45 protein-coding genes and 2 riboswitches are annotated in these 47,319 nt (G+C 71.1%); of the genes, 22 read left to right on the top strand and 23 right to left on the bottom strand.

The features are described 5' to 3' along the window. Nucleotides 1-190: 190 nt before the first annotated feature. Nucleotides 191-1,309 (bottom strand): glycosyltransferase, encoded by a 1,119-nt coding sequence (locus AB0D48_RS32245; protein ID WP_362405027.1) that lies wholly within the window; start codon nucleotides 1,307-1,309, stop codon nucleotides 191-193. Continuing rightward, nucleotides 1,306-1,845, bottom strand: a complete 540-nt coding sequence (locus AB0D48_RS32250) for a WcaF family extracellular polysaccharide biosynthesis acetyltransferase (protein ID WP_362405030.1) — start codon at nucleotides 1,843-1,845, stop codon at nucleotides 1,306-1,308. The genes AB0D48_RS32245 and AB0D48_RS32250 overlap by 4 nt, the downstream gene beginning before the upstream one ends. Before the next feature lie 168 nt (nucleotides 1,846-2,013). On the opposite strand from AB0D48_RS32250, the gene AB0D48_RS32255 reads away from it, so the two are divergent. Continuing rightward, nucleotides 2,014-3,477 (top strand): hypothetical protein, encoded by a 1,464-nt coding sequence (locus tag AB0D48_RS32255; RefSeq protein ID WP_362405139.1) that lies wholly within the window; start codon nucleotides 2,014-2,016, stop codon nucleotides 3,475-3,477. A 263-nt stretch (nucleotides 3,478-3,740) separates the two neighbouring features. Here the strand turns inward: AB0D48_RS32255 and AB0D48_RS32260 are convergent, their stop codons facing one another. The 3 genes from AB0D48_RS32260 to AB0D48_RS32270 are packed head-to-tail and all read right to left on the bottom strand — an operon-like array spanning nucleotide 3,741 to nucleotide 7,920. Beyond that, nucleotides 3,741-4,958 carry a hypothetical protein gene (locus tag AB0D48_RS32260; protein ID WP_362405033.1) on the bottom strand — a complete coding sequence of 406 codons (1,218 nt, stop codon included), beginning with the start codon at nucleotides 4,956-4,958 and terminating at the stop codon, nucleotides 3,741-3,743. Further along, entirely contained in the window at nucleotides 4,955-6,712 is a 1,758-nt protein-coding gene (locus tag AB0D48_RS32265; protein WP_362405035.1) for a lipopolysaccharide biosynthesis protein, read from the bottom strand. The genes AB0D48_RS32260 and AB0D48_RS32265 overlap by 4 nt, the downstream gene beginning before the upstream one ends. Continuing rightward, on the bottom strand, nucleotides 6,709-7,920 hold the full coding sequence (locus AB0D48_RS32270) for a glycosyltransferase family 4 protein (protein WP_362405142.1): 1,212 nt from the start codon (nucleotides 7,918-7,920) through the stop codon (nucleotides 6,709-6,711). The genes AB0D48_RS32265 and AB0D48_RS32270 overlap by 4 nt, the downstream gene beginning before the upstream one ends. Before the next feature lie 166 nt (nucleotides 7,921-8,086). Here AB0D48_RS32270 and AB0D48_RS32275 point away from each other — a divergent pair, with 166 nt between their 5' ends. Further along, entirely contained in the window at nucleotides 8,087-8,569 is a 483-nt protein-coding gene (locus AB0D48_RS32275; protein WP_362405038.1) for an adenylyltransferase/cytidyltransferase family protein, read from the top strand. On the opposite strand, the gene AB0D48_RS32280 is transcribed toward AB0D48_RS32275, so the two are convergent. Next, nucleotides 8,550-9,287 carry a CDP-alcohol phosphatidyltransferase family protein gene (locus AB0D48_RS32280; RefSeq protein WP_362405041.1) on the bottom strand — a complete coding sequence of 246 codons (738 nt, stop codon included), beginning with the start codon at nucleotides 9,285-9,287 and terminating at the stop codon, nucleotides 8,550-8,552. The two genes, AB0D48_RS32275 and AB0D48_RS32280, sit on opposite strands and share 20 nt — an antisense overlap. Nucleotides 9,288-9,498: 211 nt before the next feature. On the opposite strand from AB0D48_RS32280, the gene AB0D48_RS32285 reads away from it, so the two are divergent. Continuing rightward, nucleotides 9,499-10,038 (top strand): MarR family transcriptional regulator, encoded by a 540-nt coding sequence (locus AB0D48_RS32285; RefSeq protein WP_362405044.1) that lies wholly within the window; start codon nucleotides 9,499-9,501, stop codon nucleotides 10,036-10,038. Nucleotides 10,039-10,050: 12 nt separating this feature from the next. Here AB0D48_RS32285 and glgX read toward each other — a convergent pair whose 3' ends face one another. Then, nucleotides 10,051-12,231 (bottom strand): glycogen debranching protein GlgX, encoded by a 2,181-nt coding sequence (glgX, locus tag AB0D48_RS32290; RefSeq protein WP_362405146.1) that lies wholly within the window; start codon nucleotides 12,229-12,231, stop codon nucleotides 10,051-10,053. Between the two features lie 366 nt (nucleotides 12,232-12,597). Between glgX and AB0D48_RS32295 the strand changes: the two genes are divergently transcribed. The 8 genes from AB0D48_RS32295 to AB0D48_RS32330 all read left to right on the top strand — a co-directional run bounded on the left by AB0D48_RS32295 (nucleotide 12,598) and on the right by AB0D48_RS32330 (nucleotide 20,969). Continuing rightward, nucleotides 12,598-13,827, top strand: coding sequence for an Ig-like domain-containing protein (locus tag AB0D48_RS32295; protein WP_362405047.1), 1,230 nt, complete (start codon nucleotides 12,598-12,600; stop codon nucleotides 13,825-13,827). A 168-nt stretch (nucleotides 13,828-13,995) separates the two neighbouring features. Continuing rightward, the gene (locus AB0D48_RS32300) at nucleotides 13,996-14,880 is read left to right on the top strand and encodes a SpaA isopeptide-forming pilin-related protein (protein WP_362405050.1); all 885 of its coding nucleotides are present in this window, start codon (nucleotides 13,996-13,998) and stop codon (nucleotides 14,878-14,880) included. Between the two features lie 42 nt (nucleotides 14,881-14,922). Continuing rightward, nucleotides 14,923-15,630: a L,D-transpeptidase family protein gene (locus AB0D48_RS32305; RefSeq protein ID WP_362405053.1), complete on the top strand. Its 708-nt coding sequence runs from the start codon at nucleotides 14,923-14,925 to the stop codon at nucleotides 15,628-15,630. Nucleotides 15,631-15,776: 146 nt separating this feature from the next. Beyond that, entirely contained in the window at nucleotides 15,777-16,994 is a 1,218-nt protein-coding gene (locus tag AB0D48_RS32310) for an Ig-like domain-containing protein (protein ID WP_362405149.1), read from the top strand. Nucleotides 16,995-17,079: 85 nt separating this feature from the next. Continuing rightward, nucleotides 17,080-17,847, top strand: a complete 768-nt coding sequence (locus tag AB0D48_RS32315) for an enoyl-CoA hydratase-related protein (RefSeq protein WP_362405056.1) — start codon at nucleotides 17,080-17,082, stop codon at nucleotides 17,845-17,847. 274 nt (nucleotides 17,848-18,121) lie between these two features. Next, nucleotides 18,122-18,634 (top strand): ATP-binding protein, encoded by a 513-nt coding sequence (locus AB0D48_RS32320; RefSeq protein ID WP_362405059.1) that lies wholly within the window; start codon nucleotides 18,122-18,124, stop codon nucleotides 18,632-18,634. Between the two features lie 365 nt (nucleotides 18,635-18,999). Beyond that, nucleotides 19,000-19,794 (top strand): polysaccharide deacetylase family protein, encoded by a 795-nt coding sequence (locus AB0D48_RS32325; RefSeq protein WP_362405062.1) that lies wholly within the window; start codon nucleotides 19,000-19,002, stop codon nucleotides 19,792-19,794. Continuing rightward, nucleotides 19,791-20,969, top strand: coding sequence for a YncE family protein (locus AB0D48_RS32330; RefSeq protein WP_362405065.1), 1,179 nt, complete (start codon nucleotides 19,791-19,793; stop codon nucleotides 20,967-20,969). Before AB0D48_RS32325 ends, AB0D48_RS32330 begins: the two co-directional genes overlap by 4 nt. A gap of 218 nt (nucleotides 20,970-21,187) precedes the next feature. Here the strand turns inward: AB0D48_RS32330 and AB0D48_RS32335 are convergent, their stop codons facing one another. After that, entirely contained in the window at nucleotides 21,188-22,426 is a 1,239-nt protein-coding gene (locus AB0D48_RS32335) for a cytochrome P450 (RefSeq protein ID WP_362405068.1), read from the bottom strand. After that, nucleotides 22,407-23,186: a tRNA-dependent cyclodipeptide synthase gene (locus AB0D48_RS32340; RefSeq protein WP_362405071.1), complete on the bottom strand. Its 780-nt coding sequence runs from the start codon at nucleotides 23,184-23,186 to the stop codon at nucleotides 22,407-22,409. Before AB0D48_RS32340 ends, AB0D48_RS32335 begins: the two co-directional genes overlap by 20 nt. A 254-nt stretch (nucleotides 23,187-23,440) precedes the next feature. Here AB0D48_RS32340 and AB0D48_RS32345 point away from each other — a divergent pair, with 254 nt between their 5' ends. Beyond that, nucleotides 23,441-23,653 (top strand): EF-hand domain-containing protein, encoded by a 213-nt coding sequence (locus AB0D48_RS32345; protein WP_362405074.1) that lies wholly within the window; start codon nucleotides 23,441-23,443, stop codon nucleotides 23,651-23,653. A gap of 100 nt (nucleotides 23,654-23,753) precedes the next feature. Here AB0D48_RS32345 and AB0D48_RS32350 read toward each other — a convergent pair whose 3' ends face one another. From AB0D48_RS32350 to AB0D48_RS32370, 5 genes are read right to left on the bottom strand one after another with little or no spacing between them, the layout of a single operon-like run. Then, on the bottom strand, nucleotides 23,754-24,311 hold the full coding sequence (locus AB0D48_RS32350) for a PadR family transcriptional regulator (RefSeq protein ID WP_362405077.1): 558 nt from the start codon (nucleotides 24,309-24,311) through the stop codon (nucleotides 23,754-23,756). A 35-nt stretch (nucleotides 24,312-24,346) separates the two neighbouring features. Next, nucleotides 24,347-25,177 (bottom strand): ATP-binding cassette domain-containing protein, encoded by an 831-nt coding sequence (locus tag AB0D48_RS32355; RefSeq protein WP_362405080.1) that lies wholly within the window; start codon nucleotides 25,175-25,177, stop codon nucleotides 24,347-24,349. Then, the gene (gene cbiQ / locus AB0D48_RS32360) at nucleotides 25,174-25,923 is read right to left on the bottom strand and encodes a cobalt ECF transporter T component CbiQ (protein WP_362405083.1); all 750 of its coding nucleotides are present in this window, start codon (nucleotides 25,921-25,923) and stop codon (nucleotides 25,174-25,176) included. Before cbiQ ends, AB0D48_RS32355 begins: the two co-directional genes overlap by 4 nt. A gap of 3 nt (nucleotides 25,924-25,926) precedes the next feature. Next, nucleotides 25,927-26,271 carry an energy-coupling factor ABC transporter substrate-binding protein gene (locus AB0D48_RS32365; protein ID WP_362405086.1) on the bottom strand — a complete coding sequence of 115 codons (345 nt, stop codon included), beginning with the start codon at nucleotides 26,269-26,271 and terminating at the stop codon, nucleotides 25,927-25,929. Next, a complete protein-coding gene (locus AB0D48_RS32370) occupies nucleotides 26,271-26,966 on the bottom strand; it encodes an energy-coupling factor ABC transporter permease (protein ID WP_362405152.1) in 696 nt (231 codons plus the stop codon). The genes AB0D48_RS32365 and AB0D48_RS32370 overlap by 1 nt, the downstream gene beginning before the upstream one ends. Nucleotides 26,967-26,995: 29 nt before the next feature. Further along, nucleotides 26,996-27,215, bottom strand: a riboswitch (cobalamin riboswitch). 171 nt (nucleotides 27,216-27,386) lie between these two features. Here AB0D48_RS32370 and AB0D48_RS32375 point away from each other — a divergent pair. Continuing rightward, a complete protein-coding gene (locus AB0D48_RS32375) occupies nucleotides 27,387-28,103 on the top strand; it encodes a flavodoxin family protein (RefSeq protein WP_362405089.1) in 717 nt (238 codons plus the stop codon). Nucleotides 28,104-28,271: 168 nt separating this feature from the next. After that, nucleotides 28,272-29,180, top strand: coding sequence for a hypothetical protein (locus AB0D48_RS32380; RefSeq protein ID WP_362405092.1), 909 nt, complete (start codon nucleotides 28,272-28,274; stop codon nucleotides 29,178-29,180). A gap of 12 nt (nucleotides 29,181-29,192) precedes the next feature. Here the strand turns inward: AB0D48_RS32380 and AB0D48_RS32385 are convergent, their stop codons facing one another. The 5 genes from AB0D48_RS32385 to AB0D48_RS32405 form a co-directional block, all read right to left on the bottom strand. Next, nucleotides 29,193-30,533: a DUF2252 domain-containing protein gene (locus AB0D48_RS32385; protein WP_362405094.1), complete on the bottom strand. Its 1,341-nt coding sequence runs from the start codon at nucleotides 30,531-30,533 to the stop codon at nucleotides 29,193-29,195. 69 nt (nucleotides 30,534-30,602) lie between these two features. Then, nucleotides 30,603-30,851, bottom strand: coding sequence for an amphi-Trp domain-containing protein (locus tag AB0D48_RS32390; RefSeq protein ID WP_362405097.1), 249 nt, complete (start codon nucleotides 30,849-30,851; stop codon nucleotides 30,603-30,605). 70 nt (nucleotides 30,852-30,921) lie between these two features. Next, entirely contained in the window at nucleotides 30,922-32,247 is a 1,326-nt protein-coding gene (locus AB0D48_RS32395; protein ID WP_362405100.1) for a diacylglycerol kinase family protein, read from the bottom strand. A 147-nt stretch (nucleotides 32,248-32,394) separates the two neighbouring features. Continuing rightward, nucleotides 32,395-32,715, bottom strand: coding sequence for a carboxymuconolactone decarboxylase family protein (locus tag AB0D48_RS32400; RefSeq protein ID WP_362405103.1), 321 nt, complete (start codon nucleotides 32,713-32,715; stop codon nucleotides 32,395-32,397). A gap of 165 nt (nucleotides 32,716-32,880) precedes the next feature. Further along, entirely contained in the window at nucleotides 32,881-33,405 is a 525-nt protein-coding gene (locus AB0D48_RS32405; RefSeq protein WP_362405106.1) for a hypothetical protein, read from the bottom strand. Between the two features lie 130 nt (nucleotides 33,406-33,535). Here AB0D48_RS32405 and AB0D48_RS32410 point away from each other — a divergent pair, with 130 nt between their 5' ends. Continuing rightward, nucleotides 33,536-34,201, top strand: coding sequence for a hypothetical protein (locus tag AB0D48_RS32410; protein ID WP_362405109.1), 666 nt, complete (start codon nucleotides 33,536-33,538; stop codon nucleotides 34,199-34,201). Nucleotides 34,202-34,296: 95 nt separating this feature from the next. Here AB0D48_RS32410 and AB0D48_RS32415 read toward each other — a convergent pair whose 3' ends face one another. The 4 genes from AB0D48_RS32415 to gcvT form a co-directional block, all read right to left on the bottom strand. Further along, a complete protein-coding gene (locus AB0D48_RS32415; RefSeq protein ID WP_362405112.1) occupies nucleotides 34,297-35,679 on the bottom strand; it encodes an L-serine ammonia-lyase in 1,383 nt (460 codons plus the stop codon). A 299-nt stretch (nucleotides 35,680-35,978) separates the two neighbouring features. Beyond that, the gene (gene glyA / locus AB0D48_RS32420) at nucleotides 35,979-37,235 is read right to left on the bottom strand and encodes a serine hydroxymethyltransferase (RefSeq protein WP_362405115.1); all 1,257 of its coding nucleotides are present in this window, start codon (nucleotides 37,233-37,235) and stop codon (nucleotides 35,979-35,981) included. Nucleotides 37,236-37,250: 15 nt separating this feature from the next. Next, on the bottom strand, nucleotides 37,251-37,631 hold the full coding sequence (gene gcvH / locus AB0D48_RS32425) for a glycine cleavage system protein GcvH (RefSeq protein ID WP_362405118.1): 381 nt from the start codon (nucleotides 37,629-37,631) through the stop codon (nucleotides 37,251-37,253). Between the two features lie 111 nt (nucleotides 37,632-37,742). Further along, nucleotides 37,743-38,858: a glycine cleavage system aminomethyltransferase GcvT gene (gene gcvT / locus AB0D48_RS32430; RefSeq protein ID WP_362405121.1), complete on the bottom strand. Its 1,116-nt coding sequence runs from the start codon at nucleotides 38,856-38,858 to the stop codon at nucleotides 37,743-37,745. Nucleotides 38,859-39,014: 156 nt separating this feature from the next. Further along, nucleotides 39,015-39,119, bottom strand: a riboswitch (glycine riboswitch). 223 nt (nucleotides 39,120-39,342) lie between these two features. On the opposite strand from gcvT, the gene AB0D48_RS32435 reads away from it, so the two are divergent. The 7 genes from AB0D48_RS32435 to AB0D48_RS32465 all read left to right on the top strand — a co-directional run. Next, the gene (locus AB0D48_RS32435) at nucleotides 39,343-39,972 is read left to right on the top strand and encodes an AAA family ATPase (protein ID WP_362405155.1); all 630 of its coding nucleotides are present in this window, start codon (nucleotides 39,343-39,345) and stop codon (nucleotides 39,970-39,972) included. Nucleotides 39,973-40,499: 527 nt separating this feature from the next. Further along, a complete protein-coding gene (locus tag AB0D48_RS32440) occupies nucleotides 40,500-41,234 on the top strand; it encodes an enhanced serine sensitivity protein SseB (protein ID WP_362405124.1) in 735 nt (244 codons plus the stop codon). Nucleotides 41,235-41,289: 55 nt separating this feature from the next. Then, a complete protein-coding gene (locus AB0D48_RS32445; protein WP_362405127.1) occupies nucleotides 41,290-42,030 on the top strand; it encodes an enhanced serine sensitivity protein SseB C-terminal domain-containing protein in 741 nt (246 codons plus the stop codon). A gap of 509 nt (nucleotides 42,031-42,539) precedes the next feature. Next, nucleotides 42,540-43,532, top strand: a complete 993-nt coding sequence (locus AB0D48_RS32450; RefSeq protein WP_362405130.1) for an ABC transporter permease — start codon at nucleotides 42,540-42,542, stop codon at nucleotides 43,530-43,532. Between the two features lie 40 nt (nucleotides 43,533-43,572). Continuing rightward, complete coding sequence (locus tag AB0D48_RS32455) at nucleotides 43,573-45,336, top strand: ABC transporter substrate-binding protein (RefSeq protein WP_362405133.1); 1,764 nt, start codon at nucleotides 43,573-43,575, stop codon at nucleotides 45,334-45,336. Between the two features lie 147 nt (nucleotides 45,337-45,483). Further along, the gene (locus tag AB0D48_RS32460) at nucleotides 45,484-46,485 is read left to right on the top strand and encodes an ABC transporter permease (RefSeq protein ID WP_362405136.1); all 1,002 of its coding nucleotides are present in this window, start codon (nucleotides 45,484-45,486) and stop codon (nucleotides 46,483-46,485) included. A gap of 32 nt (nucleotides 46,486-46,517) precedes the next feature. Continuing rightward, nucleotides 46,518-47,319 (top strand): ABC transporter ATP-binding protein (locus tag AB0D48_RS32465; RefSeq protein ID WP_362405158.1); only part of this gene is annotated, 802 nt, incomplete at its 3' end.

The raw sequence follows: 47,319 nt of genomic DNA on the forward strand, positions 1-47,319 counted from the left end.
GGGGCCTGGCACGCACGCTCGCCGCGTTGTCGTCGGTCACCGACGTCCCCCAGCTACCGCTGGGAGGTGCCCCCACCGCGTCGATTCCCTCCTCCGCCTGCGATCGCACGCACCAGGCCCCGCCAGCCCCGCCCTCCGGGCGGCCGACGCTACTTCGACGACACTCCCTAGTACGCCGGCCGGTGAGGCCCTACTTCCGGAGTGCCGCCTCGTACACCGGGAGCAGGGTGTCCAGGACGGCGTCCATCGAGAAGGACTCCGCGGCCAGTGTGCGCGCCGCCCGGGAGGCCGCCGCGTTCGCCGCCGGGTCCAGCAGGGCCAGGACCGCCGCCGAGACGCCCGCCGGGCCCGGGTCGACCGCGTGCCCCGCGCCCGCCGCGGTGATGTCACGGGCCAGGCCGTTGGAGTGGGTCACCACCGGCGGGACGCCCACCGCGAGGGCTTCCAGGACCGACATCGGGAACGGCTCGTCCACGGAGGGAAGTACGTAGACGTGGGCCCGGCGCAGCTCCGCCAGGACGTCCTCGCTGGACAGGGCTCCCGGCACGGTGAAGCGGGACGAGAGGCCCAGGGCCGTGACGCGCGCACGGACGGCTGCCGCCTCACCCTCGTCCGGGCCCGCGACCACGAAGTGCGCGTCCGGGTGCGCCGCGAGGACCGCCGGGGCCGCGTCCACGAAGTCCACCGGCCGCTTACGGGCCTGCAGGCGCGCCGAGTACAGGACGCGCGGCGGCCCCGACAGGGCGGGGCGTGCCTCCTGCGCCGGGGTGCCGTTGACCAGGCGGACCGCGTTCGCCAGGGGCGGCGCCCCCACCACCGCGTCCAGGCCCTGCCGTTCGTGCGGGGTCAGGTGGAGCACCGTGTCCGCGCCGCGCAGCAGCCGGCGTACCGCCACCGCGTCCAGCACCTTGGCAAGCAGCTTCTCGCTCGGGTCCACCATCCCGTGGGTCTGCAGGACGAGGGGTCTGCCGGCCCGCAGCGCCGCCAGGGCCACCGGCAGGGTCACCAGGTCCCGGGCCAGGTGGACGTGGACGACATCTGCTTCCCGGACCAGGCGGCCGGCCGTCGCCAGCAGCGCCGGCGAGGTCATCCCGCTGAAACCGAGGGGGAGCAGTCTGCGGGCCGGGAACAGCTTCGCCGGCACGCCCTCCACGGACGTGGGCCATTCCTCGAAGTCCTCGCCCAGCGCCAGCAGCCGCGCGTCGTGGCCCCGGGCCCGCAGCCCTTTCGCCAGGTTCAGCGCGACCCGTACCGGCCCGCCGAAGGCGTGCGAGGGGGAGTGCAGCGTGACGGCGTGCAGGACTTTCACTTCGGCTCCTCCACCGGGCGGCGCCGCCCGTCCTGGGTCTGCAGGGTCAGCTCCGGCAGGTCCTTGTGTACGACGGCTCCCGCGCCCGCGACCGCGCAGCGGCTCACGGTCACCCCGGCCAGCACGGTCGCCCGTACCGCCACCCACGCGCCGTCCTCGACCGTGATCGGGGCGTTGCGGTAGCGGAAGCCGGCGGCCCGGTGGTCGTGCGAGCCGGTGCACAGCATCGCCTCCTGCGAGAGGCACACGTGCGAACCGATCGTCACCGGCTCCAGGTTCAGCAGCCAGGCGCCCTCGCCGATCCACGTGTGGTCCCCGACGGTCAGCTTCCACGGCCACAGCACCCGCACCCTGTGCCGGATCAGCACGCCCTCGCCGATCTTCGCGCCGAAGGCGCGCAGCAGCGCGACCCGCAGCCGCGCCGGACAGAACCAGCTCATGAACAGCGTGTTCATCACGGCGAACCAGAGCGCCTGCGTCAGCAGCCCGCGCCCCTTGTCGTATCCGGCCAGAGTGAAGGCAGGAAGGTCACGCAACGGAAGCCCCGATCATCCACCCTCCCCCTGACGTCGTCGGGGGGACCCCCGGCGCCTCCCCGGGCGCCGCCCGCTCAGACTAGACTGCGCCCGGACCAGGCACATGGGGTGGGGGCGGCAGTGGCAACGGACATACGCAAGCCCTCCGCAGCGGCGGCGCCGCACCCCCTGGAGGACGAGACCCTGTGGGGCAGGGTCACCACCCCGCGGACCCTGCTCTCCCGCGCGCTGTCCGTCCCGCTCGCCCTCGGCTTCACCGTCTTCCTGCCGCTCCTCGTCGCCGTCCAGTCCGGCGCGGGCCAGCGCGACGCGGCGTTCTGGCTCCAGCTGCTGCTCACCATGTACGCGGGCGCCCGCCTCTCCGCGATGGTGCTGACCAGCCGCCGCAAGCTGCTCCAGGGCTCCTTCTGGCTCTTCGTCTACATGGCCATGGGGGTGGCCCCCCTCGCGCAGGCCGTCCTCGGCCAGGTCCCGACCCCCGTCGTCGGGCCCCGCTCGGACCTCACCGTCGCCATCGGCCTGGTGCTCCTCGGCTGCACCGCCTTCGACGTGGGCGTCCTGCTGGCCCGTCACCGGCCGGCCGGCCGGGCGGGCGGCTCCCAGAAGGAGTCGCGCCCCGTCATGACCCACAGGCGGCGGCTCCAGCTGCTCACGGTCCTGTCCTTCGTGTGCAGCGCCGCCTTCGTGATGAAACTCGGCGGTCCGGCGGTCTTCTTCTCCAGCCGCCAGGAGATCATCGCGGGCATCCAGGAGGCGGGCGTCTCCAACGGCGACGGCCAGGCCGGGCAGGCACTGCTGCGCGGCTTCGGCACCGTACCGGCGCTGCTGTCGCTGCTGCTCTACACGCGCTGGCTGATCACCTCGAAGTTCGCCCGCCGCAAGGTCTCGATCATCGTCACCTGGTCGGCGCTCGCCGTGCTGAACCTGGTGGTCAACAACCCGATCTCGAACCCGCGCTACTGGTTCCTGACGGTCATGTTCGCGATGCTCTTCACGGTCTTCCCGGTCAGCGCGGCGATGTACCGGGTGGCGCTGTCGATGGCCGTGGTCATCGCCCTCCTCGTGTTCCCGTTCGCGGACCGCTTCCGGTACGACGAGAAGAACTACAGGCCGGTCGAGACGACGTCCTTCCTGGAGCCGATGGCGCTCAAGGACTACGACCAGATCGGCATGTTCGCGAACACCATCACCTTCTCGAACTCCGGTCCCGGGCACTTCTACGGCCGCCAGCTGGCCGGATCCGTCTTCTTCGCGGTGCCGCGGTCGGTGTGGCCGGGCAAGCCGCGGGACACGGGCGTGATGGTCGGCCAGTGGATGGGCACGGTCAACACCAACCTCTCCTCCCCGATCTGGGCGGAGCTGTGGATCGACTTCGGTCCGCTGGGCATGGGCGCCGGGCTGCTGGCCATGGGGTACGCCTCGGCCCGTGTGGACCGGCGCTACGCGAAGCGCGCGACGCGGAGGGCGCCGCCGGGGAGCCTGATCTCGGTGGTCGTCCCGCTGGTCGCTGGCTACTCCTTCATCCTGCTGCGCGGCCCGCTCCTCCAGGCGTCGGGGCGCGTGGCGATCGCGGCCCTGTGCCTGGCGCTGGTCGCGACCTACCGCACGGACAAGGCCACCACGCTGCGCTGAGGGCTGCGGCGGCGCCCCTGGGCTCCGCGGGACCGGCCGGCCCGGGTGCGGCGCCGCTGCCGGGGCTCCGCCCCTGACCCCGCGCCGCCGTCGGGCGGGATGGGTTGCCCGCAGAGAAATTTCAGCCTCGCCGGCGTTTGAGGCGCGGGCGCGGAGCGCCGTGTCTGGACCCCCACCCGAACTCGGCGGGGCAGCCGAACCCAGCCTCGCCGGCGATTGAGGCGCGGGTCCGGGCGGAGCCAGGGGAGGCCCCGCGCAGCGGATCAGGCCGGGGTCGGGTGCGGGGCCGGGGTCGGGGCCGGGAGGCGGGAGACGCGGAGCCAGCTCGCGGCGGCCTTGGCGGCAGAGCCGGCCGCCAGGCCCCAGGCCGCGCCCGCCACCCCGTACGCCGCGTAACCGGCCAGCAGGAACACCACCGACAGCAGGGAGAAGACCACCTGCAACGACAGCGTGGCCTTGGGGGCCAGCACCCGCAGGGTGAGCAGCGCGCAGGTGCCCAGCCCCATCACCGCGTACTGGGCCCCCGTCGCCGGCAGCAGCCCGGACGCCGAGGCCCAGGTGTCGCCCAGCAGCTGACGGCCCACCCGGTCGGGAAGCGCGTACAGCACCGCCCCCCACCCGGCGCCGAGCAGCGCCAGCACCACCGCCAGCAGGCCCGTCGCCCGGACCGTGGCCCGCTTGCCACCGAGCCGCGACAGCACCGGCGGCCCGAAGGAGTTCGCCGAGTTGAACAGCACGTTCAGCGGCCCGAACAGGGTCGTCGCACCCCGCAGCGCACCGACGGCCAGCGGCGTCGCGAAGACGCCGAGGCCCAGTACGGCGAGCTGGCTGGAGCCGTTGCCCACCGCGAACTCGACCACGAACCGCTGCCCCAGGTGCCCGCGCCGCACGTACGGCCGCAGATCGGCCCGCGCCCCGCGCACGTACGGCCGCAGCAGCCACAGCCCCAGGCCCAGCGCCGGCAGCGCGGAGATCCCCCACACCAGCACGAGCCGCCCTGCGGAAGCCCCGGACGGCTGGAGGGCCAGCGCCGCGACCACGCACACCAGCCGCAGCGCGTCGGCGGCCAGCGCCCGCTCGGGGGCCCGCAGCGCCGAGAAGCAGTACCGCAGCCCGTCCTGCAGGAGCACCAGCGGCAGTACGAGGCCCAGCGCGAGGAACGCCCGCCCCGTGGCACCGGACAGGGCCAGGCCCACGGTCGCCAGTACCGCCCCGACCACCGCTGAGGCGGCCCCCGTGAAGCCCACGGCCGACCGGCACACCGCGCCCAGCCGTTCGCCCTTCTCCAGGACGACGCTCTGGCCCACGTAGGCCATGTTCAGTCCGAGGAGCACGGTGAAGGTCACGTACACCATCGAGAAGTCGGCGAAGCCGGCCTCCGTGGACAGCCGGGCGGCCAGCACCAGCACCAGGATGTTCGTGGCACTGGAGGCGGCCTGGTCCAGGACCGACGCGACCGCCGCGAGGCCGCGTCGGCTCATCTGCGGCCCATGCGCACGGTGCGCAGCGCGACGGTGTCCGTGCCGTCACCGGGGATGTGCTGCTCGGGCTCGGCCACTTCGTACGGGATCGGCTGGGGCTGCGGAGCGGCCTTCCCGGACGTTCCGGAGCCGGCGGCCGGCCCCGTGGAGGCCGGGACGATCTTGTCCTTGCCCCGGCCGCGCTTCTCGCCGGGCAGCGGCGCGTGCAGCACCGCACCGAGCACCGTGCCGCCGGCGCCGCTGATCAGCTCCCGGATCCGGGACAGGTCGGTGCGGTGGACGGCGCGCGGGTTGCAGACGACCAGGACGCCGTCGACACGGTCGACGAGGGCGAGGGCGTCGGCGTACGAGAGCACGGGCGGCGCGAGCACGACCACGGTGGAGTTGGGGGAGTCGGCCTCGGAGATCAGCTGGGTGGCGCGGGCGGAGGTCAGCGCGCGCGGGACGTTGCGCGCCCGTTCGCCGGGAATCAGGTCGAACGAGCCGGACTCCCCGGCGTCGACGACGAGCTGGCGGCCGTCGGGCCACTCGGAGTCGGCGTGGCGTCCGCCGGCGGTCGGGCTGCCCGGGGTCCGGCTCCACCGGGGCCGGCCGCCGGCGTCCGTCGGCAGCTGGCTGGCCAGTACCGGCGTGCGCAGGTCGGCCTCGATGAGCAGGACGTCCTTGCCGGTCTCCGCGAAGGAGGCGGCGAGGTTCACGGCGACCGCGGCGGCGGTCTCGCTGCTGCCGCGCGGGGCGACGACGAGCAGTCGGCGCCGGTCGGCGAAGCGGGAGTCGTAGGCGAGCCGGAAGGCCACCGAGCGGTACTCCTCGGCGAGCCGGGGATCGGCCTCGCCGGCGGCGAGCAGCGGCCCGCCGCCCGTCTTGTCCCGGGGCAGGTAGCCCAGCACGGGAGCGCGCAGGGCCCGTGCCACATCGCCCTCGGACCGCGGCGCCGGGTCGAAGACCAGCCGGACCCAGGCGGCCAGCAGGCCGAGTGCGAGGCCCACGGCCGCGCCGAGCGCGAGCGACATGACGATGCCGGGCCCGTCGGTCGCGGTGGGCGCGGTCGCGGCGCTGGTGACCCGGCCCGGGGTCATGTCGAGGGCTTCGAGCTTGGTGATTTTGGTGTTGTAGCCGCCGACCTCGCTCTGCAGGTCGGTCTTGGCGGAGCTGGCCGCGTCGCGCCCGGCGCCGGCGGGCATCCGGGCGATCTCCTTGGTGAGCTCGTCGAGCTGCTTGGCGATCGGATCGCGCTGCTCCTTGTACCCCTTGACCATCTTGTCGCGGGTGGCGTCGAGGGCTTCCTGCCGCTTGAGCAGGTACGCCTCGGTCATCGCGTTGGCCCGCTTGGCGGCCTCCTTGGGGGAGGACGCGGTGTACGTGAAGCGGAGCACCATCGTCTGCGGCGGGTTGGTCACCTGGAGGCCGCTGCGCAGCTCGGCGAAGCCGGACGCGGACACGCCGAGCTTCTTCGCGGCCTCGTTGGCTATGGAGGAGCTGAGCGCGACCTGGCGCTCCGAGCCGATGTTGATCGCCTTGTCGGGGGCGAGGCTCGGGTTGAACGGGTCGTCGGTGGGCGCGCGCAGGACGACGTCGGCCGTCGCGACATAGGTGTCGGCCGTGGAGATGCCGAGGTAGACGCCGCCCAGCAGGCCGACCCCGATGCCCGCGCCGAGGAGCCGGCGGTAGCGCAGGAGCTGGCGGAACTGATCCCGGAGGAGGTCCGGTTCGTCCTCGGCCGGTGCCGCTGCAGGGCGGTTCGTCTCGATCACGGCCGGGGACCCCCAAGTGCTTCGTCTATCAGTGCGTCGATGCGGGCCAGGCCCGCTTCACGGCTCAGGTGGGCCGCCACGTGGCGGGGTCCGGCCGCTCCCAGTGCGTCCGCGCCTTCCGGGTCCTCGGCCAGGGCCCGTACGGCCTTCAACAGCGCCTCGGGGTCCTCCGGCTGTACGAGCACCCCCGCCCCCGAACGCTCCACCTCCTGAGCGGTTCCGCCTTCCGCCGCCACGGAGGCGACGACGGGCCGGCCCGCCTGGAAATAGGAGGTGAGCTTCGACGGAACGCTCATGTCCAGCACGGCGGCGTGCTGTGTGACGGCGAGTACGTCCGCCGCCGCGAGGATATCGGGGAACTCGCCGTCAGCGGCAGGGGGGATGATGTCCAGATTCGGGACGTCGGCGGCGAGCTCGGCGAGGGCCGAGCGCTGGCTGCCGTCGCCCATGAGGACGAAGCGGACGCTCGGGTCCAGCCGGGCGGCGCCCACGAGGACCTCCAGCCCCTGCTTGAGGCCCATGTTCCCGGAGTGCAGGACGACGGTCTGGTCGGGGGCCCAGCCCAGGTGGCGGCGCGTCTCGCCGCGCGGCTTGGTGGGCACCGCCACGTGGGACCAGTTGGGGACGAGGCGGATCCTGCCGGGGTCCACGCCCATGCCGACGACCCGGTCCACGAAGGTCTCGTGGATGACGCCGACGAGGGTGGCCCGCTTCAGGGCGTACGCCTCGGCGCGGCCGGCGACCGCGGCCGCCTTGTCGCCGCCGCTGATCCCGCTCTGCGCGGCGGCGGCGCCCATCAGGTCCTGGACCACCGGGACGTACGGGACCTTCCACCGCGCCGCGAGCCGGGCGGCCAGCACCCCGCCGGCCAGGCTGGGCATCTGGGCGAGGACCGCGTCCGGCTTGGGCATCTTGGGCGGAGCCACGGCGCCGTGCAGCAGAATCGATCCTTCGAAAAGGGCTCGCTTCACGGCGGTCTGCTCCTGCGGCACGGTGTGCGCACGCCGGTGTACGGTGACCCCCGCGCGCTGCTCCGTGCGCCGGAGCGCCCCCTGGTACTCCGGCTCCAGCGACCACGCCGGGTAGTGCGGCATGCCGGCGAGGACGTGGGTCTCGTGGCCGAGATTTGCCCAGTGCTCCGCGATCTGGGTGGCGTACGGCCCAATCCCCGCGTGCTCGGGAGCGTAATTGGTGGAAACCAGCAGCATGCGCCGGTGACCGGATCTCGACACTGAACGTCCCCTTCTCCCCTGGATGATGCGCACGTCACCCTATTCGTTCACCCGCACGGTGCGGAACGTGCACGCTATTGTCTGCTAATCCGCTACACCGGGGGGTGTGGCCGCTGGGGGGTAAGAGATGACGGAGCGGGACATGTCCGAACGTGGCGCGCCCACACGCAGGCCGTACCGAGTCGGATATGCGCCGGGTGCCTACGATCTCTTCCATATCGGGCATCTCAACATCCTTCGGCACGCCCGGAGCCAGTGTGACTACCTGGTGGCCGGGGTCGTCTCCGACGAGATGGCCGAACTCGCCAAGGGGCGCCGCCCGATGATCCCGCTCGTCGAGCGGCTGGAGATCGTCCGCAGTGTGAAGTACGTGGACGCCGCCTTCGTCGAGACGGTCCCGGACAAGGTGGAGACCTGGAAGCAGGTCCGCTTCGACGTCATCTTCAAGGGCGACGACTGGCGGGGCACCCCCAAGGGCGACAAGCTGGAGAAGGACTTCGCCGCCCACGGCGTCGACGTCGTGTACTTCCCCTACACCGTCCACACCTCCAGCACCCAGCTGCGCCGGGCGCTGGACGCCCTCGCCGAACCCCTCGCGGACCCGCTCACCGCGGAACGGCGCTGAGCTCCCGGTACCACTTGGCGAGGAACGCCAGCAGGAACAGCCCGGCGACCGCGCCGAGGCCCGCGTACGCCCATCGGAACAGCCCTCCGCCGCCGAGCAGCAGGAACACCAGGCAGAACACCCCGTAGTCCACGGGCAGCAGCGCCACCGCGCGTACGGTCGAGGGTGCGGCGGCGGGGCTCCCCGGAGCCGGCCTGGGCTTGAGCTTCTCGGTCAGCAGCCCGCCGAAGAAGGTCACGACCGCGGCGAACTGGAAGCCGAGCGGCACGAGCAGCCAGCCGTCGCCGCCCGTTCCGCCCCCTCCGATCCCGTACGCGTCGGGGAAGCGGTAGAAGGCGATCAGCACGCAGGAGTGCAGCGCGGTGAGTTTGGCGCAGTCCACGACGTGGTCGAGCCACTCGCCCGCGGCGCTGCCGCCCCCGCGCAGCCGGGCCAGCTGCCCGTCGGCGGAGTCGAAGGCGAACCCGACGGCCAGCGCGGCCCAGACGGCGATCCCGAGCCCCCAGGAGGGCGCGGTCAGCGCGACCGCGGCCGCGGCGGCGAAGCTGAAGGCGGCGCTGACCAGCGTCACCTGGTTCGGGGTGAGCCCGAGCGCGTACGATCCGGCGGCCAGGTAGCGCCCGGCGGGACGGTTGACGAACCGCGAGTAGAGCGACACCCCCTTCGCCGACTTCTGCGCTCCGCGCAGCTCCCGCAGCGCGGTTCCGACTCTGCCCATGCACGGCCCCCTCAGTGACGATGTCGAACACATCATCGCAGGGCGAACGAGTAGGTCGGCTCCGGGCGTTTGCGGACATCCGGAAGCAGCAGTGCGGACACCTGCGCGGCGGCGGTCAGTGCGGTCGGCGCATCATTCGTCAACGAAATAACTCCCGGGGTCGGACCGGCAAGGACTCGGTGAAGGGCCGGCGGCGGGCCATAATTCGGGCATGGGTACTTCGGACAGGGGCACAGAGACGGGCACGGCCCCGGAAACGCCGTCCGAGGACTCCGTCGACCGGCACATCGCCCGATGGACCGGCAAACTGCCCTTCGACGTTCCCACCGAGGCAGTCATCACCCGGATCCAGCTCCTGGCCAAGCACCTGTCCCACAGCAAGGAGCGGGCGCTCGCCGAGACCGGGCTCCAGGCCTTCGAGTTCGAGACCTTGCACCGGCTCGCCTCCCGCGGAGCACCCTGGCGCGCCGCCTCCGCCGAACTCGCCGCCGAACTGCTGCTCTCCCCGGCCGGGATGACCGGCCGCCTCGACACCCTGGAGAAGTCCGGCCTGATCCGCCGGCTGCGCTCCGCCGCCGACCGCCGCCGGGTCGACGTGGAACTCACCGAGGAGGGCCACCGGCGCTGGACCGACGCCACGCGCTGGCGCGGCATCGCCGAGGCCGAGATGGTCGAACCCCTCGACGAGGCCGAGCGTGCCGCGCTCTCCGCCCTCCTCAAGCGGATGCTCATCCAGGTCGAATCCCGCTGACGCCGGCCCGGTTCACCCGGTCACCCTGAGCAGCAGGACCGACCGGGCCGGGACCGTCACGGTCTCGCCGCCGCGGTGGCGGGTGAGCGGGGCCGCGGACTGGTCCTCGCGCGAGGTGTCCAGGACGAGCTCGTAGCCCTCGGCCCACGGCGCCCCCGGCACCACCCACGGCACCGGCCGGTCCCCGGTGTGCAGCAGGGCCAGGAAGCTGTCGTCCGTCACCTGGCGGCCCCGCGCGTCCCGGCCCGGGATGTCACGCCCCGACAGGTACATCCCGAGCGCGGCGCCCGGCGCGTACCAGTCCCGCTCCGTCATCTCCGCACCCGCCGGCGTGAACCAGGCCAGGTCCCGCAGCCCGTCCGCCCCCTGCGGCCGGCCCGAGAAGAACGCCCGCCGCCGCAGCACCGGATGGGAGTGCCGCAGCGAGATCAGCCGCGCCGTCAGCGCGAACAGCTCCCGCCACGCCGGGTCCTCCAGCAGCGACCAGTCCACCCACCCCGTCTCGTTGTCCTGGCAGTACGCGTTGTTGTTGCCGCCCTGGGTGCGCCCGAACTCGTCCCCCGCGACGAGCATCGGCACCCCCGTCGACAGCAGCAGGGTGGTGAGGAGGTTGCGCAGCTGCCTGCGGCGCAGCGCGGCGATCTGGGCATCGTCCGTCTCGCCCTCCGCGCCGCAGTTCCACGACCGGTTGTCATTGGTCCCGTCCCGGCCGGCCTCCCCGTTCGACTCGTTGTGCTTGCGCTCGTAACTCACGAGGTCCCGCAGGGTGAAGCCGTCGTGCGCGGTCACGAAGTTCACCGAGGCGTACGGCCGCCGCCCGCCCCACGCGTAGAGGTCGCTCGACCCCGACAGCCGGTAGCCGAGGTCCCGTACGTCGGGCAGCGCGCCCCGCCAGAAATCCCGTACGGCATCGCGGTACCGGTCGTTCCACTCCGTCCACAGCGGCGGGAACGCCCCCACCTGATAGCCGCCCGAACCCACGTCCCAGGGCTCCGCGATCAGCTTGACCCGCCGCAGCACCGGATCCTGGGCGATCACCGCCAGGAACGGCGACAGCATGTCCACGTCGTGCATCGAGCGGGCCAGCGCCGCCGCCAGGTCGAAGCGGAAGCCGTCCACCCCCATCTCCGTGACCCAGTAGCGCAGCGAGTCCGTGATCAGCCGCAGCACGTGCGGGCGTCCCGCGTGCAGGGTGTTCCCGCAGCCCGTGTAGTCGGCGTACCGACGCTGGTCGGACTGGAGCCGGTAGTAGCCGCGGTTGTCGATCCCGCGCAGTGACAGGGTCGGACCGAGCTCCCCGGCCTCCGCCGTGTGGTTGTAGACCACATCGAGGATGACCTCGATCCCGGCCGCGTGCAGGGCCTTGACCATGCGCTTGAACTCGCCGACCTGCTGGCCGGCCGTACCGCTCGACGAGTACCCCGCGTGCGGGGCGAAGTAGCCGACCGAGTTGTAGCCCCAGTAGTTGCGCAGCCCCTTGCGCAGCAGGTGGTCCTCGTGCGCGAACTGGTGCACCGGCAGCAGCTCGACCGCCGTCACGCCCAGCTTCGCCAGGTGATCGACGGCCGCCGGATGGGCGAGGCCCGCGTACGTGCCGCGCAGCTCCTCGGGAACCCCCGGATGGCGCATCGTGAAGCCGCGCACGTGCAGCTCGTAGATCACCGAATCGGCCCAGGGCGTCTTCGGCCGGACGTCGTCCGACCAGTCGTCGTCATCGTGGACCACGACCCCCTTGGGGACGAACGGCGCCGAGTCCCGGTCGTCGCGCACGGTGTCGGCGATGTACTGCTGCGGCCAGTCCCGCACGTGCCCGTACACCTCCGGTGGCAGGCTGAAGTCACCGTCCACGGCCCGGGCGTACGGGTCCAGGAGCAGCTTCGCCGGGTTGTGCCGGGCGCCCGTCCAGGGGTCCCAGCGCCCGTGCACCCGGAACCCGTACCGCTGCCCGGGGCGCACGCCCGGCACGAAGCCGTGCCAGATCTCGTGCGTGAGCTCCGTCAGGGCGCAGCGGGTCTCGGCCCCGCCCGCATCGAACAGGCACACCTCCACCGCCTCCGCGCCCTGCGCCCACAGGGCAAAGTTCGTGCCCGCCGTCCCGCCGGTCCCGTCGCCGCCCTGGCGGAACCGGGCACCCAGGGGATGCGAGGACCCGGGCCACACGGGTGGCCCCGGGCGCGCCGGTGCCCGTAACACCTGCCCCCTGACCTGGCCGTTCGGCCGCCCGCTCGGCGGATCGTCCACCCGCGGCGCGGGCGCGGCGAGGCCGCCGCGCACCGCGTTCACGGCATCAACGGCATCAACGGCATCAACGGCATCAACGGCATCCACCGCGTCCACCGCGTTCCCGACGGCTTCCACCGCCTCTTCCTGCTCGGCTGCGCTCGACACTGCCCGCCTCCACGGCTCCTGGGTACCTGCGGGGGAGGGGAGTGCGGCCCCGGCGTCCCGGCCCGGGCCCGTCCCCGTCTGGTCCTTCCCACTGTTCTGCCCGGACTGATCCGCCCGGAACGTGCGTCCCGCTCACGTTTCCCCCGGAGGGGCCCGGTCGTTGGAGGGATCGTGACACTTCTGACGAGGCGGGCAGGGGCGGGCTTGGCCGCCGTGGCGGCATGGGCGGGCCTCCTCGGCGGCCTGACCGCATGTACCCAGGGCGGCCGGTCCCCGGTCGAGATCGAACTGCCGGGCAAACCCCGTTCGCCGGACGAGGCCATCCGGATCACCCCCGACGACAACGCCAAGGGGGTCCCCGCCGACGGACGGCTGAGCATCACCGTGCCCGAGGGCCGGCTGGAGCGGGTCGTCGTCACCAAGGTGGAGGACGCGCAGGAGGAGCAGGTCCCCGGCACCATCGCCGACGACGGGCTCAGCTGGAGCCCCGACCCCGAGGCCGCCCGGCTCTCGCTCGCGGCCAAGTACACCGTGGACGCCGTCGCCCTCGACGGGCACGACCGCCGCCAGGCCCGGCACACCACCTTCACCACCTACGTCCCCGAAGAGCGGTTCATCGGCTACTTCAAGCCCGAGAACCGCTCCACCGTGGGCACCGGCATGATCCTCTCCTTCAACTTCAACCGGCCCATCGAACACCGGGCCGAGGTGGAGCGGGCCATCATCGTCACCTCCGACCCGGCCGTGCAGGTCGTCGGCCACTGGTTCGGCAAGGAGCGGCTCGACTTCCGGCCCAAGCAGTACTGGAAGGCGGGCACCAAGGTCACCGTGAGGCTGAAGCTGCGTGACATCGAAGGCGCGCCCGGCTCCTACGGCATCCAGGACAAGACGGTCACCTTCACCGTGGGCCGCTCCCAGATCTCCACCGTGGACGCGGCCGCGCACACCATGGAGGTCCGACGGGACGGGGAGCTGCTGTCGACCGTGCCGATCAGCGCCGGAGCGCCCAAGACCACCACGTACAACGGGAAGATGGTGGTGATGGAGATGTTCGACGTCACCCGGATGAACGGCCAGACCGTCGGGTTCGGCGGCGAGTACGACATCCCCGACGTCCCGCACGCCATGCGGCTCACCTCCTCGGGGACCTTCCTGCACGGCAACTACTGGCTCAGCCCCGACACCTTCGGCAGCAGCAACATGAGCCACGGCTGCGTGGGCCTGCGCGACGACAAGGGCGGCGGCTCGGACACCCCGGCCGGCTGGTTCTTCGACCGGACCCTGGTCGGGGACGTCGTGGAGGTGGTGAACTCGCAGGACAAGACGGTGGCCCCGAACAACGGCCTGGGCGGCTGGAACATGTCCTGGGCCGACTGGGTCGCCGGCTCCGCCATCGCCTGAGAGCCGCCGGGTACGCCGATCACCACCACCGTCCCGCACCCTCCCGTGGCCACGGGAGGGTGATCGGTATGACCGGAATGCCGTAGCGGTCGAGTGTCCTCCCGCACTCCCGTACGACGATCCCCCAGCCTGTCAGGGGCGACAGCCCCAGGCGACGGACGGAGTGTCATGGCAGCCAGGACAGCAAGGGTGTGGCCGCTCGGCCTCGCCGTGGCGGCGGTGCTCGCCGCGGCGGGCCCGGCCCGTTCCGCGGACGTGGACGGGCCCGTCGTCAGCGCCCAGGTGGTGCTGCGGAACACGGACCTGGACACCGGAGCGCCCCTGACCGGGGCCGCCTTCGAGCTGTGGCGGGAGGTAAACGACCAGCAGGGGCTCCAGACCACCGGACCGGCCGCCGACGAGAAGCACGAAGGCGCCTGCGTGACCGACGCCAAGGGGACCTGCACGGTGGAGCTGCCGGCCGGCGAGACGTACTACTGGCGGGAGACCGTCGTCCCCGCCGGGTACGGGACCCCCGAGGACCCGGTCACCGCCTTCACCGTGGCCGAGACCGACGCCAAGGCGGGAATCGTCCTCAACGTCGCGCACCGCAAGCAGGGCGCGGAGTACAGCGGCCGCATCCGGATCCTGAAGGAGGACGCCAAGACCGGGTCGCGGCTGGGCGGTGCGGTGTTCGAGCTCTGGAAGGAGACCAACAGCACCGAGAGGCTCCAGACCCGGGGCATCAACGCCGACCAGCGGGTCAGGCCCGGCTGCGCCACCGACCAGAAGGGCGTCTGCGACTTCGACGGGCTGCCCGAAGGCGAGTACTACCTGCTCGAGACGGACGTCCCCGAGGGGTACGTGCTGCCGGAGACCCCGGTGACCGGCCCGCTGAGCCTGGACGACGAGACCGGCGGCCGGCGGGTGGTCACCCTCGAGAACGAGCGTGACCCGTACGCCGGCGTCCCCATCAAGGACTCGGACGAGGACGCCCGCCGGATGCGCCGGTGGAGTGGCCTGCTCACCCCCTCGGCGGAGCAGCACGGGCCGTACGCCCGCCCCGCGGGTTAGCTGGGCTGCGAGGGTCCGGCTGGCGGGCCCGAGGAGGCCGGGATGACTACAGGTCAGGCGACGAGCCCCCGGGGTGGTGTCCGGGCGGCCGTGCTCGGCGCCCTGCTCGTACTGGCGGGACTGAACCCGTCCCCGGCGGCGGCGGAGCCGGAGACCGCGTGCGCGGCGGGCACCGGCCCCTACCAGCGGGAGTTGGAGGAGCACATCGGGCGGCCCGTCGACGGGGTGCAGTCCTCGGCGGACTGCCTCGCCGTCCGCGCCTTCCAGCGGAAGAACGGCGTCATCCCCGCGGACGGCTACCCGGGCGTCGCCACCTACCGCACGATGCTCGTCGTGGCCGCCCGCCCGGACCCCAACGCCGCGGGCGACTGCCCCGTCCGCTCGTACCGCGTGACGTGCGTGGACATGGACCGGCAGCTGCTGTGGGTGCAGCAGGGCAGCCGGGTCGTCTTTCCGGTCGTGCCCGTCCGCACCGGCCGTGACACCCAGGAGACCCGGCCCGGCTGGCACGAGGTGTACTGGCGCAGCAAGGACCACAAGTCCACGCTGTACGCCGACTCCCCCATGCCGTACTCCCAGTTCTTCGACGGGGGCCAGGCCCTGCACGGCCGCACCGGCTACCTCTACGCCCACGGCGGCTCCGCCGGCTGCGTCAACCTCACCGTCGCCGACGCCGAACGCCTCTGGAACCTGCTGGACGAGGGCGACGCCGTCTACGTCTGGGGCACGAAGCCCGGAACCGACGACTGACCTGCGACGCCGTCACCGTCCGTTCCCCGACAGTTGGGACGGAACAGTGACAAGACCGTGGCTTTTCGTGTTCTCCCCATGTGATTTCCTGTCGACAAGCGCGCGACTGCCCGCGCGCGGGGGACATGGGGAGAACACGAGTGAACCTGCAGCCGATACGCGGCCGCGCCCGCACCGGCCTGCCGGCCCTTCTGCTGGGGGCGGCCCTGCTGCTGACCACCGCGTGCAGTGGCGGCGGAGGCAACAGCAGCGGCAGCGGTGGAGACAACGCGGGGGGCGGCGGCAAGACCGGCACCGAGGCGTCCAAGGCCGTGGTGAACGTCAAGCCCGACGACGGCGCCAAGGAGGTCGCGACCAGCGGCGTCCTAAAGATAACCACCACCGGCGGCAAGCTCACCACGGTGACCGTCGCCGACACCAAGGGCAACGCGGTCGACGGCAAGCTGGCCGACGACGGCGCGAGCTGGGAGCCGGCCCGCCACCTGGCCTCCGCCACCGAGTACAAGGTGCACGCGATCGCCAAGGACGAGGCCGGCCGGGAGTCCGCCAAGGACACCACCTTCACCACGCTGACCCCGACGAACACCTTCGTCGGCCACTACACGCCCGAGGACGGTGCCACCGTCGGCGTGGGCATGCCGGTCTCGATCAACTTCAGCCGCGGGATCACCAACCCGGAGGCCGTCGAGAAGGCCATCACCGTGACGGCCGAGCCGGCCGTACAGGTCGAGGGCCACTGGTTCGGCAACGACCGTCTCGACTTCCGCCCCGAGAAGTACTGGGCCGCGGGCACGAAGGTCACCGTGAAGCTCGCCCTCGACGGAGTCGAAGGCCGCCCCGGCGTCTACGGCAAGCAGACCCGTACGGTCACCTTCACCGTCGGCCGTTCCCAGGTCTCCACGGTCGACGCGAGCGAGCACACCATGCAGGTCGTCCGCGACGGCCAGGTGCTCAAGAACGTCCCGATCACCGCGGGCGCCCCGTCGACGACCACGTACAACGGGCAGATGGTCATCAGCGAGAAGTACAAGGTGACCCGGATGAACGGGGCGACCGTCGGCTTCGGCGGCGAGTACGACATCTCCGACGTCCCGCACGCGATGCGGCTGTCGAACTCGGGCACCTTCGTCCACGGCAACTACTGGGCCTCCTCCGGCACGTTCGGCTCGGAGAACGTGAGCCACGGATGTGTCGGCCTGAAGGACGTCCGCGGCGCCGGCGACGGCAACCAGCCCGCCGCCTGGTTCTTCAACGAGTCGCTGATCGGCGACGTGGTCATCGTCAAGAACTCCAAGGACAAGCAGATCGCCCCGGACAACGGCCTGAACGGCTGGAACATGGACTGGGCGGAGTGGATCAAGTAGTCCGCCGTCCGTAGTTCCCGGTGGCCCGGTGCTGTGACACACAGCACCGGGCCACCTTCCGTTAACCGCCGCTAACCTTCCTCGTATGACCATCTCTCTCGAAGTCTCCGAAGGCGTCGGCACCATCCGCCTGGACCGGCCGCCCATGAACGCCCTGGACATCGCCACCCAGGACCGGCTGCGCGAGCTCGCGGTGGAGGCGACCGACCGGGCCGACGTCCGCGCGGTCATCCTCTACGGCGGCGAGAAGGTGTTCGCGGCCGGCGCGGACATCAAGGAGATGCAGGCGATGGACCACGCGGCGATGATCGCCCGGTCCCGCGCCCTGCAGGACGCCTTCACCGCAGTGGCCCGCATCCCCAAGCCCGTCGTCGCGGCCGTCACCGGCTACGCGCTGGGCGGCGGTTGCGAGCTCGCGCTGTGCGCCGACTATCGGATCGCCGCCGACAACGCGAAGCTCGGCCAGCCCGAGATCCTGCTCGGCCTGATCCCGGGCGCGGGCGGCACCCAGCGGCTGTCCCGGCTGATCGGCCCGTCCAAGGCCAAGGACCTCATCTTCACCGGGCGCATGGTCAAGGCCGAGGAGGCGCTCACCCTGGGCCTGGTCGACCGGGTGGTCCCCGCCGCCGAGGTGTACGAGCAGGCGCACGCCTGGGCCGCCAAGCTGGCCCAGGGACCGGCGATCGCGCTGCGCGCCGCCAAGGAGTGCGTGGACGCGGGCCTGGAGGCCGACATCGACACCGGGCTCACCATCGAACGCAACTGGTTCGCGGGTCTGTTCGCCACCGAGGACCGCGAGCGCGGGATGCGCAGCTTCGTCGAGGAGGGCCCGGGCAAGGCCAAGTTCGTATAAGGCGCAGCCGCCTAAGGCGCAGTCGTACAGGGCGCAGTCGTACGGGTCCTCCCTGTGGGTGGTTTAGCCAGGCCTTAAGGGGGACTTAAGCGAGTTCGGTGATCCACTCACTGTGATCACCGTCGTGCGCTGCGTCACGGCAGGTCAGGGTGCCTTCCTTGCCTCCCCGTTGCCTCGCGCATATGACAAGGCACCCCCTCGGGCCCTTCGGATCCGGGGGGTGTTTTCCTGTGGAAAGGCCCGGAGGGGCGGGGCGGCCGTCCATGATGGGTGCATGGCGGGCCTGGAGGGTGTGGAACAGCCGCGGCAGCGCAGCAGCGCTTCGGCCGTACGGCTCACGGCGGCGGTCGAGGATGAACAGGGCCTCAAAGCGCTGGAGTTGTACGGGAACCCGGCCGAGGGGGAAGTGACCCTGCCGTCCATGCCCGAATCGGCCGGCACCGCGCGCCGGCTGACCCAGTGCGTGGTGGTCCGGCTCTGGGGCCTCTCCCCGCAGATCGCCGAGCACGCCGTCCTGCTCGTCTCGGAGCTCGTCGGCAACGCGGTCCGGCACACCGGGGCCCGCACCTTCGGCTTACACATGAAGCGGCGGCGCGGCTGGATCCGGGTGGAGGTGCGCGACCCCTCGCGCGGACTGCCCTGTCTCATGCCGGTCCACGAGCTGGACGTCACCGGCCGTGGCCTCTTCCTCGTCGACAAACTCTCCGACCGCTGGGGGGCCGACCTGCTGCCCCGCGGAAAGATCACATGGTTCGAGATGCGCGTAGCCGACCGCCAGAACGCCTGAAGCCCCCTGGTCGCCGTGGTGGGCGGTGAGGGGGCTTCATGGGTGCGCCGAGGATCGATTGGGGTGTGATCCTCGGCGTGGCGACTTCGCTCGGGTCAATGGGGAAGCCGTGGTTCCGACTATGGCAGACGTGGGCCCGAACGCCAAAAGTCCCTACTCGGACATAAGTGTGCAAATAGTGAGAGTTTCTAGCTAAATCCTAGGTGAGGTGGGCCACGCGCCTCGCAATCCATGAATAACTATCAACCGCTCTGCGTAAATCGTTGATCACATAGCGGATGGGTCACCCTGTCGGCCCCCTTCGGCGAACGTCCTGAATTGGGTCAATCATTACCTTCCGGGCCTTCCACCCCTTAAATGGGCAGGTGCTCTCACATTCAGGCCGCCGCGCGGTCCTGCGCGCGGCCGGTATCTGGGCGACCGGTGCCGCCGCGGCGGGCCTCACCGCCGCCTGCGGATCGGGCCGCCCCGCCACGACGCCCACCCCGCCCCCGGGCCCGGCCAGACCGGTCCGCCCCGCCCAGGAGGCCGGGGCCCTCCCGCGCCGGTTCGCCGGACAGCCCGTCGAGATCGGCCACGGTCCGCGCGACCGCCCCCGGGTCGCCCTCACCTTCCACGGCAACGGGGAACCCGCCATCGCCCGGGCGGTGCTGGCCGAGGCCGAGAAGGCGGGCGCGCGGGTCACCGTACTGGCGATCGGCAGCTGGCTCGACGCCCACCCGGACATGGCCCGCCGGATCCTCGACGGCGGCCACGAGCTCGGCAACCACACCCAGCACCACCTCGCGATCAACAGCCTGCCCGAGGCGGAGGCGTACGCCGAGATCACGGGCTGCGCCCAGCGGCTCAAGCGGCTGACCGGCTCCATCGGCACCTGGTTCCGGCCCTCCCAGACCCAGTACGCCACCCCGCTCGTCCAGGAGCTGGCCCAGCGGGCCGGTTACCCCCACGTCCTCTCGTACGACGTGGACTCCCTCGACTTCACCTCGCCCGGCGCCGCGGCCGTCATCCGCACCGTCACCGGGACGATCCACGCCGGATCGGTGGTGAGCCTGCACTTCGGCTACGCGGACACGGTCGACGCGATGCCACCCCTCCTCGAAGAACTCGCGCGCCGCAAACTGCGCGCGGTGACCACCACGGAGCTGCTGACGCCATGAAGACCACCCGCCTTCCCCGGAAGGCCGCCGTGCTGCTGGCCGGTCTGGTCCTCGCCGCCCTGGCCGGCTGCGGATCGGCCGACAAGGGACCCGCCGAGGCGCTCGGCACGAAGGGCCCGGCCAAACCCGTCAAGGCCGTCCCGCCGGGCCTCGCCGGGATGCCACCGCTCCTCGATCCGAAGGACGTGTACGCGGCGGACCGGCCGAACCAGCTGTCCCCGGTGGTCAAGGACTTCCCCTCCCGCGTCTACGTGCCGAACACCAGCTCCAACACGGTGTCCGTCATCGACCCGGCGACGTACAAGGTCATCGACACCATCCCGGTCGGCGTCCAGCCCCAGCACGTGGTCCCCTCCTGGGACATGAAGACCCTGTGGGTCAACAACAACCGCGGCCACACGCTCACCCCGATCAACCCGGCCACCGGCGAGGCCGGAGAACCCGTCGAGGTGCACGACCCGTACAACCTGTACTTCACGCCGAACGGCAAGTACGCGGTCGTCATGGCCTCGATGGACAAAGAGCTGGTCTTCCGCGATCCGCACACGATGGACCGGGTGAAGTCCGTCCCGGTGAGCTGCTTCGGCGTCAATCACGCGGACTTCTCCGCCGACGGCCGCTACTTCATCGTGAGTTGCGAGTTCTCCGGTGAACTCCTCAAGGTCGACACCGAGAAGATGGAGGTCATCGGACAGCAGAAACTGCCGTTCGAGGGCGCGATGCCGCAGGACGTCAAGGTCTCACCGGACGGAAAGACCTTCTACGTCGCGGACATGATGGCGGACGGCATGTGGGTGCTCAGCGGTGACGCGTTCGAGACGCCGAAGCTGCTGCCCACCGGAAAGGGCTGCCACGGGCTGTACGTGAGCCGCGACTCCAAGGAGATGTACGTCTCCAACCGGGGCGAGGGCAGCATCTCCGTCTTCGACTTCCCGCGGAACAAGCTCACCAAGAAGTGGGAGCTGCCCGACGGCGGCAGCCCCGACATGGGCGGCGTCTCCGCCGACGGCAAGGTGCTCTGGCTGTCGGGCCGCTACAACTCCGAGGTCTACGCGATCGACACCGTCACGGGCAAGCAGCTCGCCCGGATCCCGGTGGGCAGCGGACCGCACGGGCTCGCCGTGTACCCCCAGCCCGGCCGCTACTCGCTCGGACACACCGGCATCTTCCGGTAGGCGGCACGGACGGGGCCGTGCGGACAGGCCGCGCGGGGAGGCCGCGCCGGCCACGCGGACAGGACGGTGCCCCGGGAGCTCGCACAGCTCCCGGGACACCGCCGGTATGTGTGCCGGCCATACGGACCGGGCCGCGCGGACACGGCCGCGCGGAGAGGACGGTGCCCCGGGAGCTCGCACAGCTCCCGGGACACCGCCGGTATGTGTGCGCCTGCGGACTACCAGGCCACCGGAAGCCGCTCCGGCAGGCGCTTGATGAAGCCGGTGCGCCAGACGAGGTTCTCGGCGGGTACCGCGAGCCGCAGCCCGGCCAGCTGCTCGACCAGCACCTCCAGCGCGATCTCGGCGTGCGCCCGGCCCAGGGCGGACGCCGGGCAGAAGTGCCGGCCCGCGCCGAAGGCGAGGTTGGCGTGGGAGCTCTCGCGCTCCAGATCCAGCTCGTCCGGGTTCTCGAAGGCCTCCGGGTCGAAGTTGGCCCCCTCCAGCAGGACGAGGACGAGCTCACCCTCCTTCACCAGGACGTCGCCGACCTGGACGTCCGCCAGCGCGATGCGCGGCAGGCCGTCGCCCACGGACAGGTTCCAGCGCAGCAGCTCGTCGACCGCCTTGCCCATGCGCTCCGGGTGCTCGCGCAGGTACCGGATGAGCTCGGGCTTCTGGAGCAGCGCCAGGACCGCGAGGACCAGGAACGCGGAGGTGGAGACCGCGCCCGCGCCGAAGAGCGAGACGGCCACCGTCGCGAACATGTCGTCGGTCAGGTGCGCCGACTCCGGGTCCGCCTCCTTCAGGCCGGCGAACTTGCCGAGGAGCCCCGTACGCTCCTCGGCGGGCAGGGCCAGCTGGACGTTCAGCTGCTCGACGAAGTAGCCCACGTCCTTGTACCAGTTGAGGGCCGAGTCGGCGAACGGCTCGCGTGCGGTCATGAACGCGACGTCCAGACCCGACATCAGCCGGCGCCAGTCCTCGAAGGGGACGCCGAGGACCTGACAGTGCAGCGCCGCTGAGAAGGGGTCGGCGAACCCCGCCCGGAGGTCGGCCGGACCGCCCTCGGCCACCATCTGGTCGATCAGCTCGCCCGCCTTGGCGCGCAGCCAGTCCTGGAGCCCCTTCTGGCGCGGGTTGAGCGCCTTCATCACGGCATTGCGCAGGCCCGCGCTGTTGATGTTGCCCATGTTGTTGACGACCTCGGGCGGGATCGTCAGCGCGTACTGGCGCGGGACTCCGGCGTTCGCCGTGTCCTTGAGGCTGAACCGTTCGTCCTCCAGCACCTGCTTGGCCAGGGCGTAACTGCTCACCAGCCAGGCCGGGTCTCCGGTGAGGGTGCGCACCTTGGCCACCGGGGCCTTTTCGCGGAGCCACGCGCACTCCTCCGGGAGGACGTCACCGCGCCGAGAGAGCGGGAAGTCGAGGAGCGGCTGCTCCTGGGTCTCCTGGCCCTCAAGCTGCTCGACGCTCATCGACGTTCCTTTCGGTTGGTACGTGGTTCGGGTCGCTCCCGGGCGCCGTGTGCTCCTGCGCGGTCCCGGCCGCCTCGGGGCGGACGACGGCGTACGCCTGATTGCGGGTGGCGCGCAGGCCTCCGCCGCGCGCGAAGAGGACGTCCGTCAGCGGCATCTTGACGTGGTAGGCCGCCACCGAGGACGGCACGTCGAGAATGCTCGGGGTGTCCACGAAGAACGGCAGCTCGGCCGCCATGTAATCGAAACAGACCTGCAACTGCTCGTCTGTGATGGATTCACCTTCCGGCAACTTGGAGCCGACAAAGTGCAAGGCCATCTTCTCGCAGCCCTTGCGGAATTCGTCGTCGGTCTCCAGAAAATGCAGCACGCGCCGGTGCAGTAGTTGGTAGACGGGGTTCTCCTGGAACTCCGAAAGTGCCCTCACACGGATTTCTCCCTGAGGCGGTCCTGATTCTTCCACACCTTTCAGGATCCGCCGCCGGACTGCCTTTATCTCCTTCGTGGCGCGCTTCTCCGCGTGCTCCGGGGTGTAGCCGAAAGCGGCGAACATCCGGTCCACGTGGAGGTCTGCGTAGACGAAGTCGACCTGCGCGAAGCGGGTCGTGGCCCACTGGGCAAGACGGGTGATGCGCTCGGAGCTGAAGTAGCTGTTGCCAGGACTCACTCCGATGAGCACATGGTCGCCGTCTTCCCAGATATGGCGGCAGGTGCGGGTGAAGGGCAGAACTTCGAATGATGCATCAGCTGTGATCGTCACCTGTGTGATCGCCCTTGTTGCCGCTTGTCCCTGGGAGCCCTGCGCTCCTGGTGTGGCGGCAATGCCGGTACGTTATGCGGTGGTGCCGGAGCGTGACAAGTCCAGGCTGGATTTGTTGGCCGGAATTATCGCTTCCGCCTTACGGAAGAGTAATTGAATATCTATCTGCCGCCCGAACGGGACCCGGAGCGGAGGCCGGCTCCGGGGGCCGCTACCCTGAGCCGGTCAACAAGCACCGAGAAGGGGTGGACCCAGTGGCGGACATCGAGAGCGCACGGGCGACGTTCAACAAGTTCGACGTGAACGGTGACGGCTTCGTCACGGCCGACGAGTACAGCGCGGCCATGAAGGCGATGGGCGACGCGTACGTCACCGGCGCGGTCGCGGACGCCGTGCTCGCCGCCAAGGACGCCAACGGCGACGGCCTGCTGAGCTTCGACGAGTTCTGGGCCGCCCTGAACAAGTAGGCCCCCGCGAAGCAGGCCCGCGCGCAGCGGCCTCCGCGTCGCCCCCGCCCCTGCTGCCGGGCGGGGGCGCGGTCATGCCGTCGCCCTGCCCGGGATGCGGTCATGCCGGAGTGCCGCCCGGGGGCGTCATGTCCTCGACTTCGGTGAGGGCCTCCTGGAGCCAGTGCAGCCAGAACGTCTCCAGGGCGATCCCGCCGTGCAGGACGAGACGGCGCAGCCGGTCCTCCACGGCGTCCCGCTCCGGCGGGAAGTCCTTCTCCTCGATGGCCTCGTACTGGGCCAGCTGGCGCCGGTGCAGCTCCAGATGGCGCCGCAGCTCGGGTCCGAGCCCCTGCGGCCCGACCACCCCCGCCGCGCGGAGGCGCAGCAGCAGGGGATCGCGCATCGGCTTCGGGTCCTGGCTCTCGCCGACCCACCGGGCGAGCTCCGCGCTGCCCGCCGGCAGAACCTCGTACTCCTTCTTCTGCCCCCGTACGGGCACCTCGCTCGGCAGCTCCCGGATCAGCCCGGACTCCTCCAGCTTGCCGAGCTCGCGGTAGATCTGCTGGTGCGTCGCCGACCAGAAGAACCCGATCGACTTGTCGAACCGCCGGGTCAGCTCCAGCCCTGACGAGGGCTTCTCGAGCAGGGCGGTGAGGATGGCGTGCGGGAGCGACATGACGCCATCCTAGGTTTGCCGTGGCTCCGGCCGGTCTACGGCCGTGACGGCCATGCGGCCAGCGCCTCCGGTGTGCGGGGGCCCGGGACGTCAGCGGGCAGCAGGCCGCGGGCACGCAGGAAGGCCGTCACGGCCGGCGACCAGGCCTGCCGCAGGCCCGCCTCGGCGAGCAGGGCGGGATCCGAGAGCAGCGCCCGGGCGGGGCCGACCCGGATGCCCGACGGGGTCAGGACCGCGGCGTCGTCGGCCCACCGTACGGCCAGGTCCACGTCGTGAGTGGCCATCACCACCGTGGTCCCCGACGCGCGCAGCCCGGCCAAGGCGTCCAGCAGCCGCTCCTGGCCGTCCGGGTCGAGCCCGGCGGTCGGCTCGTCCAGGATCAGCACCCGCGGAGCCATCGCCACCGCGCCCGCGATCGCCGCTCGCTTGCGCTGCCCGTACGAGAGCAGGTGGGTCGGGCGGTCCCGCAGCGCCGTGATGTCCAGCGCGGCGAGGGCGGAGTCGACCCGCTCGCGGACGTCGGGCAAGGGCAGGCCCAGGTTCATCGGGCCGAAGGAGACGTCCTGTTCCACCGAGGCCGCGAACAGCTGGTCGTCCGGGTCCTGCACGACCAGCTGGACCGCCGTCCGCAGCCGGGTCAGGCCGGCGCGGTCGTACGCGACCACCGCCCCGTCCAGGTGCAGCGCGCCCGACCCGGGCCGCAGGCCTCCGCTGAGCAGCCGCATCAGCGTGGTCTTGCCGCTGCCGTTGCGGCCCAGCAGGACCAGTGCCCGGCCCTCGGCGATCCCGAAGTCGACGCCGGAGAGCACGGCGGGCCCGTCCTCGTACGCGTAGCCCGCGCCCACCAGTTCCACCAACGGCCTCACAAGTACAGCTCCTTCAGTACGAGAGTCATGACGGTCAGCCCGGTCAGCAGCGCGGCGGAGGCGGCCAGGAACCGCCAGGACAGTGCGGCCTCGGGGACGAGCACGCGCAGCGCGCCGTCGTAGCCGCGCCCGGCCAGGCCCGACTGGAGCCGCGCCGCGCGGTCGAAGGCCCGTACGAACGAGGTCGCGGCCAGCCCGCCCACCGAACGCCACGCCGCCGCCCGGCCGGTGGTGCCCAGCCGGGCCGCCTGGGCCTGCCGGACCCGGGCGAGGGAGTCGAGCAGCAGGAACCCGATCCGGTACATGACCAGGGCCACGTCCACCACGGGAGCCGGCACCCCCGCCCGGACCAGCCGCGGCAGCACGTCCGACACCGGGGTGGTGAACGCGAACAGCAGCACGCCGAGCGAGGCCGCCGAGGTGCGCAGCAGCAACTCCACGGCGTGCCGGGGGCCGTCCGGGGCCAGCGAGACGAAGCCGGCCGGCCCCCCGACGGCGAACAGCAGCGGCAGCGCCCCGGTGAAGCAGAACCCGAGCGGGATGCGGAAGGCCCGCCACAGTTGCCGCCGGGCCACCCCGGCGGGGCCGAGGAGCACGGCGAGGGTGGCCGCGGCGACCAGCGGCCCGCCGGGCCACGGGGGCAGGCACACCGCGGCGACCGTCAGTCCGATCCCCAGCAGGGCCTTCTCCAGAGGGTGGCGATGGCGCCAGCGACTGCTGTGCGCCGCCGCGTCGATCGGCAGCACCGCCTACGACTCCGTGGCGGACGTGGGCGGGCCCGCCTCGGCAGCGGCGGCGGCCGCACCCTGACGGCGACCCTTGCGGACGCCGAAGTAGTACGCGAGCACGCCCGCCCCCAGCGCCGCCTGGAGGGCGAACAGCGCCGACTCGATCTCCCCGGAGGGCGGCTCGTACAGCGGCGAGAACCAGGGCTCGTAGTCCGGCTTCAGCTCGGTGATGGCCGCCTCCGCCTGCGCGTCGGCGCCGGCGAACGGCTCCTCCTTGCCCTCGCCCAGGCCGAGCGCGAGCGGGAGTACGGCCAGCGCCGCCACCAGGAGCAGCAGCAGGGTGTTGATCTTCGCGTTCCTGGTCATCAGGCCGACGCCTCCTGCTTCTTCCCGGATCCCGTGAGCTTCGCGACGCCGAGCCGGACCAGGTCCGACGTGCTGGACTGCATCAGCAGCCGCATCACGAGCACGGTCAGCAGCCCCTCGCTGACCGCGAGCGGGATCTGCGTCACCGCGAAGATGCCGGCGAACTTCTCCAGCGAGCCGACGAAGCCGCTGCTCGCGTCCGGGAAGGCCAGGGCCAGCTGGACGGAGGTCACGCAGTAGGTGACCAGATCGGCGAAGAAGGCGCCGAAGAAGACGGTCACCATCAGCGGCACGCCGAACTTCCGCAGCAGCCGGTAGACGCCGTAGCCCGCCCAGGGCCCGGCTATCGCCATCGAGAACACGTTGGCGCCGAGGGTGGTGAGCCCGCCGTGCGCCAGCAGCAGCGCCTGGAACAGCAGGGTGATCGTGCCGAGCACCGCCATGATCGGCGGCCGGAAGAGGATGGCCCCGAGCCCGGTACCGGTGGGGTGGGAACAACTGCCAGTCACAGAAGGGATCTTCAGGGCGGACAGTACGAAGGTGAACGCTCCGGACGCTCCGAGCAGCAGCGTGCTCTCCGGGTGGGCCTTCACCTCGCGGGTGAGGGCGCGTACTCCGTGTACGACAAAGGGAGCGGACGCGGCGCCCCAGGCGACCGCGTGCAAAGGGGGCAGAAACCCCTCGGCTATATGCATGAGTGGGGAAGACCTCTCCAGCACCTCGTGGATGGACAGCGCGCCCCGGCCGGTCTCCTGGCTCACGGGTACTGATGCCCGGACTCCGCCTTCCCGGGGCCGTGCGGTTTCCCGCGCGGGCCCAGTGGCTTCCCGAAGGAATGGAGCCGGACTTCCCGATCACAGTGGCGAGGGCCGCACCGGTTTCACACCGGTTTCCCGAACACCAAGGCCCACTGACCCTAGTCGGCCGCGCGGAGTGGTAACAAACCGTTCCGAACGCCACCCGCCTGGCGGTGCCCGGCGTACGGCGAGTGGCCCAGCCCGTCGGGCGCACGGGGGTGCGGCCTGGTGAAGTGGAGGGCGCAGAGCGGTACACGTTGCCCCACCAGGGCGGTCCGCGGGCCCGGCTCGCCCATGCCGCACGAAGGAGACAGAACGATGGCGGAGACGGGAGCGGCCCACGGCGATCTGCGGGCCCTGGTGATCAACTGCACGCTCAAGCGGTCGCCGGAACGCAGCCACACGGAGGGCCTGATCGATCGCAGCCGCGGCATCATGGAACGCCAGGGCGTGCAGGTCGAGGTCCTGCGCGCGGTGGACCTCGACATCGCCACGGGCGTGTGGCCGGACATGACCGAGCACGGCTGGGAGACGGACGAGTGGCCGGTCGTCTACAGCAAGGTGATGGCCGCCGACATGCTGACGCTGGCCGGGCCGGTGTGGCTGGGTGACAACTCCTCGGTCATGAAGCAGGTCATCGAACGTCTTTACGCCTGTTCGTCGATCCTGAACGAGGCCGGGCAGTACGCCTACTACGGCCGGGTCGGCGGGTGTCTGATCACGGGCAACGAGGACGGCGCGAAACACTGCGCGATGAACGTGCTGTACAGCCTGCAGCACCTGGGATACGTGATCCCGCCGCAGGCGGACGCGGGCTGGGTGGGGGAGGCCGGCCCCGGTCCCTCCTACCTCGACCCCGGTTCCGGCGGCCCGGAGAACGACTTCACCAACCGCAACACGACCTTCATGACCTGGAACATGCTCCACCTGGCGAGGATGCTGAAGGACGCCGGTGGCGTCCCCGCCCACGGCAACCAGCGGTCGGAGTGGGACGCGGGGTGCCGCTTCGACTTCGAGAACCCCGAACACAGGTGAGACACGGCCCGGCAGGCGCCCGGTCACGGACCACCGAGATCCACGGAGGGGAGGGCGGCTCAGATCGATCGCGAGCGATTCACGAGAACGCTGACGTTCTGGCTGCGTCCGGCATTCGCGCTCCGCGTGGTGAACCGGTTCCAGAGAATCGCGGGGTTCGATCGCTCGATGGCGCTGGCTTCCAGCATGCTGACCGCGATGGTCTCCCTCGCGATCCTCTTCGGTGCCGTGCTGGCCGACATCGGCGGTCAGGACGTTGCGGACCGGATCATCGACCGGTACGGCCTCACAGGGGCCGGAGCCGATGCCGTGCGGGACGTCTTCTCCTCGACCGCCGACACGAGCGTCGGCGTCCTCGGGGCCCTGTTCCTGCTGATCTCCATGCTGAGCTTCGCGCGGGCGGTGCAGCGGTTGTTCGAGCAGACCTGGCAGCTCAAGCCCCTGAGCATGCGCAACACGGTCAATGACGCGAAGTGGGTCCTGGCCTTCGTGATCTACGTGCCCGTGAGCGGCTGGCTCTTCGCCGTCGCCGGCCGGGGGCACCTCACGCTGGCGGTGAACCTGCTCGAAGCGTCGCTGAGCGGGCTCTTCCTCGTCTGGGGTGGCTGGATCCTGTCGGCGAAGAGGATCGCCTGGAGCGATCTCCTGCCGTTCGGTGTCATCGTGTCCGTCCTGATGGCGCTCTATGGCGTGGGCGCGGACTTCTACCTGCCGCGTCTGTTCAACTCCTACGCCGACCGTTACGGCGCGATGGGCGTGGTCTTCGCGATGCTCTCGGCGTTCTTCGGCATCGTGCTGGTCGTGGTGGGGTCGGCGGCGCTCGGACGGGAGGTGCGTGATGAACTCGGCCGCATCCGTCAGGGCGAGCGGCCGCCCGATGACGAGGTCCGCCGTGAATGGGACAGCGTGGTCAGCCAGATGAGGGAGCGCTGGCACACCACCCGGGGGAGGATCTCCAGCTTCCGGCCGTCCAGCAAGCCGTCCGAGGAGCTGTCGGACGAGCTGTCCGAAGAGCCGTCCGAGGAGCCGTCCGACGAGTCCTCCGACGCGCCGTCCGAGAAGCCGGAGCAGCCGTGAGCGGGGTCCCGTTCAGACGCCGGAGGTGGCGATGATGTCGCCGCCGGAGACGGCGGCGGTGAGCGCGGCGTGGTCGGAGACGGTCTGGTCGGCGTAGTGGAGCGCGAAGTCGGCGACGGCCCGGTCGAAGGCGTCGGCCTTGCCGAGGTAACCGGCGATGGCGATGCGGTCGCCGGAGCGGGCGTGGGCGCGGGCCAGTGCCGTGCCGCACAGTTCCGCGTACTGGCGGAGCACGGCCGGGCCCATGGTCTCGACCACCGCCGATCCCTTCATGTCGCGCAGCTGACGGCAGTAGAAGTGGCGCCCCTCCGGTCCGCTCGTCCAGCCGAGGAAGATGTCGCCGGTGGCCTGCATCAGCCGCTGCCCCGCGACCACCCGGTGGCCGTGATGAGCGTGGCCGTCGGCCGGCAGGTGATCCTCCAGCACCGACGGCACGGCCTCCTTGAGCTGGAGGAAGAGCGGGTCCTGCGCGTCGCGGCCGGTCAGCAGGATGATGAAGCAGCGCGTGCCCACGCTTCCCACGCCGACGACCTTCCGGGCCGCGTCCACGAACCGGTAGCGGTCCAGCAGGAGGCGGCGTTCCTCGGGGAGAGTGCTGCGGTACTCGCTGAAGATCTTGTCGACGGCCCGTGTCGCGCGTTCGCCGACGGGCTCCAGCAGAGGGGGGTCGTCGATGATGCGCCGACGGCCGTTCCGGACCTCGGTGAGCTTGTCGAGTGCCTGCAGGCTGGTGCGCCCGCGAGCGCGTTCCAGGTTCGCCTCGGCCCGTCCCCGCCGCTTGCGCTCGCGGATCACGGGGAGTACGGCGTAAGGGTCGATCCGCTGGTACCAGACGGCGAGTTCGCCCTGCTCGGCCAGCTGCCGCATGGCACGCCGGTAGGAGCCGGCCGCGGCGAGAGCGGCTCGCCACGCGCGTCCGTCACCGTGCCCCCGGTCGCGGGCGGCCACCGCGACGCTGGCGGCGAGCCGCTTGACGTCCCATTCGAACGGCCCGGCCAGGGTCTCGTCGAAGTCGTTGAGGTCGAACAGCAGGGCCCGTTCGGGTGAGGCGAAGACGCCGAAGTTCAGCAGGTGCGCGTCACCGCAGAGCTGGACGGTCAAACCGGTGTTCGGCACGGCGGCGAGGTCAGCGGCCATGACGGCGGCCGCGCCGCGCAGGAAGGTGAACGGGGAGACCGACATCCGCCCGTAGCGGATCGGCAGCAGCTCGACCACCCGGCCGGCGGCCTGCCGCTGCAGCAGCCGCAGGGGATCGGGCCGGTCCGCGGCCGGGGTCCACCGGCCGTGCGAGGACCGTGCGACCTGCTTGCGGACCGCGCGCCCCATCCGGGCCCGGTCGGCTGGACTGGTCATGGTCTGCTCCCTTGTCGCTCCGTCCCGGCCACGACGGCGGTACGGCGGTACGGCGGATCGCGGGCGGGCCTACTCCTTCGCGGCGCCGGCCTGCTGGGTCGGCCACTTGAGTTCGATCTCCAGCTCGATCTGCCCGTCGCCGACCTCGACCTCGATTTCGCTGACGAGGTCGTCGGGGATGCGCAGGGTCAGCCTCCCGGGCCCGAGGTCCAGTTCGGCCTTGCCGCCACGTCGGAGCGCGTCCGCGAGAGCGGAGAGCTGATCGGCGGCCTCAAGGCGTGACAGTGAACTCTTCTGCTCGAATTCGAGGTCCTTCACGGCTGTCTCCCACATGGTTGGGAACGGCGTGCACGGTTAATTGTCACGTCATGTATCAAACGGGGCATCCTCATGTGGAGCGGGCGAACGCCAGGGTGACGACATCGCGCCAGCTGGGGTGCGGAGCGGGCATGCGGGACCCGGGCCGGTGTCTCGGTACCAGAACGCGCAAGGCGCCCGGGCGGATGTCGCAGGTGACGGGGGCGGGCAGGGACAGGGCCTCTCCGTCCACGGCGACCGCGATGCGGTCGGTGTGCGAGGTGATGACGATCCGGCGGGAGGTCAGTACGTGCAGACCGGCTGCCCGGGCACCTCGAACCGCGATGTCCGCCGCCTGGGCCGCGTTGCCCACCCGGATCCCGACGACGCCCAGCAGTCCCTGGTCCAGCCGGGGTCTGCGGCCGCCCGCGGACGTGGGATCGGGGGCGGCGTACGGGTTGTTGCTGACCAGAAGGGCCTGCTGGGACTCCAGCTTCGCCTCGTCCGTCTGCGCGTCGAGCGTGTGACCGGAGTATCCGAGCAGCAGGTCCGGCAGCGCGTCCAGAATCGAGCCCGCCTTGGCGTCGCGGTATTCCGGGCGCTGCACGACCTGTGCGTAGACACCGAACGAGGCCGTGTTGACGAAGGCGCGGCCCCCCACGAAGCCCAGGTCGATCCGGAGTTCCTCCCCGTCGGTCAGCGCGTCCAGACACCGGGCCGGGTCCTCGCGGTCCAGACCGAGGTCCATGGCGAAGTGGTTCCTGGTGCCCGCGGAGATCGCCAGGAACGGCAAGCCGTGCTCGGCGGCCACCTCGGCCACCCGGGCCTGCGTGCCGTCGCCGCCCGCCACCCCCAGCAGGTCCGCGCCCTCGGCAACCGCCCGCCGGGCGATCGCGGAGAGGTCCGTTTCGGCCGCGCCGCCCAGCAGAACGACCCGGGCGCCCAGCGCCTCTGCCTTCTCGGCCAGACCGAAGCGGCTGACCTTGCCGCCGCCGGACTTCGGGTTCATGATCAGCACCGGGTGCCGGGGGAGGGAGCACGGGGCCGCACGCATCCCCTCGGGTTCCCGCGCGTGCAGCAGTGCCCACCGCGAGCAGGCAACGGCGGCTGCCCACAGGGCGATCGCGGCCAGCAGGGTGGGCCACAGGCCCGCCCGGGTGTACAGCACCAGGACGGCCACGGGCGCGGCCACCGCGAGCAGCGCACCGGCCACCCGCACTGCCCCTCGATGGGACAGCGCCCACCACGTACCCATCGCCGTGAGCGCCGAACAGGCCACTCCGGCGGCGAGGATGACCAGACCTCCGAACCCGCTCGCCGCCAGGAGCGACCCCGCCGCACCCAGCGCGCAGGCCAAGGCCAGCCTGGCCGACGTGCGTGCGCGCGCCGGCGGGCCGGAACGGGGCGCCAGGGACATCGTCCTCACGTCCTTCGACCGGTCCTGGGCCGTGCCCGGGCGGCCGGGGACGGTGCCGCGCGGGCCGGGGTGTTGCGGCCGTGGGGCCACAGGGGCATCCGCCGCCCGCCACGGGCGCGGCTCGTGCGGACCCCTGGAGGGCGGTGCTCAGGGCCGGCTGTCGGATTCGGCCACGGCGATGGCGATTCCCAGGGCCTCCGTGATGTGGGTGGCTGCCGACATGACGCGGGCGGTGCCCACGATCGGTGCGATGGACACCAGGACGTCCTGGAGCTTCCCCGCGTCCACGCCGGAGTCCATGGCGGGGCCGATGTGGGCGACGTAGGACATCGCGGGCGCGTCCATGGCGACGAGCGCGGCGATGCGGGTGAGCATGAGGGTGTCCGCGGACAGGCCGCACCGCTCGAGCGAGTCGAGGGTCATGGCGGCGAGGGTGTCGAGGACAGGAGTCTCGGAGGCGGTCGTCATACGGGTCATCTCCTGACGGGATCGGGGATCGACGCCGTCGGTGCCGGTGGAGGGGAACCGGGTTCTTCCCGTGGCGTGTCCCTCTCCATCGACCTTAGGAACATTTCGGGCCGTATGCATCCGGGTGGCGGCGCGGTGCTCGCCGCCACCCGTGCGCCCGGCCGTTCAGCAGTGGTTCGGGTGCGCGATGTCCACGACGAACCGCTCCGGCGAGTGCAGGGAGAAGGTGCGGTAGTAGGGGACCGTGTCGAAGGCGGCACCGAAGGTCACGTACCCCTCGAAGTCGCCGGTCAGGGCGAGGCCCTTGAGCTTGCTGAGGTTGATCTTCTGGAGCTTGGGCCCCTGGTAGACGCTGTGGCCCGCGTCGTCGTGTGCGGCGGCGGGGTTGAGGCGGATCTCCAGGAAGTGCTTCCCGGCGAGCGGTACGGGCTTGCCGGACCCGTCGTAGCGCAGCTGCGGGACGGAGGTGACGGTCACCCCGGGGACGAACCCCTGCAGGTCGATGACGATCCGGTCGTACGCGGGGTGCCCGCCCCAGCGGGCATGGACGACGAGCGGAGTCTGGATCTGGGTCTGGGTCCGGGCGCGGGTGGCGACGGCGGCCGAGGCCGGCACCGCGGACGAGAGCCCGGCGGTGAGCAGAGCGCCGGAGGCCAGGGCCACGATCCGGCGGAAACGCGGGTGGATCATGACGTCCCCTCGATTCTCGGGAGGCGGGGACTTGTGACACAGCCTAGGACGCCGTAGCGGACCCGGCAGTTCCACTTCCCCTTCCGCAATTCCTTCGGTGCGCAACTTCCTTCGATGGCAGGGTGGTTGAGTGAAATCCACAGAATCCGTCCCGCTCGACACAGGAGAGAACCGGATGCGCCGTCACCGCTTTCCTCGCCATGGAACGGTCGCCGTGGCCCTGGTCCTGGCGGTCACCGCCTGCGGCGGCGACGCGGACCGTGAGGTCCCGCAGGAGGGCAAGGGAGGCTACCGCTGGGCGGCCACGGACGAGATATGCAACATGCTCCCGTACGGCGAGCTCGCCGACCCGCTGGGCGCGCGCGAGGAGGCCGCGGACCGGATCAAACGGTCCGGCGGGGGCGCCCCGGGCGTCCTGTGCGTCCAGCCGCTCGTGGAGTCCGGCCCGGCGAAGTACGGGAACGTCAAGGTCGAGCTGGACCTCGCCTACACCGAGAGCGTCGACTTCGCGAAGGACGTCTTCACCAGGGGCCGGGAGAACACGGCCAAGGACATGCCGGACAGTGGCCTCACCGAGGTGAAGGGCGTCGGCAAGGAGGCCTACCGGTTCGCCTACAACAAGCCGGCCGAGCTGCGCCAGGTGCGTGAGCTGCGCCTGCGGGACAGCAACCTGACGATCGACGTGACGGTCACGGCCGAGGCGCGCACTCCGCCCACCCCCGAGAGCCTGAAGGCCTACGACACGTCGGTGGACGACTTCGCCAAGGGGGTCCTCAAGGCCCTCCGCCGCGGGTAGGAGCGGCGGACGGCGCGGCGGACAGGAAGGACGGCGCGGCGGACAGGAAGGGGCCCGGCGCACGCGCCGGGCCCCTTCCTGTCCCGTGCCGCGGATCAGCACTCGATGACGTTGACCGCGAGGCCGCCGCGAGCGGTCTCCTTGTACTTCACCTTCATGTCCGCGCCGGTCTCCTTCATGGTCTTGATGACCTTGTCGAGGGAGACCTTGTGGCTGCCGTCGCCGCGCATGGCCATCTTGGCCGCCGTGACGGCCTTGACCGCAGCCATGCCGTTGCGCTCGATGCACGGGATCTGGACCAGCCCGCCGACCGGGTCGCAGGTCAGGCCCAGGTTGTGCTCCATGCCGATCTCGGCCGCGTTCTCGACCTGCTCCGGGGTGCCGCCCAGGACCTCGGCGAGGGCGCCGGCCGCCATCGAGCATGCCGAGCCCACCTCGCCCTGGCAGCCGACCTCGGCGCCGGAGATCGAGGCGTTCTCCTTGAAGAGCATGCCGATCGCGCCCGCGGCGAGGAGGAAGCGGACCACGCCGTCCTCGTCCGCGCCCGGCACGAAGTTCATGTAGTAGTGCAGGACGGCGGGCAGCACCCCGGCCGCGCCGTTGGTGGGCGCGGTGACGACCCGGCCGCCCGCCGCGTTCTCCTCGTTGACCGCCATCGCGTAGATCGTCGTCCACTCGCTGCGGTGCATCATCGGGTCGCCCTCGGTGCGCAGCTGGCGCGCTGTGGAGGCGGCGCGGCGCTTGACGCGCAGGCCGCCCGGGAGGATGCCCTCGCGGGACATGCCGCGCGCGACGCAGGACTGCATGACGCGCCAGATCTCCAGCAGGCCCTCGCGGATCTCGTCCTCGGTGCGCCAGGCCTTCTCGTTCTCCAGCATGAGGGAGGAGATCGACAGGCCGGTCTCGTTCGCCAGGCGCAGCATCTCGTCGCCGGAGCGGAAGGGGTACTTCAGCACCGTGTCGTCGAGCTTGATCCGGTCCTCGCCGACCGCGTCCTCGTCGACGACGAAGCCGCCGCCGACCGAGTAGTAGGTCTTCTCCAGCAGAGGGGCGCCGGCGGCGTCGTACGCGAAGAGCGTCATGCCGTTCGCGTGGTACGGGAGCGAGCGCCGGCGGTGGAGGATCAGCTGGTTCGGCTCGTCGAAGGCGATCTCGTGACCATCGCCTATCTCCGTGCCGAGGAGGCGCAGGCGGCCGCTCTTGCGGATGCGCTCGACCTCGTCGTCCGCCGTCTCCACGTTCACGGTGCGGGGGGAGTGACCCTCCAGGCCCAGCAGGACCGCCTTGGGGGTGCCGTGGCCGTGCCCGGTCGCACCGAGGGAGCCGAACAGCTCGGCGCGGACGGACGCGGTCTGGGCGAGGACACCGTCCTTCTTCAGCCGCGTCACGAACATGCGTGCGGCGCGCATCGGGCCGACCGTGTGGGAGGAGGACGGGCCGATGCCGATGGAGAAGAGGTCGAAGACGGAGATGGCCACTGGCGGACTCCCTTGTCTGCTCGTGGGGTGGAGGGGGCGGGAGAGGTCGATTGTTCGGATTTTGTCCGACAGACGAGCTTAACGCGGTGAAATGAACGTCTCGTCTGCCGGAAGGGGACGGAGGGGGGTCCCGCGGGTGTCAGCTCGCCCTCCGTACGTGGCGTCGCCGGCCTTCGCCGACCGCGTCGGCCCCCGGGACCGGGCCCGGTCGCCGGGCCGCACCCGCGTCCGCCTGCGGCTCCGGTCATGGGAAGGGCCCGGCCTGCGCACGAGCAAGGCCGGGCCCTTCCCCGCGCCGACTAGAGCGACGGGTACAGCGGGAACTTCGCGGCGAGCGCGGAGACGCGCGCCTTGAGGCCCTCGCTGTCGTAGGCCGGCTTCAGCGCGGCCGCGATGATCTCCGCGACCTCGGTGAAGTCCTCGGCGCCGAAACCGCGCGTGGCGAGCGCCGGCGTACCGATCCGCAGACCCGAGGTGACCATCGGCGGCCGCGGGTCGTTCGGGATGGCGTTCCGGTTGACCGTGATGCCGATCTCGTGGAGCCGGTCCTCGGCCTGCTGGCCGTCCAGCTCGGAGTTGCGCAGGTCGACCAGGACCAGGTGGACGTCCGTACCGCCGGAGAGGACGGAGACGCCGACCTCGGTGACGTCCGGCTGCACCAGGCGCTCGGCGATGATCTTCGCGCCCTCCAGGGTGCGCACCTGGCGCTCCTTGAAGTCCTCCGAGGCCGCGACCTTGAAGGAGACGGCCTTGGCCGCGATCACGTGCTCCAGCGGGCCGCCCTGCTGACCCGGGAAGACCGCGGAGTTGATCTTCTTGGCCAGCTCCTGCGTCGACAGGATGACGCCGCCGCGCGGACCGCCGAGGGTCTTGTGGGTGGTGGTGGTGACGACGTGGGCGTGCGGCACCGGGTTCGGGTGCAGACCCGCGGCGACCAGGCCGGCGAAGTGCGCCATGTCGACCATCAGGTACGCGCCGACCTCGTCCGCGATGCGGCGGAAGGCGGCGAAGTCCAGCTGGCGCGGGTAGGCGGACCAGCCCGCGACGATCAGCTGCGGCTTGGACTCCTTGGCGAGGCGCTCGACCTCGGCCATGTCGACCTGCCCGGTCTCGTCGACGTGGTACGGGACCACGTTGTAGAGCTTGCCGGAGAAGTTGATCTTCATGCCGTGGGTCAGGTGACCGCCGTGGGCCAGGTTCAGGCCCATGATCGTGTCGCCCGGCTTCAGCAGCGCGAACATCGCGGCGGCGTTCGCCTGCGCACCGGAGTGCGGCTGGACGTTCGCGGCCTCGGCGCCGAACAGCGCCTTGATGCGGTCGATCGCGATCTGCTCGACCACGTCGACGTGCTCGCAGCCGCCGTAGTAGCGGCGGCCGGGGTAGCCCTCGGCGTACTTGTTGGTCAGGACCGATCCCTGGGCCTCCATGACGGCGACCGGAGCGAAGTTCTCCGACGCGATCATTTCCAGGGTGGACTGCTGGCGCACGAGCTCGGCGTCGACGGCTGCGGCGACGTCGGGGTCGAGCTCGTGGAGAGGGGTGTTCAGTACGGACATCAGGATCCCCTGGGGTCAGTTACCGGCGGTGAGCTTGGTGTACTCCTCGGCGGAGAGCGCGTCCTTGGGCTCCTCCGAGATGCGCACCTTGAACAGCCAGCCGCCCTCGAAGGGAGCGGAGTTCACCAGGGCCGGGTCGTCGACGACGTCCTGGTTGAACTCGACGATCTCTCCGGAGACGGGGGAGTACAGGTCGCTGACCGACTTCGTCGACTCCAGCTCGCCACAGGTCTCGCCCTCGGTGACGGTCTCGCCGACCTCGGGGAGCTGGGCGTAGACGACGTCACCGAGCGCGTTGGCCGCGAACTCCGTGATGCCGACCGTCGAAACGCCGTCCACGGCGTCCGACAGCCACTCGTGCTCCTTGGTGTAACGCAGCTGCTGGGGGGTGCTCATGACCTGATTCTCCTGGATGCGGGGGAGTGGATACGAACTGTGGTCTTGGGTACTGAGACGGAGCCGTACGGATGTCCGTACGACTGCCTGCGCTTCGGGTCGTGCGAAGTGTTACTTCTGCCGCTTGTAGAAGGGCAGGGCCACGACCTCGTACGGCTCATGCGTACCGCGAATGTCGACGCCGACGCCGGAGGTGCCGGGCGCGGCGTGTGCCGCGTCCACGTACGCCATCGCGATCGGCTTGCCGAGCGTGGGGGACGGGGCGCCGGAGGTGACCTCGCCGATGACCTGGCCGTCGGCCACGACCGGGAAACCGGCGCGCGGGACGCGGCGGCCCTCGGCGATCAGGCCGACCAGCTTGCGCGGCGGGTTCGTGGCGGCGCGCTCGGCGGCGGCCTCCAGCGCGGCGCGGCCGACGAAGTCGCCCTCCTTCTCGAACTTCACGACCCGGCCCAGCCCCGCGTCGAACGGGGTGAGGGAGGTGGTCAGCTCGTGCCCGTACAGCGGCATGCCCGCCTCCAGGCGCAGCGTGTCGCGGCAGGACAGGCCGGCCGGGACCAGGCCGACGCCCTCGCCGGCCTTGGTCAGCGCCTGCCACAGCTCCACGGCGTGCTCGGGGGCGACGAACAGCTCGAAGCCGTCCTCGCCGGTGTAGCCCGTACGCGCGATCAGCGCCGGAACCCCGGCCACCGTGCCCGGCAGACCGGCGTAGTACTTGAGGCCGTCCAGGTCGGCGTCGGTGAGCGAGGCGAGGATGCCGGGGGACTCCGGGCCCTGGACGGCGATGAGCGCGTACGCGTCGCGGTCGTCGCGGACCTCGGTGTCGAAGCCGGCGGCGCGCTCGGTCAGGGCGTCGAGGACGACCTGGGCGTTGGAGGCGTTGGCGACGACCATGTATTCGGTCTCGCCGAGGCGGTAGACGATCAGGTCGTCGACGATGCCGCCGTCCGCCTGGCAGATGTGCGTGTAGCGGGCGCGGCCGACGCCGACGGTGGAGATGTTGCCGACCAGCGCGTAGTCCAGGGCCTTGACGGCCTCCGGGCCGGTCAGGGTGATCTCGCCCATGTGGGACAGGTCGAAGAGGCCGGCCTTGGTGCGTACGGCGTTGTGCTCGTCGCGCTCGCTGCCGTACCGCAGCGGCATGTCCCAGCCCGCGAAGTCGGTCATGGTCGCACCGAGGGAACGGTGCAGCGCATCGAGGGCGGTCAGACGGGGGGCAGTGCTCATGGGTGTGGCTCCCGAGTCCCAGGGCATGACATGACGAGGAGGGTCCTCCCCATCTGTCATCGGAACCTGAGAGGTTCGCCGAGAGTTCCTGGCTGCCAGGGACCGTCGGCTTGCACCTTGGGTGGAGCTGCCGAGCAGCTCGCTTTTCAGATCTGCCTCATCCACGCGGTACGGGGCCTGAGAGATTCAAGGGAGGTTCTTGCTCCTTCGGCGCCCGCGCACGGCCTTGCGGCGTGCCCGGGACTCTCCCGCGCGGATTCAAGCGGCCGGTATGCAGTTGGTCCAGATGGCGCACATCATTGCACGCCACCGTGGTGATCGGGGGTGGGGCCCCGAAAGTTCGTGCGGTGCTCGAGCGGCCGGACCGGAACCGGGGCTGCCGGATTACCGTCTCTTTACACTCAGTGGGCAAGGGTCCTGGCGACCCGATTCGGGGGAGGCGATCACTGTGCGGAGATTCGGAGTGGTGACGACAGCGGCGACCGTGGACGCGGTGCCGGCGCAGCGGGGGGCGCGCGTGCGGAGCGGGGCGGCGGCCGGGTCCGTACGTGACCTCCGCGGCCCGGGGGGACGGGGGCCGCGGCGGCTGGGCTTCGCCGCGGGGGACATCGTCGTGGTGTCCGGCCTGCCGGGCGGCGGCAAGAGCACGCTGATCAAGCGTGCGGCGGCCGAGGGCGCGGGGATCGACTCCCAGGACACCCGTGAGCGCTGGGAGCGGCGGATGCCGGGGGCGCTGCCGTACGCCGTCTACCGGCCGCTGGTGCGTGCCGCGCACTACTGGGGGCTGTGGCGGACCCTCCGCTCCGGGGCGTCGGTCGTCGTGCACGACTGCGGGACGCAGAGCTGGGTACGGGGCCTGCTCGCGGCGGCCGCGCGCCGCCGGGGTCGGGCGCTGCACCTGCTCCTGCTGGACAGCAGCCCGGCGGAGGCCCTGGCCGGGCAGGCGGCGCGGGGGCGCCGGGTGTCGGCGTACGCCTTCGCCCGCCACCGGGGCGCGGTGACCCGCCTCCTCCGCTCCGCGGAAGCCGGCCACCCCCCGCCGGGCTGCGCCTCGGTGACCCTCCTGGACCGCGCCTCGGCGGCCGCCGTGACGCGGATCGGCTTCCACGCCTGACGCGCCGCCGGGCTCCGCGCCGGGCGGCGCCTGAGCCACGTGCCCGGCCGCCCCGCCACCACCGGGACTCCGCCCCAGCCCCCGCGCCCCAATCGCCGGCGGGGCTGAAGGCCGGGGCTCTGCCGCCGCACCCCGCGCCTCAATCGTCGGCGGGCTGAGAGGCCGGGGCTCCGCCCGCACCCGGCGCCTCACTCGCCGGCGGGGCTGGGTTCGGCGCCGCCAGGTGGGCTGGATTGCCCGCAGGGCAATCTCAGCCTCGCCGGCGTTTGAGGCGCGGGCGCGGGGCGCCGTGTCCGGAGCCGTAGCCGGGCGGGGCAGCGCAGGCACGTCCAGCCCCGCCGGCGTTTGAGGCGCGGGGGTCCCGGACGGAGTCTGGGGGAGGGTGGGGGCGGAGCCGCCGGCGGGGCCCACCGGCGGAGCCGAGCGGCGGGGTCCGGGCAGGGCGGAGCCCACCGGCGGGGGCGGCCCCCCGGAGCGATAGCCTCGGCACGACATTCGGCGGGAAACACACGCAGAGGCAGGGGCACATGCAGGGCAGCGGCTGGCCGGGGAATGAGCTGGAGCAGGTGCTCGGGGCGGCCCTCGGGCAGCCGGACGCCGGCGGGCGGATCCTGGAGGTGCTCGGGCGCAGCCAGGTGTGGGTGCCCCTGCCCGGCGGCGGAGGCCAGGACTCGGCCGCCCTGGACCTGCCCACGATGGACATCGGCGGCGCGGCCTACGTCCCGGTCTACAGCTCCGAGGCCCAGTTCCTCACCTGCGTCGGCCCCGGCATGGACTTCGCCGTGGCCCCCGCCGTCGAGTTCGCCCGCGGCCTGCCCCCGCAGCTCGGCATCGCGCTCAACCCCGAGGGCGCCGTCGGCGTCCCCCTGCCCCCGCCCGCCGTCGCGGAGCTCTGCCGCACCGGCCGGACCCCGCTCGACGGCCCGTCCACCGGCGGTCGGGTCCGGCTGTACGAGCCGGACTGGCAGGAGGACCCGGTGGAATTCCTGGCCGCCGCCGCCGAAGAGTTCCGCGCCACCGGCGTGGTCGCCGCCGCGCACCGCTGCCTCGCCAGCGTCGAGGGCGCGGACCCGGAACTGTTCATCGGTGTCCGCCTGCTGGGATGGGAGCCCGAGATGCAGAACGCCCCGATGGAAGCCCTCGGCCGGGCCCTGGCCCGCGTACCGGCGCCCTGGCCCGTGCAGTTGATCCTCCTCGACGCCGCCCAGGACCCGGTCACGGACTGGATTCGTGAGCGCGTACGCCCCTTCTACCTCCCGTAGGGCCGCTTAAGCTGTTGGTACGTGTGGACGACGGGCGGACGAAGAGGGGTACCGGGTGAGTGCGTCAGGCACGGCCGCGGCCGGGCAGGTCGAGCACATGCTGCGCCAGGTGACTCCCGGGCGGTATGAGAGCTACGAGTCGCTTCTGCACGCCCTCTCCGAGGGCCGGCTGTGGATGCTCCTCTGGCAGGGGCAGCCGGGTTCCCCGGACGCCCAGTACGGCGGCATGGAGGTCGAGAGCCTCGGGTACGCGCCCTGCGTGACCTCCCCCCAGGAGCTGGCCGCCAGCGGCTGGACCCGCGGCTACGAGGTGGTCACCGGGCGGGACATCGCCCGCGCGCTCTATCCGGACCGCTGGGGCCTGTGGCTCAACCCGCACGCCCAGGGCGGCGGCCTCGGCATCCCCTGGGCCGACCTGCGCCGGATCGCGACCGGCCTGGACCGGATGCCGGCCGGGCCGCTGCGGCTGTCCGAGCCCTCCATCGAGCTCCCGCAGTTCTACGGGCTGCTGACCCAGCACGCACACCGCACCCCGGCCGTCCGGTCGCTGCGCCGCGCCTGGGTGCAGCCGGCGCTCGGGTCCCCGTACCTCGCGGTCGGGCTCGACCTGTACGACGCCTCCGCGCCCGCGCTGGAGTCCGTACGGGAAATGATGCGCCAGTCGGTCGGTGTGGTCCCCGAGGGCGTCCCCGTGTGCACGGTCGCGCTCGCGGACGAGCACGACCCCGTCGCGATGTGGCTGCGCGCCCAGACCCGCCCGTTCTACGACCGCGAGGGCCAGGCACCGCCCTACTGACCGGCGCCGCCTGACCGGTCCCGCCTGACCGGTCCCGCCCCCCTCCCCAGACATCCGCATATCGAGACATCTGTCGTGAAGGCCGCACCGGACCCATCGGTGCGGCCTTCGCCATATCCGCCGAATGCACCCAAGAACCATGTCTCACATGGCAGTTGGGCCGGATGTCCGTTCCGCGCCGAAGGGGAGGTGTTTCACCGCTCAACAGAGCTCACGGTTCGGATAACGGAAGGTGTAGACGCAGATCACGGTTGCGCATCACATCCCCGGCAGGTCTGGCGGCCGATTGAGCGCCCGATGAAGACTCCCCACCCAAGAGCCGGTCAGTCCTGCGAGACCCGGCTCAGCATGTGCACTTCGCTTGTTGTTCCGCACGGCAATTTCCGCAATTCCTGCACCTCACACGCGTCCTGTGTATCCCACGCACTCCGAGCGCCACTCCGCACCAACGCCGCCACAGCGGCGGGCATGGGCCGGCCACCCGTCGGCCGAGAGGGGTCCCCACCACGATGACGGCACCACTGCATGACACGAGCGCGGAAACACCCGCACCTGTGTCCGTAGCCGACGTCCCTGCCAAGGCCATCGAAGGCCGCTCGCCCGGCCGCATCGCCTGGATGCGGCTCAAGCGCGACAAGGTCGCGCTGACCGGCGGCGTGGTCGTGATCCTCCTGATCCTGGTGGCGGTCTTCGCGCCGCAGATCGTGAGCCTGCTGGGCCACCCGCCCAACGAGTTCCACGAGGACCTGATCGACCCGGACCTGGGCACGCCGCTCGGTTCCTTCGGCGGCATGAGCTCCGACTTCCTGCTGGGCGTCGAACCCACCAACGGGCGCGACGTCTTCAGCCGGATCGTCTTCGGCGCCCGGATCTCGCTGGTCGTCGCCTTCCTGGCGGCCTTCGTATCGGTCGTCATCGGCAGCCTGCTCGGCGCGCTCGCCGGGTTCCTCGGCGGCTGGGTCGACGGCCTCATCAGCCGCACGATGGACCTGCTGCTCGCCTTCCCGCAGCTGCTGTTCACCATCGCCCTGGTCTCCGTGGTTCCCAACTCCCTCTGGGGATTCGAGGGTTCGGGCGTCCGCATGGGCGTACTGATCGTCGTCATCGGCTTCTTCGGCTGGCCGTACATCGGCCGTATCGTCCGGGGCCAGACGATCTCCCTGCGGGAACGCGAGTACGTCGAGGCCGCGCGCAGCCTCGGGGCCGGCCGCGGCTACATCCTGATCAAGGAGCTGCTGCCCAACCTGGTCGCGCCGATCCTCGTCTACGCGACGCTGATCATCCCGACCAACATCCTGACGGAAGCGGCCCTCAGCTTCCTCGGCGCCGGGGTCAAGCCGCCCACGGCCTCCTGGGGAAAGATGCTGTCCGACGCCGTCCCGATCTACCAGGACGACCCCATGTACATGGTGGTCCCCGGTATCACGATCTTCATCACCGTCCTGGCGTTCAACCTCTTCGGGGACGGGCTGCGTGACGCACTCGACCCCAAGGGCAACTGAACCGCTTCATCGATTCACCCACCATGGAGGTTGGACAACCGTGATCCGCAGAAAGCAGGCATTCGCGATCACCGCCGTGATCGCCGCCCTGTCGCTGACCGCCGCGTGCGGTGGCGACGACGGTAACAAGACCGAGGGGAAGGGCTCCGGGGCCGCCGCGTTCAACGCCGCCACCACCGGCGTCGTGAACCCGTCGGACGCCAAGGGCGGTGAGCTCAAGCTCTGGTCGCCGCAGGACGTCGACTACCTCGACCCGGCGCGTGCCTACTACGGCTTCGTCTGGAACATGCAGCGCCTGTACATACGCCAGCTGCTCGCCTACGACAGCAAGCCGGGCAAGGACGGCACCAAGCTGGTCCCGGACCTCGCCGAGGCGCTGCCGGTCCTGAGCAACGACGGCAAGACGTACACGCTCAAGCTCAAGGACGGCGTGAAGTTCGAGGACGGTACGCCGATCACCTCGAAGGACATCAAGTACGGCGTCGAGCGCAACTTCGCGCAGGACGTGCTGTCGGGCGGTCCGACCTACCTGATCGACCTGCTCGACCAGGGCCAGAAGTACCCGGGCCCGTACAAGGACACCGACCCCAACAAGATGGGTCTGAAGTCCGTCGAGACGCCGGACGACAAGACGATCGTCTTCAACCTGGCGACCGCCAACTCCGACTTCAGCTACCTGCTGGCCATGCCGTCCTCCTCGCCGGTCCCGGCGGGCAAGGACACGGGCGCCACCTACACCAACAAGCCGGTCTCCACCGGCCCGTACAAGGTGGAGAGCTTCACCGCCGGCAAGGGCGCCACCTTCGTCCGCAACGAGAACTGGGACCCGAAGACGGACACGATCCGCAAGGGTCTGCCGGACAAGGTCTCCTTCACGGTGACGACCAACCCGGACGACATGGACCAGCGTCTGCTGTCGGGCGACATCGACCTCGCGGTCGACGGCACCGGCGTCCAGCAGGCCGCGAAGAACAAGATCCTCAAGGACGAGAAGCTCAAGACGAACGCGGACAACCCGTTCACGGGCTACATCCGCTACTTCGTCTTCCCGCAGACCGTCGCGCCGTTCGACAACATCGAGTGCCGCAAGGCCGTCATCTACGCGGCCGACCCGAAGTCCCTGCAGACCGCCCGCGGCGGCCCGACCAGCGGTGACCTCGGCGCCAACATGCTGCCCCCGGGCATCCCCGGCTCCGACAAGTCCTATGACCCCTTCGGTCTGACGAAGGGCGAGCCGCAGGAGGCCAAGGCCAAGGAGGCCCTCAAGGCCTGTGGCAAGCCGGACGGCTTCGAGACCACCATCGCGGTGCGCAACAACCGCGCCCCCGAGGTGAAGACCGCCGAGTCCCTCCAGGCGGCGCTCGCCAAGGTCGGCATCAAGGCGACGATCGACCAGTACGACGGCAAGCTCTCCTCCTCCACGATCGGTTCGCCCGAGAACGTGAAGAAGAAGAACTACGGCATCATCGTCATGGGCTGGGGCGCCGACTACAACTCCGGCGCGGGCTACCTGCAGCCGCTGGTCGACGGATCGTTCATCCTGCCGAACGGCAACAACAACTACTCGATGCTCGACGACGCCGAGATCAACGGCCTCTTCGACAAGGCCGCCTCCGCCGCCACGCCGGAAGCCGCCGCGCCGTTCTACACGGACATCAACAAGAAGGTCATGGAGAAGGCGCTCTACCTGCCGATCAACTTCGACAAGGCCTTCGTCTACCACAACCCGCGTCTGACCAACGTCTACTTCAACGACTCCATGGGCAAGATCGACCTTGCCACCGTGGGTATCGCCGCCAAGTAGTCACGGTCCGGTGCAGAGAATCAACCCAGCACGCAAGTAAGTGCCTTCACCGCACATGCGCTAGTCCGAAGGGCAGGTGAAGGCCGCAGGCGGTGGCCGCCGTCCCCACAAGGGGCGGCGGCCACCCGCCCCGGGCGGCCGACTGCAGTGCTCGTCTACCTCATACGGCGGCTGTTCAACGTCGCCGCCACGCTGCTGGTGGTCTCCGTGGTCACCTTCGGCATCTTCTTCGCGGTCCCGAAGCTGACCGGCAGCGATCCCGCGCTCATGTACGCCGGACGCGAGACCAATGAGACCGCCCTGGCGGGCATCCGCGTGAAGATGGGCTTCGACAAGCCCATCTCCGAGCAGTACCTGCTCTTCCTCAAGGGCATCTTCGCCGGCCGTGACTACGACGGCGGCACCGACGTCACGCACTGTGCGGCGCCGTGCTTCGGGTACTCCTTCAAGACCGACGCGCCCGTCTGGGAGACGATGCTCGACCGCATGCCGGTCACCCTCTCGCTCGCCCTCGGGGCGGCCCTGATCTGGGTGATCGCAGGTGTGGCCACCGGTGTGATCTCGGCGCTCAAGCGCCGGACCGCCATCGACCGCACCGTCATGGTCGGCGCGCTCGCCGGTGTCTCCCTGCCGATCTTCTTCACCGGCATGGTGGCCCCCGCGATCTTCGTCTACAGCCTCGGCTGGCTGGACGTGTCCAACTACAAACCCCTGACCGAGGATCCAGGAGCCTGGCTCAACAGCCTGATCCTGCCCTGGGTCACCCTGGCCTTCCTCTTCGCCGCCACCTACGCCCGCATCACCCGCGCCACGATGCTGGAGGTCCTCGGCGAGGACTACATCCGCACGGCCCGCGCCAAGGGGCTCAAGGAGGGCGTGGTCATCCGCAAGCACGCCCTGCGCTCCACGCTCACCCCGATCGTCACGATGTTCGGCCTCGACCTCGGCGGACTCCTCGGCGGCGCGGTGCTCACCGAGACGACCTTCAACTTCCAGGGTCTGGGAACGGCGGCCGTCGCCGCCATCGGCGCCGGCGACCTCCCCGTGATCATGGGAGTCACCCTGATCGCCGCGCTCTTCGTGGTGATGGCCAACCTGATCGTGGACCTGCTGTACGCCGTCATCGACCCGCGCGTGAGGCTGACGTGACCGACACCCCCTCCTCCAGCCGACCCGCCTTCGTGCCCGAGCAGGCCCGCCCGCGGTCCGAGGCCTTCCTCTCCGTGCGCGACCTGAAGGTGCACTTCCCGACCGACGACGGTCTGGTCAAGTCCGTCGACGGGCTCTCCTTCGACCTGGAGCGCGGCAAGACCCTCGGCATCGTCGGCGAGTCCGGCTCCGGCAAGTCGGTGACCTCGCTGGCGATCATGGGCCTGCACCGCACCGGCAACGCGCGCAGCCGCCCCCACATCTCGGGCGAGGTGGTGCTCGACGGCGAGGACCTCGTACGGGCCGACGCGGATCACGTGCGCAAGCTCCGCGGGCGCAAGATGGCCATGGTCTTCCAGGACCCGCTGTCCGCGATGCACCCGTACTACTCGGTCGGCAAGCAGATCGTCGAGGCGTACCGGACCCACCAGGACGTCGACAAGAAGACGGCGCGCAAGCGGGCCGTCGAGATGCTCGACCGGGTGGGCATCCCGGAGCCGGACCGGCGCGTGGACGCGTACCCCCACGAGTTCTCCGGCGGTATGCGCCAGCGCGCGATGATCGCGATGGCCCTGGTCAACAACCCCGAGCTGCTCATCGCGGACGAGCCGACCACCGCCCTGGACGTCACCGTCCAGGCGCAGATCCTGGACCTGATCCGCGATCTGCAGAAGGAGTTCGGCTCCGCGGTCATCATGATCACGCACGACCTCGGCGTGGTCGCCGAGATGGCCGACGACATCCTCGTCATGTACGGCGGCCGGTGCGTCGAGCGGGGCACCGCCGAAAAGGTCTTCTACGAGCCCCGCCACCCGTACACCTGGGGCCTGCTGG

It is taken from the genome of Streptomyces sp. NPDC048269, from assembly GCF_040652395.1.
Lineage (GTDB): Bacteria > Actinomycetota > Actinomycetes > Streptomycetales > Streptomycetaceae > Streptomyces.

Bases quoted from the DNA above. Each gene is read 5' to 3' on its own strand.
- AB0D48_RS32260 (WP_362405033.1), bottom strand. From the start codon at position 4,958: ATGAGCCGACGCGGCCTCGCGGCGGTCGCGTCGGTCCTGGACCAGGCC.
- AB0D48_RS32270 (WP_362405142.1), bottom strand. From the start codon at position 7,920: ATGCTGCTGGTTTCCACCAATTACGCTCCCGAGCACGCGGGGATTGGG.
- AB0D48_RS32275 (WP_362405038.1), top strand. From the start codon at position 8,087: ATGTCCGAACGTGGCGCGCCCACACGCAGGCCGTACCGAGTCGGATAT.
- AB0D48_RS32280 (WP_362405041.1), bottom strand. From the start codon at position 9,287: ATGGGCAGAGTCGGAACCGCGCTGCGGGAGCTGCGCGGAGCGCAGAAG.
- AB0D48_RS32285 (WP_362405044.1), top strand. From the start codon at position 9,499: ATGGGTACTTCGGACAGGGGCACAGAGACGGGCACGGCCCCGGAAACG.
- AB0D48_RS32300 (WP_362405050.1), top strand. From the start codon at position 13,996: ATGGCAGCCAGGACAGCAAGGGTGTGGCCGCTCGGCCTCGCCGTGGCG.
- AB0D48_RS32305 (WP_362405053.1), top strand. From the start codon at position 14,923: ATGACTACAGGTCAGGCGACGAGCCCCCGGGGTGGTGTCCGGGCGGCC.
- AB0D48_RS32315 (WP_362405056.1), top strand. From the start codon at position 17,080: ATGACCATCTCTCTCGAAGTCTCCGAAGGCGTCGGCACCATCCGCCTG.
- AB0D48_RS32320 (WP_362405059.1), top strand. From the start codon at position 18,122: ATGGCGGGCCTGGAGGGTGTGGAACAGCCGCGGCAGCGCAGCAGCGCT.
- AB0D48_RS32330 (WP_362405065.1), top strand. From the start codon at position 19,791: ATGAAGACCACCCGCCTTCCCCGGAAGGCCGCCGTGCTGCTGGCCGGT.
- AB0D48_RS32335 (WP_362405068.1), bottom strand. From the start codon at position 22,426: ATGAGCGTCGAGCAGCTTGAGGGCCAGGAGACCCAGGAGCAGCCGCTC.
- AB0D48_RS32350 (WP_362405077.1), bottom strand. From the start codon at position 24,311: ATGTCGCTCCCGCACGCCATCCTCACCGCCCTGCTCGAGAAGCCCTCG.
- AB0D48_RS32365 (WP_362405086.1), bottom strand. From the start codon at position 26,271: ATGACCAGGAACGCGAAGATCAACACCCTGCTGCTGCTCCTGGTGGCG.
- AB0D48_RS32370 (WP_362405152.1), bottom strand. From the start codon at position 26,966: ATGCATATAGCCGAGGGGTTTCTGCCCCCTTTGCACGCGGTCGCCTGG.
- AB0D48_RS32375 (WP_362405089.1), top strand. From the start codon at position 27,387: ATGGCGGAGACGGGAGCGGCCCACGGCGATCTGCGGGCCCTGGTGATC.
- AB0D48_RS32380 (WP_362405092.1), top strand. From the start codon at position 28,272: ATGGCGCTGGCTTCCAGCATGCTGACCGCGATGGTCTCCCTCGCGATC.
- AB0D48_RS32385 (WP_362405094.1), bottom strand. From the start codon at position 30,533: ATGACCAGTCCAGCCGACCGGGCCCGGATGGGGCGCGCGGTCCGCAAG.
- AB0D48_RS32395 (WP_362405100.1), bottom strand. From the start codon at position 32,247: ATGTCCCTGGCGCCCCGTTCCGGCCCGCCGGCGCGCGCACGCACGTCG.
- AB0D48_RS32400 (WP_362405103.1), bottom strand. From the start codon at position 32,715: ATGACGACCGCCTCCGAGACTCCTGTCCTCGACACCCTCGCCGCCATG.
- AB0D48_RS32405 (WP_362405106.1), bottom strand. From the start codon at position 33,405: ATGATCCACCCGCGTTTCCGCCGGATCGTGGCCCTGGCCTCCGGCGCT.
- glyA (WP_362405115.1), bottom strand. From the start codon at position 37,235: ATGTCCGTACTGAACACCCCTCTCCACGAGCTCGACCCCGACGTCGCC.
- gcvH (WP_362405118.1), bottom strand. From the start codon at position 37,631: ATGAGCACCCCCCAGCAGCTGCGTTACACCAAGGAGCACGAGTGGCTG.
- gcvT (WP_362405121.1), bottom strand. From the start codon at position 38,858: ATGAGCACTGCCCCCCGTCTGACCGCCCTCGATGCGCTGCACCGTTCC.
- AB0D48_RS32440 (WP_362405124.1), top strand. From the start codon at position 40,500: ATGCAGGGCAGCGGCTGGCCGGGGAATGAGCTGGAGCAGGTGCTCGGG.
- AB0D48_RS32450 (WP_362405130.1), top strand. From the start codon at position 42,540: ATGACGGCACCACTGCATGACACGAGCGCGGAAACACCCGCACCTGTG.